Source organism: Haloarchaeobius marinus (genome assembly GCF_051207415.1).
GTDB lineage: Archaea > Halobacteriota > Halobacteria > Halobacteriales > Natrialbaceae > Haloarchaeobius.
In genome coordinates, this window is the sequence record NZ_JBPKGD010000006.1 from 114,831 (window position 1) to 171,880 (window position 57,050).

51 protein-coding genes, 9 tRNA genes and 4 pseudogenes (2 of these 64 cut by a window edge) are annotated in these 57,050 nt (G+C 60.7%); 34 read left to right on the plus strand and 30 right to left on the minus strand.

Annotated features, from left to right (window positions below):
- Together ACSC1W_RS18780 and ACSC1W_RS18785 are read right to left on the minus strand one after the other, a co-directional pair.
- On the minus strand, window positions 1-921 hold the 5' portion of the coding sequence (locus ACSC1W_RS18780; protein ID WP_435349220.1) for an ABC transporter ATP-binding protein. The gene continues 126 nt to the left of window position 1, outside the view; 921 of the gene's 1,047 nt are visible here — the first part of the coding sequence; its start codon is at window positions 919-921; the stop codon falls past the left edge of the window.
- Between the two features lie 5 nt (window positions 922-926).
- Window positions 927-2,006 carry an ABC transporter substrate-binding protein gene (locus ACSC1W_RS18785; RefSeq protein WP_435349221.1) on the minus strand — a complete coding sequence of 360 codons (1,080 nt, stop codon included), beginning with the start codon at window positions 2,004-2,006 and terminating at the stop codon, window positions 927-929.
- 148 nt (window positions 2,007-2,154) lie between these two features.
- Between ACSC1W_RS18785 and ACSC1W_RS18790 the strand changes: the two genes are divergently transcribed.
- The 5 genes from ACSC1W_RS18790 (at window position 2,155) to ACSC1W_RS18810 (ending at window position 7,449) form a co-directional block, all read left to right on the plus strand.
- Window positions 2,155-2,955, plus strand: a complete 801-nt coding sequence (locus ACSC1W_RS18790) for an enoyl-CoA hydratase/isomerase family protein (protein WP_435349222.1) — start codon at window positions 2,155-2,157, stop codon at window positions 2,953-2,955.
- A 35-nt stretch (window positions 2,956-2,990) separates the two neighbouring features.
- The gene (locus tag ACSC1W_RS18795) at window positions 2,991-5,150 is read left to right on the plus strand and encodes an acetate--CoA ligase family protein (RefSeq protein WP_435349287.1); all 2,160 of its coding nucleotides are present in this window, start codon (window positions 2,991-2,993) and stop codon (window positions 5,148-5,150) included.
- Complete coding sequence (locus tag ACSC1W_RS18800) at window positions 5,143-5,940, plus strand: enoyl-CoA hydratase/isomerase family protein (RefSeq protein WP_435349223.1); 798 nt, start codon at window positions 5,143-5,145, stop codon at window positions 5,938-5,940. Before ACSC1W_RS18795 ends, ACSC1W_RS18800 begins: the two co-directional genes overlap by 8 nt.
- Window positions 5,937-6,725 carry a carbon-nitrogen hydrolase family protein gene (locus tag ACSC1W_RS18805; RefSeq protein WP_435349224.1) on the plus strand — a complete coding sequence of 263 codons (789 nt, stop codon included), beginning with the start codon at window positions 5,937-5,939 and terminating at the stop codon, window positions 6,723-6,725. Before ACSC1W_RS18800 ends, ACSC1W_RS18805 begins: the two co-directional genes overlap by 4 nt.
- Before the next feature lie 202 nt (window positions 6,726-6,927).
- Entirely contained in the window at window positions 6,928-7,449 is a 522-nt protein-coding gene (locus tag ACSC1W_RS18810; RefSeq protein ID WP_435349225.1) for an Lrp/AsnC family transcriptional regulator, read from the plus strand.
- 341 nt (window positions 7,450-7,790) lie between these two features.
- On the opposite strand, the gene ACSC1W_RS18815 is transcribed toward ACSC1W_RS18810, so the two are convergent.
- The 9 genes and pseudogenes from ACSC1W_RS18815 to ACSC1W_RS18855 form a co-directional block, all read right to left on the minus strand.
- Complete coding sequence (locus ACSC1W_RS18815; protein WP_435349226.1) at window positions 7,791-10,052, minus strand: amino acid permease; 2,262 nt, start codon at window positions 10,050-10,052, stop codon at window positions 7,791-7,793.
- Window positions 10,049-10,465 carry a universal stress protein gene (locus ACSC1W_RS18820; protein WP_435349227.1) on the minus strand — a complete coding sequence of 139 codons (417 nt, stop codon included), beginning with the start codon at window positions 10,463-10,465 and terminating at the stop codon, window positions 10,049-10,051. The genes ACSC1W_RS18815 and ACSC1W_RS18820 overlap by 4 nt, the downstream gene beginning before the upstream one ends.
- Window positions 10,466-10,469: 4 nt before the next feature.
- Window positions 10,470-10,619: a zinc-ribbon domain-containing protein gene (locus tag ACSC1W_RS18825; RefSeq protein ID WP_435349228.1), complete on the minus strand. Its 150-nt coding sequence runs from the start codon at window positions 10,617-10,619 to the stop codon at window positions 10,470-10,472.
- A 10-nt stretch (window positions 10,620-10,629) separates the two neighbouring features.
- Complete coding sequence (locus ACSC1W_RS18830; protein WP_435349229.1) at window positions 10,630-11,406, minus strand: Lrp/AsnC family transcriptional regulator; 777 nt, start codon at window positions 11,404-11,406, stop codon at window positions 10,630-10,632.
- Between the two features lie 187 nt (window positions 11,407-11,593).
- Window positions 11,594-11,779, minus strand: a pseudogene (locus ACSC1W_RS18835) (site-specific integrase); the annotation flags it as partial.
- Between the two features lie 53 nt (window positions 11,780-11,832).
- Complete coding sequence (locus ACSC1W_RS18840) at window positions 11,833-12,300, minus strand: hypothetical protein (protein WP_435349230.1); 468 nt, start codon at window positions 12,298-12,300, stop codon at window positions 11,833-11,835.
- Window positions 12,297-12,629 carry a ribbon-helix-helix domain-containing protein gene (locus ACSC1W_RS18845; RefSeq protein ID WP_435349231.1) on the minus strand — a complete coding sequence of 111 codons (333 nt, stop codon included), beginning with the start codon at window positions 12,627-12,629 and terminating at the stop codon, window positions 12,297-12,299. The genes ACSC1W_RS18840 and ACSC1W_RS18845 overlap by 4 nt, the downstream gene beginning before the upstream one ends.
- 130 nt (window positions 12,630-12,759) lie before the next feature.
- Window positions 12,760-12,846 (minus strand): annotated as a pseudogene (locus tag ACSC1W_RS18850) (DUF7558 family protein); the annotation flags it as partial.
- Between the two features lie 123 nt (window positions 12,847-12,969).
- A complete protein-coding gene (locus ACSC1W_RS18855; RefSeq protein ID WP_435349232.1) occupies window positions 12,970-13,245 on the minus strand; it encodes a hypothetical protein in 276 nt (91 codons plus the stop codon).
- A 155-nt stretch (window positions 13,246-13,400) separates the two neighbouring features.
- On the opposite strand from ACSC1W_RS18855, the gene ACSC1W_RS18860 reads away from it, so the two are divergent.
- Together ACSC1W_RS18860 and ACSC1W_RS18865 are read left to right on the plus strand one after the other, a co-directional pair.
- On the plus strand, window positions 13,401-13,757 hold the full coding sequence (locus ACSC1W_RS18860) for a toxin-antitoxin system TumE family protein (protein WP_435349233.1): 357 nt from the start codon (window positions 13,401-13,403) through the stop codon (window positions 13,755-13,757).
- The gene (locus tag ACSC1W_RS18865) at window positions 13,750-14,154 is read left to right on the plus strand and encodes an HVO_A0114 family putative DNA-binding protein (protein WP_435349234.1); all 405 of its coding nucleotides are present in this window, start codon (window positions 13,750-13,752) and stop codon (window positions 14,152-14,154) included. Before ACSC1W_RS18860 ends, ACSC1W_RS18865 begins: the two co-directional genes overlap by 8 nt.
- A gap of 133 nt (window positions 14,155-14,287) precedes the next feature.
- On the opposite strand, the pseudogene ACSC1W_RS18870 reads toward ACSC1W_RS18865, so the two are convergent.
- From ACSC1W_RS18870 to ACSC1W_RS18895, 6 genes and pseudogenes are all read right to left on the minus strand, one after another.
- Window positions 14,288-14,635 (minus strand): annotated as a pseudogene (locus tag ACSC1W_RS18870) (zinc ribbon domain-containing protein); the annotation flags it as partial.
- A 96-nt stretch (window positions 14,636-14,731) separates the two neighbouring features.
- Window positions 14,732-14,965: a hypothetical protein gene (locus ACSC1W_RS18875; protein WP_435349235.1), complete on the minus strand. Its 234-nt coding sequence runs from the start codon at window positions 14,963-14,965 to the stop codon at window positions 14,732-14,734.
- 81 nt (window positions 14,966-15,046) lie between these two features.
- Window positions 15,047-15,865: an SWIM zinc finger family protein gene (locus tag ACSC1W_RS18880; RefSeq protein ID WP_435349236.1), complete on the minus strand. Its 819-nt coding sequence runs from the start codon at window positions 15,863-15,865 to the stop codon at window positions 15,047-15,049.
- On the minus strand, window positions 15,862-17,007 hold the full coding sequence (locus tag ACSC1W_RS18885) for a Fic family protein (protein ID WP_435349237.1): 1,146 nt from the start codon (window positions 17,005-17,007) through the stop codon (window positions 15,862-15,864). Before ACSC1W_RS18885 ends, ACSC1W_RS18880 begins: the two co-directional genes overlap by 4 nt.
- Window positions 17,008-17,435: 428 nt before the next feature.
- Window positions 17,436-18,371: a single stranded DNA-binding domain-containing protein gene (locus ACSC1W_RS18890; RefSeq protein ID WP_435349238.1), complete on the minus strand. Its 936-nt coding sequence runs from the start codon at window positions 18,369-18,371 to the stop codon at window positions 17,436-17,438.
- A gap of 1,010 nt (window positions 18,372-19,381) precedes the next feature.
- A complete protein-coding gene (locus ACSC1W_RS18895; RefSeq protein ID WP_492764729.1) occupies window positions 19,382-19,552 on the minus strand; it encodes a hypothetical protein in 171 nt (56 codons plus the stop codon).
- A 156-nt stretch (window positions 19,553-19,708) separates the two neighbouring features.
- Here ACSC1W_RS18895 and ACSC1W_RS18900 point away from each other — a divergent pair, with 156 nt between their 5' ends.
- The 3 genes from ACSC1W_RS18900 (at window position 19,709) to ACSC1W_RS18910 (ending at window position 21,627) form a co-directional block, all read left to right on the plus strand.
- A complete protein-coding gene (locus tag ACSC1W_RS18900; RefSeq protein ID WP_435349239.1) occupies window positions 19,709-20,296 on the plus strand; it encodes a DUF7437 domain-containing protein in 588 nt (195 codons plus the stop codon).
- 6 nt (window positions 20,297-20,302) lie between these two features.
- The gene (locus ACSC1W_RS18905) at window positions 20,303-20,836 is read left to right on the plus strand and encodes a PIN domain-containing protein (protein ID WP_435349240.1); all 534 of its coding nucleotides are present in this window, start codon (window positions 20,303-20,305) and stop codon (window positions 20,834-20,836) included.
- A gap of 203 nt (window positions 20,837-21,039) precedes the next feature.
- On the plus strand, window positions 21,040-21,627 hold the full coding sequence (locus tag ACSC1W_RS18910) for a helix-turn-helix domain-containing protein (RefSeq protein ID WP_435349241.1): 588 nt from the start codon (window positions 21,040-21,042) through the stop codon (window positions 21,625-21,627).
- A gap of 486 nt (window positions 21,628-22,113) precedes the next feature.
- Here the strand turns inward: ACSC1W_RS18910 and ACSC1W_RS18915 are convergent, their stop codons facing one another.
- A complete protein-coding gene (locus ACSC1W_RS18915; protein WP_435349242.1) occupies window positions 22,114-22,674 on the minus strand; it encodes a hypothetical protein in 561 nt (186 codons plus the stop codon).
- A 228-nt stretch (window positions 22,675-22,902) separates the two neighbouring features.
- Between ACSC1W_RS18915 and ACSC1W_RS18920 the strand changes: the two genes are divergently transcribed.
- The 6 genes from ACSC1W_RS18920 (at window position 22,903) to ACSC1W_RS18945 (ending at window position 28,539) form a co-directional block, all read left to right on the plus strand.
- Window positions 22,903-24,087, plus strand: a complete 1,185-nt coding sequence (locus ACSC1W_RS18920) for a PQQ-binding-like beta-propeller repeat protein (protein WP_435349243.1) — start codon at window positions 22,903-22,905, stop codon at window positions 24,085-24,087.
- Between the two features lie 461 nt (window positions 24,088-24,548).
- Entirely contained in the window at window positions 24,549-25,013 is a 465-nt protein-coding gene (locus tag ACSC1W_RS18925) for a hypothetical protein (RefSeq protein ID WP_435349244.1), read from the plus strand.
- A 480-nt stretch (window positions 25,014-25,493) separates the two neighbouring features.
- A complete protein-coding gene (locus ACSC1W_RS18930; RefSeq protein ID WP_435349245.1) occupies window positions 25,494-25,613 on the plus strand; it encodes a hypothetical protein in 120 nt (39 codons plus the stop codon).
- Between the two features lie 123 nt (window positions 25,614-25,736).
- On the plus strand, window positions 25,737-26,345 hold the full coding sequence (locus tag ACSC1W_RS18935) for a hypothetical protein (protein WP_435349246.1): 609 nt from the start codon (window positions 25,737-25,739) through the stop codon (window positions 26,343-26,345).
- Between the two features lie 519 nt (window positions 26,346-26,864).
- Complete coding sequence (locus ACSC1W_RS18940; RefSeq protein WP_435349247.1) at window positions 26,865-27,263, plus strand: hypothetical protein; 399 nt, start codon at window positions 26,865-26,867, stop codon at window positions 27,261-27,263.
- Between the two features lie 25 nt (window positions 27,264-27,288).
- A complete protein-coding gene (locus ACSC1W_RS18945) occupies window positions 27,289-28,539 on the plus strand; it encodes an RNA-guided endonuclease InsQ/TnpB family protein (protein ID WP_435349248.1) in 1,251 nt (416 codons plus the stop codon).
- A gap of 675 nt (window positions 28,540-29,214) precedes the next feature.
- Here the strand turns inward: ACSC1W_RS18945 and ACSC1W_RS18950 are convergent.
- The 4 genes and pseudogenes from ACSC1W_RS18950 to ACSC1W_RS18965 form a co-directional block, all read right to left on the minus strand.
- Window positions 29,215-29,574, minus strand: a complete 360-nt coding sequence (locus ACSC1W_RS18950; RefSeq protein WP_435349249.1) for a MarR family transcriptional regulator — start codon at window positions 29,572-29,574, stop codon at window positions 29,215-29,217.
- Between the two features lie 74 nt (window positions 29,575-29,648).
- A pseudogene (locus ACSC1W_RS18955) lies at window positions 29,649-30,215 on the minus strand (helix-turn-helix domain-containing protein).
- A complete protein-coding gene (locus ACSC1W_RS18960; protein WP_435349250.1) occupies window positions 30,208-30,438 on the minus strand; it encodes a DUF8150 family protein in 231 nt (76 codons plus the stop codon). Before ACSC1W_RS18960 ends, ACSC1W_RS18955 begins: the two are co-directional and overlap by 8 nt.
- Window positions 30,416-30,607 (minus strand): hypothetical protein, encoded by a 192-nt coding sequence (locus ACSC1W_RS18965; protein ID WP_435349252.1) that lies wholly within the window; start codon window positions 30,605-30,607, stop codon window positions 30,416-30,418. The genes ACSC1W_RS18960 and ACSC1W_RS18965 overlap by 23 nt, the downstream gene beginning before the upstream one ends.
- 75 nt (window positions 30,608-30,682) lie before the next feature.
- On the opposite strand from ACSC1W_RS18965, the gene ACSC1W_RS18970 reads away from it, so the two are divergent.
- Window positions 30,683-30,952 (plus strand): hypothetical protein, encoded by a 270-nt coding sequence (locus tag ACSC1W_RS18970; protein ID WP_435349254.1) that lies wholly within the window; start codon window positions 30,683-30,685, stop codon window positions 30,950-30,952.
- A 52-nt stretch (window positions 30,953-31,004) separates the two neighbouring features.
- Here the strand turns inward: ACSC1W_RS18970 and ACSC1W_RS18975 are convergent, their stop codons facing one another.
- The gene (locus ACSC1W_RS18975; RefSeq protein WP_435349255.1) at window positions 31,005-31,373 is read right to left on the minus strand and encodes a UPF0175 family protein; all 369 of its coding nucleotides are present in this window, start codon (window positions 31,371-31,373) and stop codon (window positions 31,005-31,007) included.
- A gap of 504 nt (window positions 31,374-31,877) precedes the next feature.
- Between ACSC1W_RS18975 and ACSC1W_RS18980 the strand changes: the two genes are divergently transcribed.
- From ACSC1W_RS18980 to ACSC1W_RS19030, 11 genes are all read left to right on the plus strand, one after another.
- Window positions 31,878-32,150: a hypothetical protein gene (locus tag ACSC1W_RS18980; RefSeq protein WP_435349288.1), complete on the plus strand. Its 273-nt coding sequence runs from the start codon at window positions 31,878-31,880 to the stop codon at window positions 32,148-32,150.
- Window positions 32,151-34,350: 2,200 nt separating this feature from the next.
- Window positions 34,351-34,426: transfer RNA gene (locus ACSC1W_RS18985), tRNA-Gln, on the plus strand.
- A gap of 6 nt (window positions 34,427-34,432) precedes the next feature.
- Window positions 34,433-34,506 (plus strand) — tRNA-Asp (locus ACSC1W_RS18990).
- Window positions 34,507-34,812: 306 nt separating this feature from the next.
- Window positions 34,813-34,885 (plus strand) — tRNA-Pro (locus ACSC1W_RS18995).
- A gap of 172 nt (window positions 34,886-35,057) precedes the next feature.
- Window positions 35,058-35,143: transfer RNA gene (locus tag ACSC1W_RS19000), tRNA-Ser, on the plus strand.
- Between the two features lie 6 nt (window positions 35,144-35,149).
- Window positions 35,150-35,220 (plus strand) — tRNA-Trp (locus ACSC1W_RS19005).
- A 91-nt stretch (window positions 35,221-35,311) separates the two neighbouring features.
- Window positions 35,312-35,393 (plus strand) — tRNA-Leu (locus ACSC1W_RS19010).
- A 34-nt stretch (window positions 35,394-35,427) separates the two neighbouring features.
- A tRNA-Leu gene (locus ACSC1W_RS19015) sits at window positions 35,428-35,510 on the plus strand.
- 3 nt (window positions 35,511-35,513) lie between these two features.
- Window positions 35,514-35,585: transfer RNA gene (locus ACSC1W_RS19020), tRNA-Tyr, on the plus strand.
- A 144-nt stretch (window positions 35,586-35,729) separates the two neighbouring features.
- Entirely contained in the window at window positions 35,730-36,134 is a 405-nt protein-coding gene (locus ACSC1W_RS19025) for a hypothetical protein (protein WP_435349256.1), read from the plus strand.
- 460 nt (window positions 36,135-36,594) lie between these two features.
- Window positions 36,595-36,864: an HNH endonuclease gene (locus tag ACSC1W_RS19030; RefSeq protein WP_435349289.1), complete on the plus strand. Its 270-nt coding sequence runs from the start codon at window positions 36,595-36,597 to the stop codon at window positions 36,862-36,864.
- A 241-nt stretch (window positions 36,865-37,105) separates the two neighbouring features.
- Here ACSC1W_RS19030 and ACSC1W_RS19035 read toward each other — a convergent pair whose 3' ends face one another.
- The gene (locus ACSC1W_RS19035) at window positions 37,106-38,356 is read right to left on the minus strand and encodes an RNA-guided endonuclease InsQ/TnpB family protein (RefSeq protein WP_435349257.1); all 1,251 of its coding nucleotides are present in this window, start codon (window positions 38,354-38,356) and stop codon (window positions 37,106-37,108) included.
- Window positions 38,357-38,537: 181 nt separating this feature from the next.
- Between ACSC1W_RS19035 and ACSC1W_RS19040 the strand changes: the two genes are divergently transcribed.
- The 3 genes from ACSC1W_RS19040 (at window position 38,538) to ACSC1W_RS19050 (ending at window position 41,513) form a co-directional block, all read left to right on the plus strand.
- Window positions 38,538-38,669: transfer RNA gene (locus tag ACSC1W_RS19040), tRNA-Arg, on the plus strand.
- 117 nt (window positions 38,670-38,786) lie between these two features.
- Window positions 38,787-40,316: a TROVE domain-containing protein gene (locus tag ACSC1W_RS19045; RefSeq protein WP_435349258.1), complete on the plus strand. Its 1,530-nt coding sequence runs from the start codon at window positions 38,787-38,789 to the stop codon at window positions 40,314-40,316.
- A gap of 198 nt (window positions 40,317-40,514) precedes the next feature.
- The gene (locus tag ACSC1W_RS19050) at window positions 40,515-41,513 is read left to right on the plus strand and encodes a PD-(D/E)XK nuclease family protein (RefSeq protein ID WP_435349259.1); all 999 of its coding nucleotides are present in this window, start codon (window positions 40,515-40,517) and stop codon (window positions 41,511-41,513) included.
- A gap of 305 nt (window positions 41,514-41,818) precedes the next feature.
- Here ACSC1W_RS19050 and ACSC1W_RS19055 read toward each other — a convergent pair whose 3' ends face one another.
- Window positions 41,819-42,973, minus strand: a complete 1,155-nt coding sequence (locus tag ACSC1W_RS19055; protein ID WP_435349260.1) for a hypothetical protein — start codon at window positions 42,971-42,973, stop codon at window positions 41,819-41,821.
- Window positions 42,974-43,369: 396 nt separating this feature from the next.
- A complete protein-coding gene (locus tag ACSC1W_RS19060; RefSeq protein ID WP_435349261.1) occupies window positions 43,370-43,744 on the minus strand; it encodes a hypothetical protein in 375 nt (124 codons plus the stop codon).
- A gap of 749 nt (window positions 43,745-44,493) precedes the next feature.
- On the opposite strand from ACSC1W_RS19060, the gene ACSC1W_RS19065 reads away from it, so the two are divergent.
- Complete coding sequence (locus tag ACSC1W_RS19065; protein ID WP_435349262.1) at window positions 44,494-45,288, plus strand: DUF7847 domain-containing protein; 795 nt, start codon at window positions 44,494-44,496, stop codon at window positions 45,286-45,288.
- Window positions 45,289-45,473: 185 nt separating this feature from the next.
- Here ACSC1W_RS19065 and ACSC1W_RS19070 read toward each other — a convergent pair whose 3' ends face one another.
- On the minus strand, window positions 45,474-46,772 hold the full coding sequence (locus ACSC1W_RS19070; RefSeq protein ID WP_435349263.1) for an outer membrane protein assembly factor BamB family protein: 1,299 nt from the start codon (window positions 46,770-46,772) through the stop codon (window positions 45,474-45,476).
- Between the two features lie 303 nt (window positions 46,773-47,075).
- On the opposite strand from ACSC1W_RS19070, the gene ACSC1W_RS19075 reads away from it, so the two are divergent.
- On the plus strand, window positions 47,076-47,261 hold the full coding sequence (locus ACSC1W_RS19075; RefSeq protein ID WP_435349264.1) for a DUF4177 domain-containing protein: 186 nt from the start codon (window positions 47,076-47,078) through the stop codon (window positions 47,259-47,261).
- A 163-nt stretch (window positions 47,262-47,424) separates the two neighbouring features.
- On the opposite strand, the gene ACSC1W_RS19080 is transcribed toward ACSC1W_RS19075, so the two are convergent.
- The 3 genes from ACSC1W_RS19080 to ACSC1W_RS19090 all read right to left on the minus strand — a co-directional run bounded on the left by ACSC1W_RS19080 (window position 47,425) and on the right by ACSC1W_RS19090 (window position 52,134).
- Window positions 47,425-49,065 carry a hypothetical protein gene (locus tag ACSC1W_RS19080; RefSeq protein ID WP_435349265.1) on the minus strand — a complete coding sequence of 547 codons (1,641 nt, stop codon included), beginning with the start codon at window positions 49,063-49,065 and terminating at the stop codon, window positions 47,425-47,427.
- Window positions 49,066-49,244: 179 nt separating this feature from the next.
- Entirely contained in the window at window positions 49,245-51,575 is a 2,331-nt protein-coding gene (locus ACSC1W_RS19085) for an outer membrane protein assembly factor BamB family protein (RefSeq protein WP_435349267.1), read from the minus strand.
- A gap of 109 nt (window positions 51,576-51,684) precedes the next feature.
- Entirely contained in the window at window positions 51,685-52,134 is a 450-nt protein-coding gene (locus tag ACSC1W_RS19090; RefSeq protein ID WP_435349268.1) for a DUF6141 family protein, read from the minus strand.
- Between the two features lie 180 nt (window positions 52,135-52,314).
- On the opposite strand from ACSC1W_RS19090, the gene ACSC1W_RS19095 reads away from it, so the two are divergent.
- Window positions 52,315-57,050, plus strand: partial view of a GAF domain-containing protein gene (locus ACSC1W_RS19095; RefSeq protein WP_435349269.1) — the 5' portion only. 274 nt of this gene lie beyond the right edge of the window; 4,736 of the gene's 5,010 nt are visible here — the first part of the coding sequence; the start codon lies at window positions 52,315-52,317; its stop codon lies beyond the right edge, outside the window.

Below are 57,050 nucleotides of genomic sequence, written 5' to 3' on the forward strand. Positions count from 1 at the left end.
ACGGTTGCCGAGGTTCGCGATATCGGTGACGGTCCCGAGGAACTCGTTCTCTGCCCCGGTCGCCTCAGGAGCGACTTCGATATCCTCCGGGCGGACGTACAGCGAGATCGATTGGCCCTCGTCGAGGTCAGGTGTCGACAGCGTAATTTCGGTATCGTCGCCGTCGTAGACGACGGTTCGACCATCTTCGTGGGTGACAGTGCCGTCGAACTGTGTGGATTTTCCAACGAACTCCGCCACGAACGGGTTGGCCGGAGCCTCGTAGATGTGCTCGGGGCTGGCGATCTGCTGGGCCCGACCGTCGTCGAGGACGACGACTCTGTCCGACATCGAGAGTGCGTCCTCCTGGTCGTGGGTGACGTAGAGAGTTGTCACACCGACCTCACGCTGGATGCGGTTGAGCCAGCTGCGCATCTCCTCACGGAGAACGCGGTCCAGTCCCGTCAGTGGCTCGTCGAGTAACAGGATGTCGGGTTCGTAGGCGAGCGCTCGGGCCAGGGCGACACGCTGTTGCTGGCCCCCTGAAAGTTCGCCCGGCTTGTGGTCGCCGTGGTCGGGTATGTCGACCAGTTGGAGTGATTCCTCGACGCGGTCCTCGATGTCGCCCGAAGAGTAGCCGTGCATCTTCAACCCGTAGGCGATGTTCTCTCGGACGGTCATGTGGGGGAAGAGCGCCGTGGACTGGAACGCCATCCCGATGTTCCGCTTCTCGGGTGGCAGCTCTGTCACGTCCTCCCCACGGAGGAAGATTCGACCGTCGGTCGGCTCGACCAGTCCGGCGATGGCGTGCAACGTGGTCGACTTCCCACAGCCGGACGGACCGAGCAAGGTCACTAACTCCCCTTCTTCGACGTGAAAAGAGAAGTCCTCGACGGCACAGAGGTCTCCATAGTACTTCGTGAAATTCTCGACTTCGAGCATTTGAGTTACGACTGTTTGATTTGATCGAGCCGCTGCGTCCAGGCCTCCTGCTTGGGCAGCACTGTGTTCCAGTCCCGGAATGCCAGGTCTTCAGCTGGCGCGTAGTCTGGCAGCTGCGTCATGTTCTCTGGCGGGTTCTTGACCTGGACTGTGTAGTTCATCTCGTCAGAGAGGGTCAGGAGGTTCTCGCGTTTGTAGGTGTGGTTCAGCAACTCGTGTGCCTTCTCCCGACTCTCCGACCCTTTGACCACCGCGAGGTTGTCGGCCCACCCCATCGCACCTTCATTCGGGATGACGTACTTTATATTATCGTACCCCTCGTTCTGGAGTGCGAGCACACGACCGCCCCAGGCTTCACAGATCCAGGCGTTCTCTTGACGGAGGTATTGAATCGAGGTCGCACCGTCACCCCAGTACGAGAAGACGTTCTGGTCTTCCTCTTGGGCTCGATTGAACATCTCGTCCGTCTTGGCTTCGTCCCCGGGGACGTCGTTGATGTTGAGTCCCACTGCTGCTGCACTGTTCGAGAGACGGTCGATGGTACGGTCGATGAGGGACACTTTCCCCTCGTACGCAGGGTCGAGGATGGCGTCCCAGGAATTCAGCTCGGCATCGATCTTGTCCGTATTGTACGCGTAGCCGGTTGCGCCGTTCTCACGGATGAGGCCCATCGTATCGTCGCCGTTCATGTTGAACGAGAGGGTGCGGGCGCTCTCCTTGATGTTCTTCTCGTAGTTCGGGACCTTCGAGAGGTCGATCGGCTCGATGACGTCCTCCTGCTGTGCGCGGGCCATACCAGTGTCGTTGAGCGCGACGAGGTCGAACGACCCTGGGTTCTGCTTTATCAGCGAGATCATCTCCGTCGTCCCACCTGCCGACGTGCCCTCCACTGCCGTTTCTGAATCCCAGCTGTCGAAGACGGACATCTGCGACTCCTGCGTGTTGCCTCCGAAGCCGAGGAACCGGAGTTTACCGCCCGAACTGCCGCCACCGAAGACCGACGTACAGCCCGCTACCGTAGTCAGTGCCCCTGCACTCGCTGCTGCCAGCACGTCCCGTCGTTTGCGCATGTCCTTGTTTGACATTGCCGTGCGTGTCTACAGCACAATGTTACAATAATCTTTCGTAGAAAACGGACCAATATTTGGGAAAATTCTTGATTTCGAACCGAGAATTAGGTTCTGGCATAAGTTTATATGGCTGACTGGATTGGGTCTACATAGAGGCTTGATTATGACTACCACAGACACAGCGGCGGAGAACCCCACCCGTTATGAGCGGGATGGGGCCGTCGCGCGCGTCCGCCTGAACAGACCGGACAGCCTCAACGCAGTGACCCCCGCGTTGTACGAAGGAATCCGCGACGGTCTCGACCGGGCAGCCGAAGAAGACGCGCGCGTCGTCGTCCTCGAAGGGGAAGGACGAGCCTTCTGCGTAGGTGCGGATATGCAGAAACACGACGAGACGGAACGGACCCAGAAGGAACGTCGGGAGTACGTCTGGCAAGCACAGGAGGCTGCCGAGGCTGTCCAGACGCATCCGCAACCGGTGATCGCGAAGGTCCAGGGCTACGCTATCGGGGCCGGAGCGGAACTGGCGCTCAGTGCTGACTTCGTACTCATGGCAGAGGAGGCCGAGATACGGTTTCCAGAAGTCTCCATCGGGACGTACGTAGGCGGTGGCGTCAGTTACACGCTCGCCGCGCGTGTCGGGCAAGCTCGCGCGAAGGAACTCGTCCTCTCGGCGGCCTCGCTGACCGGCGAGGAGGCGGCTGCCGAGGGAGTCGTGACGACCGCCCACCCTGAACCAGAACTCGACGACTCTGTCGACGAGTTAGCCGCCGACCTCGCAGGGAACGCACCGATTCCGATGACGTTCGCCAAGGAACAGTTCGGACGCGTACGACGTGCCTCGCGTAAAGATATGCTGACTGCCGAGGCCGAAGCGCTGCTCGCCTGTATGGCGACCGAGGACTGGCAGGAAGGTGTCGATGCGTTCGCCGAAGACCGTGAGCCATCGTTCGAGGGAATCTAACCGTGTCGGGACAGTCCTCCGAAATCGACCGCATCATGGACCCCGACTCGGTAGCGATCGTCGGTGCTTCGACGGACGAAACGAAACGTGGTCATCAAGCTATCAAGGCTCTCCAAGAGGGGGGCTACGGAGGCGAAATCTATCCAGTCAATCCCTCGGCCGATTCGATCCGCGGCCTGGAGGTGTATCCGACCGTGTCTGCGATTCCGGACCGGGTCGACCTCGCTCTCGTCGTCACTCCCGCAAAAATCGTGCCCCAGATCATCGAAGACTGTGGAGACACAGATATTGCTGGCGCCGTGGTCGTCGCTGTCGGGTTCGGCGAAGCCGGCGAAGATGGTGAACAACTCGAAGACGACATCGTGAGCCTCGCACGAGAACACGGCGTCAGGCTCATCGGACCGAACACGTCGGGGATGATCAACGTCCATCAGGGGCTGAATCTCGTCGGCGCCGATACGGTCCCCGAAGGAAACCTCGCACTGCTCTGCCAGAGCGGGAACATGGCGATCTCACTGTTCACCGAGGCCGCCACCCGGGAGGGCGTCGGCTTCAGTCATTACGTCGGCGTCGGCAACGAGGCCGACCTGCAGTTCCACGAGTACCTGTCCTTCTTCGACGCCGACCCCAAAACCGACGCGGTCGTCTGTTACGTAGAGGGAATGAGCGACGGGCGGGCGTTCCTCGAACGAGCCCGTGACGTGACGGACGACACACCCATCGTCGTTTTGAAGAGCGGACGGTCAGACGCGGGGAAACGTTCGGCGTCGTCTCATACGGGCTCTCTCGCTGGTGATGCTGCGGTGACCGACGCTGTCCTCGAACAGGCGGGTGTGGTCAGTGTCGACCGATCGGACGAGCTGTTGTCGGTCGCGAGTTCGCTCTCGTCGTTGCCCACCGCCGATGGAAGGGACGTCGCTATCCTCGCAGATGGTGGGGGGCACGCGACACTGGCCGCAGACGCCCTCTCGAAGCGTGGGCTTTCGCTCCCACGACTCACCGACGAAACACAGGAGCGACTGCAGGACGTTCTTCCGGACGCGGCCAGCGTCGTCAACCCCGTGGACGTTGCGGGCGGAACCGACGAGGACCAATCCGTGTTCGTCGACTGTGCGAAAGCTATCATCGCAGACCCGAACGTGGACGCGGTCATGTTGTCGGGCCTGTTCGGTGGGTACGGCATCCGTTTTTCCGAACAGTATACCGAGGTGGAGATCGAGGCAGCAGGAGAACTCGCAGACCTGGCAACTGCGCACGGCAAGCCGCTCGTCGTTCAGAGTGCCTACGAGGGCTTCGACACGAAACCCCACACTGTCCTCCGTGAGCACGGAATCCCGGTCGTCGAATCGATCGACGTTGCGACCGCGAGCCTGGACGCGCTGGCCACCTACGGCAGCCGCATTGCGGCCATCGACCAGAGCAGCGACTTCAGGCTCACGAGTTCGACCGACGCAGCCGAGACGGTCACGGAATCGCTCGCCAGCGACCGGACACAGCTCTCGGAATTCGAGTCCAAACTCGCGCTGTCCGAGGCCGACTTCCCGGTGGTCCCATTCGAACTCGCGACCAGCCCAGCCGAGGCACAGGAGGTTGCAGAGGGCTTCGAGGGACCGGTCGCGATGAAGGTCGTCTCCCCGGACATCGTCCACAAATCGGACGCGGGTGGCGTCGCCCTGGAGGTTCCAGTGGAAGAAGTCAGGAGCGTCTACGACGACCTGATCGCGACAGCCACCGAGTACAAACCAGCTGCCCAGGTAGACGGCGTGCTCGTCTCACCGATGGCCGAACCTGGCGTCGAACTCATCGTAGGCGTGGTCGACGACCAGCAGTTCGGTCCCGTGGTCATGTGCGGTCTCGGTGGCGTGTTCGTGGAGGTCCTCGAAGACGTGGGGTTCCGGGCACTGCCACTCACGGAGGCAGACGCTCGTGCACTCCTCGACGACATCGACGCCCAGGAGATGCTCACTGGTGCACGCGGGAATCCACCGGTCGACCGGGACGAAGTCGTGAACCTGCTCCTCGCCATCTCTTCGTTCGTCGAGGCCAACCCCTCAGTGTCTGAACTGGATCTGAACCCCGTGTTCGCCACCGAGGACGGCGTCGAGATCGTCGATGCTGCGATCACGCTCGACAACGACGATACCGAGAGAACCGACGGTGAAGCCCCACTCTCTGAAAGAAACACAGATGATTGAAATCGACGCACCATTACAGGTCGACCGAGCCGAACCACACGTCGCCCGTGTCACCTACGACCGTCCGGAGGCGATGAACGCATACAACGAACCGCTCTTGCGCGGGACAGTCGAGGCCTTCGAACGACTGGACGAACGGGACGACGTCCGTGTGATAATCCTCACCGGCACGAGCGACGCGTTTTGTGCCGGCGTGGACCTGAAAGACATGCCGTTGACCCCGGAGATGGACTTCGCGGAGTACGAGACGGGACTCGGACTGTTCCAGAACGTGGTCAAGACGATTCGCGGCATCCAAACTCCTGTCGTCGCGGCAGTCAACGGCTATGCCCTTGGAGCCGGATGTGATACGGCACTGGCCTGTGACTTCCGCGTCGTCAGCGACGAAGCCGTCATGGGCGAGACGTTCATCGACGTCGGGTTCGTTCCCGGAGACGGCGGAGCGTTCCTTCTGCCCCGACTGGTCGGCGAGGCACGTGCGAAGGAGCTTATCTTCACTGGCCGGAAACTCGCCGGCGAGGAGATAGTCGAGTGGGGACTCGCACGCGAGCAGGTCCCCGCCGACGAGCTTCTCGACGCCACCGTCGAATTCGCCTCTCGACTGGCCGACCGACCACCCATCGCTGTTGCCCAGAGCAAACGCCTCGTCAACGAAAGTTTCCAGGTCGACCTCGACCGAGCACTCGACGCCGCAACGCGTGCCCAACGAATCTGCTCGCAGACCCACGACCACGAGGAAGCAGTCGCAGCGTTTCGCGAGGACCGTAAACCGGAGTTCGAAGGTCGATGAAGCGATTCACCACCAACGTCGTCCAGTTCGATAGCACGCTCGGCCCAGCCGACGACGGGACGCTCGACCGGATGACGGATGCGATTGCGGACGCCGATGCGGACCTTGTCGTGTTCCCAGAACTCGCCACGACTGGGTATCACGTCTTCGAGAACCTCGAGGAAGTAGCCGAACCCCTGCCCGGACTGACGACGGACGTTCTGGGTGAAGCGGCAGCAAACAGCGATTCCGAAGTGCTGTTTGGAATGCCCGTTCAGGACGGCGATGACATCTACAACGCTGCGGTCTGGCTCGACAGTTCCGGCGAGATTCGAGCCAGCTACAACAAGCGCCACCTGTGGGGTGACGAGGCCGACGTCTTCTCTGTCGGTGACGCGTACGCGGCAGTAGAAGCACCGTTCGGTCGAATCGGAGTCCAGATCTGTTACGACCTGAACTTCCCAGCGGCGAGTCTCTCGCTCGCACGGCAAGAGTGCGACGTAGTGATCAACATCTCTGCCTGGACGGTCAAGATGGAACGAGACTGGCACACCCTGTTGCCGGCCCGTGCAGTTGAACAGGGGGCCTACGTCATCGGTTGCAACCGCGCTGGCAAGGAAGCAGGAGACTCGTTCTGTGGACACAGTACGGTCATCGAACCCGACGGCACGACAGTCGTGGAGATGGGCGACGCCCCCGGTCAGGTCAGCGCTACGCTCGACCCCGGTGTGGTCGCTGCCGAACACGCGAGAAACCCGATGCGCGTGGACCGCCCAGAAGACGACGCCGACGCAAGACTCGAGTGATTGTGAACCGCCTCGTGGTCGAGTGGTTCGAGAGACCGTAGGTCTCTCGTCATCACGGAAGATCGAAGATCTTCCGAACGACCCCGAGGCACTCGGCCTGCTCCGCCTGTGGAGACGGCCTGGTTAGGAATCCTTCCAACCATCGTCCCCATGGTTTGGAACGAATAAAGTTATTAACGACGTGAAGACCAAACCCCAGCCAATGGCCAAGGTAACACTCGATGAGATAGACTTCAAGATTCTCCGCCGGTTGGACGAGAACGGCGACATCGACGCCCACGAACTGAGCGAGGAACTCGACGTCAGCACGTCTACGATTTACTATCGAATGGAGAACTACCGTGAGAAGAATATCGTACAGGGGAAAATCACAAAGCTCGACCCGCAGAAGCTGGGTCTGGAGCTAACGACGATTACAGAGATCAACGCGGACTACGATGGTCCCGGGTACGAAGAGGTCGCCGAGAAGATTGCTGGACTTTCCGGTGTCCAGCGCGTCTTCTTCATGCTCGGTGAGATGTCCTTTTACGTCCTCTCACGGGTCCGCGACCACGAACATTTGCAGAAACTGATGGAGGATATCATCCAGACTGAAGGAGTCGAGAACTCGACGACGAACATCGTCCTCCGGACGTTCAAGGACGAAGACCGACTCCTCGTCAACTACGACGACGAGGATCTGGGAAAGATCTTCGGTGCCAATCAACGGTCGACGAACAGCTGAGCCGTCGAGACGCTTCCAACCTCGAGGGAACCGAAGAGAATCGCAAGTCGGACCGGATGCTCCCGAAGGACCGCTCGAAGCACGTCGAGGTCGAGGGCGGGATCGCTGTCATCCGGTACAGCTGATTTCATTACAAAAAGTCGAGGAGAAAGCCCCGCCGTTCAGGGGCGGGCTGAATCCGACAACCCATCACACAGTCTCCCGGCGATAGCATGGCCGGATAGTCCACTGCCCCCAATTCGGACCGTCTCGAGAGAAGCGAGTCTATAGACGATTAGTGTAGTACAGGCCAGCGACCGTGGTCGATTACCGACCGGCCCGACGTTCGAGTCCAGGCCGGTTCACTTGCCCAGGAGTCGGTCGGCGAGAGTCCGTTTTCGGGCACGCTCGGCCAGTAGCACGGAACACTCGACGTCTTCGACGACGTCCATGACGAGCGACCCTCTGACGAGCCGAGTGAGCAGGCCTTTCTCGGTCGCACCGAGTATCACCATCGTACTGTCCGCCGCTGCCCGTTCGATGGCGGATTCGACGTCACCGGTCTCGACGTGAATCGTCGCGTCCTCGAGTCCGTGACTGTCCGCCCACTCCTCGAGGAACGCGCTCCCCTCTTCCAGGGAGTCAGCGACGTGCAACAGCGTGATGTCGGAATCGTACTCCGACTGGAGCAGTTTCGCGACCTCCGCCGAGAGGTCCGAGTCCGGACCCCCGGCCGTCGGGACGAGGATGCGCTCAGGGTCGAAGCCACGGTCTTTCAGGACGAGGAAGTCACAGGGCAGGTCTGCGGCCAGATCGCCGACCGTGCTCTCGACGCGTCCGGGCGACCCGAGCGTCCGCTTCCCCCAGCCCATCACGACCATGTCGGCCTCGTGGGTCCGGGCAGCGTCGAATATCTCCCCGAACGACTCGTGCGAGAAGATAGTGTGCGTCTCGACGTCGACCCCGAACGTCTCAGCGTCCCGTTCTGCCGCGTCCAGCACCGCGTGATAGTCCTGCTCGAGTTTGTCGGCGTGCTCGGCGGCGTACCCGAGAGCGGTCTGGTCCGGAGCCGTGACGATGTGCACGGCATCGACGGTCCCACCGTGCTGCTTGGCGATGGCACTGGAGAGCGTGATGAGGTCCTTCTCGTGCTCGGGGTTCGCCAGCGGGACCATGACGCGATACGTTCCACCGTCGGGCTGGACGGTGTCTGCTGCCGAGACGGCTGCTTGCGGCATCTGTTCGGACTGTTCGAGGATATACTGGCTCAGAATCCCCTTCTTCTCCGCCTGGTTCTTCGCGTAGACGAAATACCAGACGAGTCCACCGGCGACGAACACCAGCGAGAGACCGATCTCGACCGGGTCCATGAACGCGATGAGGCCGAACGACGACACAGCCCCGAGAACCGGGACGATGGGATACAGAGGCGCCTCGAACTCTGGCTGATACGCTTCGACGTCAGCCTCACGCATCACGATGAGGGCGACGTTGAGGAGCCCGTAAACGACGAGATGAAGCACACTCCCGGCTTTCGCGAGAATCTTCACGTTCCCGACAGCGATGAACACCAGGATGAGGCCGCCCGTGACGGCGATGCTCCGGTACGGCGTCGCGAAGTTCGGGTGGATAGCGTTCAACTTCTCGCTGATGAGCTTGTCACGGCCCATCGCGAAGTTGATTCGTGACGACGCCAGGATGGAGGCGTTCGCGCTCGATGCAGTCGCGAGAAGCCCGGCGAAGGTCAACAGCCCGACGCCGATGCCCGCGAGACCGATGGTCCCGAACGCGATTTCGGCCACGTCGAGTACTGGCGTCGTCGTGAAGTCCGGGCCCAGTTGTCGCCAGTTGATGACGCCCATCAGGACGACCATGATGATGGCGTACATCACCGTCACGATGACCACACTGCCGACGACTGCGAGCGGCAGGTTCCGACCGGGATCCTTCAGCTCTTCTGCGACCGTCGTGATCTTCGCGAATCCGAGGAAGGAGACGAAGACCAGCCCGGTTGCAGGCAGTATCGCGGTCGCACCGCCGGTCTCGGCCGGGAAGAACGGCCGAAGCGTCGAGAGGTCAGCCTGGAGGATGCCGAGGAGAGAGAAGACCGTGAGGATACCGACCAGTAAGGTCACGATGACGATCTGCATCTTGCCGGTCTCCTTGGCGCCGACGTAGTTGATGGCGACGAACGCCACCCCGGCGAGGAGCGCCCCGAACTGGAACTCCGTCAGAACGAGCGGCCCGAGCGTCAGTGCCGGCAAGGGCAGGAAGGTCGCGAGGTACTCACCGAATCCGAGGGTGTAGAAGGCGCTCGCGAACGCCAATCCCATCCAGTTCCCCCAGCCTGCGATCGACCCGAAGATGGGACCGAGTGCGTGATTCACGTAGTAGTAACTGCCACCCGCTTTCGGCATCGCCGTGCCGAGTTCCGACGCCGAGAGCGCCGTGAACAGGGAGATGACGCCACCGATGACGAACGAGAGCGCGACTGCGGGCCCTGCGGCCGCAGCGGCCTGTCCGGGAAGGACGAAGATGCCCGCACCGATCATCGTCCCGACGCCGATCGTCAGTGCCGAGAGCAACCCCAGGTCCTTGGCCAGTTCCTCGTCGTTGGCCGTCATCCGTCTTCCACCTCGGGCAGTGCGACGACGGGGCAGTCGGCCTCCGTTATCAATCTGAGCGACCGGTCGCCCGCCAGGAACTGGACGATTCGAGAGCCACCACGAGGCCTGTATACGACTGCACTGGCGGCGACCTCGTCGGCAACGTCGATGATGCCCCCGACGACGTCTCGCTGGTAGAGCATTCGCGTTTCGGCGTCCGGGAACGTGTTTCGGAACGTGGCGAATGCCTTGTCGGCGACCGTCTCCGACTGTTCGACCGGTGTCTTGTCCGGAACACCTTCGCCCTTCTCGACGACGTGGACGACGATGATTCGTCCAGTACTGTGCGATTCCAGCGCGTTTGCCGTCGCTCTTGCATCGTCTCGGTCGGCGATTGGTACGATTATCGTGTCCGTGAGTGTGAGAGTCATCGAATCACCGTATCTGGTACTGGGAGAATTCGTCTGCCCCACAGCTGGGGCAGGTTTCGGTGTCCGGTTCGACCGTCGTGCCGCAGTGCCGACACTCCGTGACTGTCTCGTCGCGGGCGAGCAGGCGCTTCAACAGTGTCGGGAGTCGGGACATGGCTGGGGCGTTATCGCTGCGTCGGCTCCGACGTCTGCCCACAGAACGGGTCGAGCCCGTCACTGTCGGGAGAGTTCCGTGAGAGAACGGTGAGGACGTCGTCGGGCCTGACGACGGTATCGCCGTGTGGCGTCAGCTCCTGGTCGTCTCGCTCGATACCGATGATGAGTGTGTCTTCGTCGAGGGTCCCCTGCTCGACCGCAGCTTCGACGGATTGACCGGCGATCGGGGCGTCGGCCTGGATCGTGACTTCGACGATGTGGGCTTCGCCGGTGAGGCTGATGAAGTCGTTCGGTCGTCCGGCTGCGTGCTGGACGTCCGGGTTGAACGGCGCGTACGGGCTGAAAAATTCGTCTTCGACGAGGTCTTCGTCCTCGATTTCGATTCCGAGTTGCGAGAGGTTGCGTGCGACACGTTGCAATTCACTGGTCGTCTCGCCGACAGCCAGTACGTGCAGGTTCCTTCGCCCGGTCATCAGTGTTCGGACGTTGATGACGCCCGGTATCGTCCGCGCCTTGTGCGCAAGCGCTTCCCGTTCCGGGACGGGTACGTTGCACAGGTAGAGGTTCGTCAGGTTCCCACCGGCCCGCTCGAAGTCGAGGTGCACTGGATACCCTCGGATGATGCCGTTGGCCTCGAGTTTCTGAATCCTGTTCCGGACTGTGGCCCCCGAAACGTTCACCTCCTCGGCGATCGACGCCGCCGTGTTCCGTGCATCCTGCATGAGAGCGTACAGGATACGTCGGTCGATATCGTCGAGCCGATAGTCAGTATCTGGGTGTGTCATGATGTGACGACCACACTGATTTCGATTTCACAAATGTACGCATAGTATATTCATCTATCCCTCTCGAACCCCCTCTTTCAATTCCATTCCAGAAATCGTGTTGGATTTATATTACTTTTGTGCCTCCCGTCAATCTGCGTAGCGGTTCTTTCGGACGACACTCCCGTCGGTTCGCCGCACCCGAGAGTCAGGCGCGGCTGGATGGTTCGAACGCTGCGTTCACGACTTCGGACGTCGGCGTGTTGAGGTAGGGATCGATGGCGCTGAAGGAGTTCCACCCACCGACCTGCATGACGATTCGCGGATTCATCCGCTCGCGGACGAGCAGGTCCTGGGCGTAGTAGCGGCGCAGATCGTGGCTCGACGCCTTCCGCCAGTCGTCCGGGACCTCCCCGCCAGACGCCCGAAAGATCGAGGGAGACGCAGTCACGGGACGTGTTCGATGGAGATTTCAGGGAGTGAGTGTGCGGCTGGCTGGAATCCAGCGAACGATTCGTCGTTCGTGAGAATGGTCGGCTCGCGGTCACGGTGTTCAAACGCCAGCACCAGGATTGGAACGTCCTTGGGTTGGATCCCACAGACGCGGGCGAGCGTCTGCACCGCGGGCGCTGATCGCTGCTCTCGCAAGAGTTCGTCGCTCACATCGCGACTCGACGGCGCCTCGATGAGCCCCGTCATTCGCGTGAGCCGCGTCAGAAAACTCGTTTTGACGGTATCACGGTCCGCCGAGGAGAGGCTCTGTGTGCGGTCGAACGCGGCCAGCGCTTCCTGGACCATGTATGCGCTGATGGCAGAGGTCGTCTCACCACGGTCGATTGCGGCACGCAAGTCGGCTGCCTGCTCGCTGGTTCGCAACGTCCCGAATACCCACAGATTCGTATCGAGGATCTTCACGAGTCGGACCCGTACACCTGCTCGGACGTCTCCTCACGCGCCTCTTCGACGGCCCGTTCGAGGTCATCCGAATCGACTTTCTCCCCGAGTGCCGCGAGCTTGGCGTCGATATCGCTATCGGACTCGCGGCTCTGTTCCGCCTGTGCCAATAGCTGCTCGAGCCGCAGCGCAGTGATTGCCGTGTCGTCGTTGAGTTCGCGGAGATGAGCGCGGCAGGCTTCCTTGATGAATTCACTCTTGTTGGTGTAGACCCCCGTTTCTTCGAGGAACCGTTCGATCTCGGTGTCGAGTTCGACCGGGAACTTGACGCTGACACTCGCGTATTTCATGGTAGTACCATCGTACTACATCTATTTAAACAGCAGGCTCAGTTCGTCGGAAGACGGACGGGCGTCACAGCACTTTTCACTCGACGAGATGCTTCTCTACCTCCCGAGTCCGGTACGCTGTTGGCCCACCTTAACTACATCGTACACACAGTTGCAGCGAGCCTTCGGGGTGTCGGAGTTCGACACGAACGCGAGTGGGTGCGGCGAGCGTGTCGACGACGAGTGCACACTACTGCCGTCGCAGGCATCTGACTCGCCGGAATCCGGGCGCGGCTCGACCTGTGAACAGAACCCGTAGCTCGCCTCCACGCTCGGCGACCGTGGTTGGGCGTGGTCCCCCTTACTCCTGAGCGACCTCGACGACGTCGATCAGTTCCTGTGCAGTACTCACGACCCGCTGGAGTCGGTCCCGGATCGCGTCTGCAGGGTCCTCGTCCCACGCCGCGACGTAGAACGCGCTGTTCGAGGCGTCGAGCCCGAAGTGCTGGGAGACGACGTAGATGGATAGCGTTATTCCACGGGGATGGTGTTCACACCGGTCGAAGTCACGTGCGTCGAGACGCTCACCCTCGACGCCGTCCTGGACGGCCAGAACCAGACCGAAACCCGAGATCACCGGCTCTGTTGAAACCAGTCACACCTCACAGGCCTAGCCCACTGGATACAGGGCCCGAATCTCGGAGCGGGGGAGTAGACCCAGATGTGACGAACCGGTTCCCAGCAATGTCCAACACCTATTTATCGTTGGCTACAGAACCAACGATGTAACGGATGGAACCAACGGCCGACGACCTCGACGCGTACACCAATGCCGCTGTGTACGAGGACGATACAGTAGTCCGGATGTCGATTCGGAGTACCGACGACGATACCTATCCGTCGGGATGGCGATACACGTTCCACTATGGAGCGCTAGTTCCTGGCCCCGAAACACTCGAGGACGGTACAATTCGTCGCTACGACAACGCTCACGAGGATACAAAAGGCCACGAGCTCCACGTCGCTCCCGACCCCGAGCCAGAGATCATCGAGTTTCCTGGAATCGAGCAACTCTACGAACGGTTCTGGGACGAGATACCGAAGCCGCGATTTGGTCCATCCACCGATGCCGGTGATACCCATGACTGAAAACACGAATGTACTCCTGGTTACGGTCGATGTCGACGCAAACCCGTACGAAGAGGGACTCGAAGCGATCCAGCAGTTCAAGGACGGCGAATCCGTCGACCAGCCCGCGATCGTCCGCTTCCCGAACGAGTCCAAACTGACCGAGGTCTTCAACGAACGCACCTACACGTTGCTGCGCGTCATACGAGACGAAGAACCAGAAAGTATCCGAGAGACCGCCCGATTGGTCGGCCGGGATAAGAAGAACGTCCATCAAGAGTTGACGACACTGGAAGCCCTCGGAGTCGTCAGGTTCGAGGCTGTTGGGCGTGCGAAGAAGCCGGTGTTCCCATACGACGATCTGGTCGTGACACCGCTTGCGCACGATTCTGAGGACGGAGCTGCTGCGGCTCCTTGAATGTCCAGTCGTAGATGACCCTCGGTACGGGGTTCGGTGGTGTGAGCGGCATTGCAGACCCTGTCGATCGAGGATTCACAATGACATCCTCCCCGGCGTGAACGCCGGGGTTTCCTCGCGCTGGGGGTATCGACTACCGGCCCACGGAGGCAACTTGCGGGTTCGTATGCTCCTCGTTGGGACGGTGAGAGCGTGGTGACTCCGACCATTCGTGGTCGTCCCACTTGAGGCATACAGGCCGTGCCATCGACCTTGCTACGTCGGTCTGGCGTTGACGAGACACTCCGTGTCTCGTTCGCCAATCGGAACTCCCTGCGTTCTGATGACGTCTCAGGAACGTCTCGGACGCGACGAGGTCTGCGTGGCCCTCGAAGCCACACTCGCACGTCAGCGTGTCCTGGCGGCGTGTCGTCCGGTCGGTCGCCCCGCAGTTCGGACACGTCTGCGACGTCCACGCCTCCGACCGAACCGCCACTTCGACGTTCGTGTTTGACAAGGAAACTGGTGCGTTCGCACCTCAAGAACACGTAACGTCGTAAACCACAATATCCCAAACACGGTCGGGAATCCTCGCCCGTCAGAGCGGGGAGGATGTCAAAGTGAGAAGCCGGAGCAGCTGGAACGCTTTTTCGTGTATCGATTTCGGTGTCTGCCCAAAGTGTCCCTCCTGAATCGAGGCGACTGTAAAGTCAACGTCTCCTGGCGACGCGACTCCAGCTTCAGTGTCTTCGTTCGACTCGACGATCAACTCATGAATTGCAAGGATATCATCCGCCGATAAATAGCTGAGAGAGCCTGAATCCTCGCTCATTGGCATCAACTTCTCCGGGGAGAGTTAATTACTCTGCGTTGAGCGTTGCACACCCAAATTGGCATCGGTATCCCGGACAGCTCACGTCGGTTCATCACCTGCTGCCGATTGGAACATCGACAGCGCTCGCTCGAACTGTGCTTGGTGCGGACCCGCTCCTGTTTTCGAGCGTTCTGTGAGGAACGCTTCGTATTCCTCGCGTTCGTGCGGGTCAAGTTCGGCTGCGGTCACACACTCGACGAAGGCCTCTAGTCCCTCTCGAAAGACCTTCGCGTAGTGGTCGTATGCGGCGTCGACGAGGTGGATGTTGTCATCGATACCCGCAACGAGGCCACGATAGACGGCTGCGGCCTGTCGGTGGCGACCTCGCTCGTGGTAGTGTTCACCGATGTCTGTGAACTGGCTGAAGTCGATCGCATCAACGATAACTGGGTACTGATCGGTGTGTTTTTCGAACAAGTCGTCGATGTCCTTCTTATACTCCGTGTGGGACTTCCCCGGACCAGTACCAAACCGGGCGAGAAATCGGTCGAGCATTCCGCTATCGCGAGATAGCTCGTCGCGAACGAACGTGTGGAGGTCATCCTCGTCGATGTCCGTGAGGAGGGCATCGACCTGGTCTCCTGTGTCAGGTGGCATCTCGTCAGCGAGTGAGAGCAAGACAGCGACGACGTGCTTGCAGGCACCGGGTCCATCGTACGGACAGCTACACCTGGGATCGAAATCGGGAGCTGAGAGTGAGAGCGTCAGGTCGTACAACTGCGAGCCCCGAACTGTCGCCATTATCGTGTCTCCGCCGCGTGTACGGTCCCGGATTCTTCCCTCTGCGTAGCAGTTCTCTCCCCGTTCGAATACGGCGTCGGTGCAGAGACCGGGAATATCACCTCGTTCCACCGTCATTCGAGGATGTCGAACACGTCGACTGCCTTGTATTCTTTTCCACGTTCCTTACCGGTCACTTCCTCGATGAGGCCATCCGCTTCGAGATCGTCGACGACCTTGTAGGCGGTCCGGCGTGATACATCGAGATACTCCACGAGATCTGGCGCCGTGAAATACGGATACTGGAGCAACTGCCGAGCGAACGTGTCCGTGTTCGTGCTGCCGGGGTACTCCTTCTCGTAGCGCTCCTGGAGTTCTCGGAGCTGGTGAGTCCGGTCGCACGACGTCTCAGCCTGACTTCGGAGCCCTTCGAGGAAGAACGTGAGCCACTCCTCCCACGCGCCTTCTTCACTCACCGCACGCATCCGCTCGACATATTCGACCTTGTGACGGTTGAAGTACGCGCTCGGATAGATGTATGGGCTTTCGAGGTAACCTTCGCTCGTCAAATACAGAATGATGAGCAGTCGACCGAGTCGACCGTTTCCGTCTGAGAAGGGGTGAACTGTCTCGAAGAAGTAGTGGATGATGGCAGCGTCGACGAGCGGATGGTACTGTCCGCCAATCTGGATGTACGATTCGAGCGACTGCATCAGCCCAGTGAGCCCCTCTGGAGTCGGTGGGACGAACGGACGTTGTCCGGACTGTGGACTCGTGAGATGAACCATGTGGTCGCGGAAGTCACCGACGACGTCACCCTCGTTTCGAACGTCTTCGAGCAGCATCGAGTGGAGATCTTTGATGAGCGAGAGCGATATCGACTCGCCGGTCTCGATTCTGTCGATCCCATACGTAAGTGCAGTCTCGTAATTGAGAGCCTCCTTCAGATCTTTCTCGATTGTCGTGTCGGCCTCACCTGAGGGGTGCTTCGTGTGATACGCCTCGACGTCTTGATACGCGACGTTTGCACCTTCTATACGGGCGGATTCGACGGCCTCGAGACGAATGAGCGAGGTGTAGAGAACTGCGGAGAAATCCACCGTCGAACTGATGCCGTCGACACGACCGATCTGATACGCAGCGTCGGCTACCAGATTGTACGTCTGTTCGGAGAGTTCGAGCTTCGGCTCTACCGGGAGTGGCTCCGGTGAATAGTACGGGTGTGGATGATAGGGGATGTATTTTCCGGGTGCGCTATCAGGAAGCTCTTTGACGGGCATTTCGGTAGTACCACCATCACCCTAAACTAATATAGTTGTTTTTATATCGGGTATACGGAAGAGCTGTGTAAGGACCCTCGTGTAACAACGAGCGTGGATAGTATACTTGTGGAGGGAGCAGGTGTCGGATTCCTCCCACCCGTAAACGGGTGGGCATCCTCCTTCCAGTCGTGTAATCGTAGGCGGCCGCAACGACCCAGACGAAGGTCGTGGCTGCGCGCGCAGCGGCGGGCTCGTGAGCCTGCGAACGAGCCCGAGCGAGCACGGAGCGGTGGGTGGGGCGGCGGGGTCGCGGCAGCCAGGCCCAATACGACATCCCCGCGTGCGAGGAACGCGCGTGGGTCCTCCTCCTGCGGTGGAGAGCGAGAGCACGTCGAAAGACAAAAAAGAGAGTGACGATGGCCGTCCGACCACCGCCACACCCGGGGTCAGTTCCGCGGACTCGGACCGTCACCCCGGTCGAGCACGGTCACGTCCGAGCGCGACGTCGCCGCCAGCGACGGCCGGCCACCGTACCAGCCCACCTCGAGGTTGAGGAGTCTGACCCGGTCGCCCTCGCCGAGCGCCGTCCCGACCCGCGAGCGCTTCCAGATGGTGAGTTTGGCCGTCCCCGAGCCGTCCGCGATGACGCCGACCTGTTGCTGGTTGACCGCCGCCGGCTGGTAGAGCGTCCGGACTTCGGCCTCGACGTTCGCCTGGATGGCGTACTTCGGCTGGCCCATCCACTCCTCGATGGTCGCGATCGGCTGGATCGCGTCCGTCCCCTTCGCCACCTCCTCCGTCGTCTCGAGGACCGCCGCCGTCACCCCCATGTCCTGGCACGCAACCTTCTCGGCCAGTTGTTTCGCGAACGCCGACCGCGACGGCCCACGGAAGCGCTCCGCTAACTGCATCCCACATCGATTCACCCGTCCCAGGGTGTCTGCGCCGAGTTGTTCACGCGGGTCGACGTCCGGGTCACCTCCGGCCCCGAGCACGCCCCGCTCCCGGAACTCACGAACGCGCTCACTGGATGCCCGCTCCGTCTGCACCCTGCACGACCGCTCCCGGTCGATGCCCGCCTCGTGCGCCGCCAGCGCGCGCTCTCTCTGTCGTGCCAGCTCCTGTTCTTCGGCCAGCCGCCGTTCCTCCGCTTCGAGCGTCGTCCCGTACGGGTGGTCGAGGTTCGCCTGCCGCGTCCAGTCGTCGTCGATCCGACCCTGGCGTTCGAGTTCGACCGTGGGTCGCAACTCCGGCGTGTGTTCCCCACAGGCCGCCTCCGCCAGCAGCCCGCCTTCGTCCGCGATGGCCTCCTCGAGCGTCAGTTGTTCAGTCGTCTGTTCGGCATCCGAATCTTCTTCACCGAGTACGTTTTCACTAGACATTGGAATCACACCGATTCCGAAGGCGCTCACTGAGCGTCCACAACCGCGATCATCACTCGCGGTTTTCCGTCGACACCGACCCGACAGACACGTCTCTGCGCGCTCTCGCTCGCGCCTTCGCGCCCCCCTGTGGGGCGCGAGCGAGAGCGCGCCCGACGAGGAGGACACAACCAGCACCGCGCGGGGACCCGCCCGGAGCGAGCGGCCAGCACACAAGCCGGTTTCGGTCCGTCGAGCCTGCGAGACGCAACCGAAAGCGCGCTTGGTGCTGGCGTCGAGACCAGATGAGCGAGCGAACGCGAGCGAACCTGGCCCGGAACGGGCGCTCGCGGTGCGGAGAGCGCCCGCACGCCCGGACTGGTCGGTCGCGAGCGAAGCGAGGCGCGACGAAGGAGCGCCTCGATGCGAGCGGTGAACAGAGTGAACCGCGAGCAAGCGGAGGGCGGCAGCGCCGGGCGGTGCGCGCCGAGAGAACACACCAGACAGACACTGCAGCGACCGACTGTCGACCAGCCGTTCCCGGGTGGGACTGAAAGGGGCTGCTCGGTCGACGAGCGAGACGACGCTCCCGTGAGCGACCGCAGGGAGCGAACGGGAGGCGGCGAGACGCCGTGGCGTCTCGCCAGCCAAGCACCGCAGCGGAGCGAGGAGCGCAGCGAGTGCTCCGCGAGCGTAGCGAGCGGAGGCCAGCGAGAGCTCCGCTCTCGCGCTGCGCAGCCGTCGAGCGAGCAGGGGCTTTCTGGGACGACATGAAGCGGTCCGGTCGAGATCGGCTGGCGTCGCAGAGCGCAGGTCGGCAAGAGGCAATGCGAGGAAACGGCCAAGAGCTGCCCCCGGTCCTCGACCTGAGAGCAATCCAACCGAGGGCTCGATGCTTGGGGAGACACTCGCCCGGTATGACGACGAGTACTGTCGAGTCAGGGTACCGGTTCGACCTCGACGGGTCGGTGTGGAGCCGCGGGGTTCACTGGACCTTGTCCGCGCCACGCGCTACGGACGTGCGAGAGGACTCACTCGTTCTCGAGCGCCGCGTAGATGTCGGCGTGGCGACGTCCATCGAGCTTCCCGATCTCGAGGGCGATCGCGTGGCGTTCCTCGTCGCTCTCGGCCGACTGATACCGCTCGTATAGTCGGCGGACTGCTTCGTCGACCGACGCCGAGGAGTCGGTGCTGGACGCCATCTCTGTCTGGAACGTACTCATCGCGTCTGGGTATCAGTTGCGACGAGTACAGGCCCGAACGCAGACGCCAACCCAGTCCGAATCGTGTCGGTCTGGTGGGTGCTCAGCCGAGAGTCCGGCGACAACGTTTTATAGAATCCGCGGAAAGTAAAATACATGTCCGATACCGCTGTCCGACGCGCACATCCACTCGATGCGATGCTCGCGATCTCCGATGTCGTGACGAACCAGCGGTATGTCCGGATCTACGCCAGGGTACTCACACTAGATACGCCAACGGTCGAAGAACTGTCCGAGGGACTCGACAGTTCGACCACCACCGTCTACGAGGACGTGAACCACCTGGTCGAAAGCGGTATCCTCGCACGCGTCACCGATACCCAGCCGCATCGCTACCAGGCTCAACAGATCGACCTGCGTGTGGAGGCTGGCGACGACACCTATCGAATCACACCAGCACTGTTCGTCGCGCTCGCCCGAAGTGAGACGAACGAAACCCTCCAGCTGTATCTCGACCGGCACGGGACGAGTGGCCTCGCCACCGCGCTCGAGTATGCCCGTGACTACGTTCAGGTGCGGATGAACGCTCGGCTCATGGCTCGCGAGCAAGAGCTCCCTGTACTCGAAGCCGAGACGGTCCTCCAGGAACTGCGCGACGTACTCATCGAGGTCGATCCCGAACTCGAAGCGAGTCCCGACATCGACGAGCTCGACAAGGCAGTCGACGAACGTAGCCAGGAGTGACTCGATGTGTCTCCCTCTTCGTTCCCCGACGTCGAGGCACACGTCATCGATACGAACCTGTTCGTCACCTTCGAGCGACACGACACCGTCGAATTGCTCGAACGAGCTGTCAGACAACACGGTATCGTACTCCTCCTCCCGTCGCGGGTCTACGAGGAGTTGACGCCCGAGAACTACCCGTATGGGACACCTCCGGTCGAGGAGGCACTCGCGGCTGGATGGGTGGAGGTCCTCGACGAGGTCGACTACACGAACACCGTGGTTTCGGCGACGATGGACATGGTCCGTCGGTACATCGCCGCCGCTGACGACCGTGCTGAACACGACATCGAGCAGGCCGATGCCGAGGTCGGCGGGTCGACAGCGATGCTACTCGAACGTGGAGACGCCGACTCGGTCGCCGTCTACACACACGATTTACCCGCCTTCCGAGGAGTCGAGCGGGCGATGACCGAACACGGCTACGACGACCGTGTCCAACTCGTCAGAGCGTTCGACTTCGTCGACGCTGTCGAAACCCGATATCAGTTCAGGGGATGACCGCTCGGTTCGAAGTTCCCGAGGCGCACCACGACACCACGACGTCGTCCAGTGCTGTCTCGACGGGTCGCCCTGCTCACAGCTGACGGGTAAACTGCCACGGGCCGAGCCCCGTTGCATTCGCCTCGACTTTCCGTGAACACTATAGCGCCCCATCTCCACGGCAAACGTTTATGGTTTCCAGTTTCGTAACTCTATACAAGATGAGCTACGATACAGAACACGTGCGAAACGCGGGGGACACTCCGGGGCTGATCACCGGAATCCCCACGTTCGCAGAATTACTCGAAAACCCTTCCCTCGCTGGCCTCTATACATCGATCAGGCACTCAGGAACTGCAACGGGCCCCGAACTCGTCGAAACGACGACCGTCTCGAAGAAGACAGTATACGACTATCTCCATAAGCTGGAGCAGGCGGGGCTGATCCGCAAGATCGGTGACGATGCCGGGACCGCCGTGTACACCGCTGAAGAGTTCGAACTGACGTTGACGGTCCGCGAGACGGAAGTCTCGATCACCCCCGAACTTATCGAAGTGGTCGCACAGAAGAACGAGTACCCAGCGATCACGCGGGTGCTCGAAGACCACGGCATCGTCACGTTCGCGCTCGCATACGATCTCGTGAACGCACACAGTGAGGGGGGTGTCACAATCCGGCAAATCGCGAACCTCACAGCTCTATCTCCTGGAACTGCATACGATATCGTCGAAGCGCTCTATTCGATTCTCGATCTCGGTGACGACGAGTCGACCCCGACGACGTACACACCGGCTGAAAAATATCAGTAATGATACTTTAGCCAAGAATTTCGGACAGTCTTGTTTTAGACCATTTCGCGGTATATCTTTATCGTATCTTCCGAATCTATCTTAACGTGAATCCTTTCTTTTTCTGTTATGCCATTTTCAGAAAGTGGCCACCTAAGACTATCGTCAGACCCATTTTCGAGTGAAGCCCGCACCACATATTCCGAACCTCCCCCAATCGGTAAACTTCGTACGTTCCGAATTTGATCAATTGAGATTTGCTCGGATTCGTTAAGGCCTCTCAGAGTAGCCGTTTCCTGATAATCCACGTCTTCAGAATCGATTGACGTGATTGAGATGGTAATCTCGAATTGGTGTTGTCCACTATTTGATACTATTAGGTCTTCTTCGGACGAAACTTGGTCCTTCTCACTTTTTGCTACCGCGCCTGTGCTTACGGCACTTAACAATATTGTCCCTGCGGTCAGTCGAAGTAACGACCGTCGAGTGTGATTTTGCATTGTAATTTCACCTATGAAGTAGGATCCCAATTGTCGTCACAACAGAGTGACCAAAACATACAGAGATCATCATATGAGACGTTCGGAACAGACTTATCGCAGTAGTTTTCAGAGCCATTTGTGCCCATTGGTGTTTTTGAATTCCCGCTAGAATTCGTATATCTTTGTCCAGTGTTATGATGGCCTCCGTTGGGGATGCTCCAATCCAATAAGCAATGCCCGAGTTCATGTAGCGCAGTTGACATAGCAGGCCCTCCATTTCTACTCGTAGTTCCGATTTTGGAAGTGTAATTGCTCGGAGCATTGATGATTTTTCCGGCACCACCAGTTGCGGCATGGTTCGAGCTACTTGCCAAACCTTCGCCACAACAATAATTTGATAATAGGAGATTAGCGTTTGTTGCTTCGAAGTTTCCAGAACACTGTAGCCACTCACCGAACCAAGCAGATAAAGAACTAAAATATTCGTCTGCGATGCCACATGGTTTCCGTCCTGTGAAGCCTGAAGTCGGGTCTTCAGTTGGTGGATCGGGAGTTTGCGTTTGGTAGGAAAGGTTAACGCTGTCATCAGAAATCGTAAATGCACCCTCGATATATTCTTTTAGCCTATCAAGGGGTTCTGCCCCATGATTCTGTTCGGAATGATAGGTCTGGTATATCGCAACATCATATGTGGCCATAGATAATATGTCGGGTATCTTTAATAGTATTTTTAATTAGGCCGTATTTATTACTATATAATAATAGTGGAATAAATAGCGGATTATTAATAGCATCTTCCGGTGATTCTCAATACATGAACCGACGGGACCTACTGAAACTCTCCGCAGCAGGAGCCACCTCCGGCGTGGCAGGGTGTCTATCCTCCTTCAGTTCAGAACGTGGAGGCTCGGACGCCCATCCACAACGACAGGCGTGGCGGATGATACACGGCGGGCCGAAGCTACGGAATAGTCGGCCTTCCGTCGGCGATGAAGCAGTCGAGAGACCGCCGAGGCTGTTGCGTGAGGAGTCCTCGAATGCAATAGTGAGTGATGGTACGGCGTTATACTTCACTTACAACCACACTGGAGGTATGGGTATAACGAAGGCAGATAGAACCGACGCGGCTAGCGTGTGGGAGACCCCTTTCGAACACGGGGGCATTGCTTCACCCCTCGCCGTAGACGACGAATATGTCTACGGGACAGCGTATGGTGGCATACTCGCTGTGGGGAAAAACACAGGCGATCTCGTCTGGCGCGCATCCGAGGTTCAAGGCAACCCCAAACCGCCGACCGTCAAGGGAGACTCAGTCTACGCCGTCTCCGGGGGCTACTACGAGAGTGAGGCGGGATTGTACCGAATTTCGAAGGATGACGGAGGGCTTGTGTGGGTACACCCCGGAGAGTTCGAGGGGGCTGCATCCGTCGCTTCCGGAATTGTCGTTGTCGTGACGACCGACGGAACTGCGGTCGGTATCGACGCCGAAACGGGAGAGAAGTCCTGGGAGTCCGGCGCAGGTCCGCGGTTCGTGACGCCGCTTTCGGTCAGCGATCAACGGGCAGTCGGCGTCCGCGCGACCGGCACTGTCGTCTGTCTCGACATCGAAACCGGGGCGGTCCGCTGGAACGCCGCTGTGGAGCGTGAATCGGGCGTACAGGTCGCCGTTGACGATGGCGAGGTGTTCGTACACCACTCGGGAGGAATCACGGGCCTTGACATCGACGATGGAAACGTCACGATGGAAATCGATCTCCCCCAGACCGAGGGCGGTCCACTGGTCTCGACTGCTAACAGATTCATCGTCGGAACGAGTGACGGTCGGGTTTCACTGCTCGAACGTGACGGAACGACAGTCTGGAACTTGCAGGTTCGGACGGTTCGGAGCGGTGATCTCATCTACTCCAGAGCTAGAACGATACTCCACGACGGACGGGACACGTTCGTTGCGAGCTTCGGCGGTGATATCTATGGGTCGACCGCGGTGCCGTCGGAATGACGAACGTACCGAAGTTGCCGACGCCAGCGAAATGATGCTGGCGCGAGGTGCTGGTTTCGTGTGGGTCTGTGATTGCGGAGAGCTGGAGGATGCCATCGATAGGGAGCGGACGATTACCGTACACAGGGCCTGAGAGTATAATAGACGGACTGTTTGCTCTCGTTCAGTGAAACTGCTAACAGACTGTCACAACCAGAAAGTCCCGGCAGTTCTGGGACTCGCCGGTGCCATTACCAGCCAGAAACCCCCGGTGGGCTACGCTCCCGCGTCTCGTGACCGGTGCTCGTTCCTGCGGTCCTGCCCCTCTACCTCTCGTCAGGGTGAGAGCAAGCTCTCACTGGCCATCGGAATCGCAAGCGATTCCGAGACAGCCACGCGCCACCCGGCTGGTTCGTCAGCCGTCGCAGACCACTACCGGTCGGCTCCCGACATTCATTTCCCGTCCGGTCGAAGGAGGAGCGATGCGAAGACGCCGCCTCCTCCAAACTGTCGCGGCAACCATCCCCACTGTATCTGCCGGCTGTCTCACCACGCTTGGGTCCAGCGAACCGACCGGACCTACCGAATCGTCGGAACTAGACGGCTGGCCGATGGTGGGCGGTGGACCAGCCCTCTGGAACAGTCGCCAATCGCTCGGAGCGAATGCTACCGACGCACCGACCAGAATACTCTGGGAGAAGAAGGATTCCGCATTTACACCCGCAAGCGACGGTGAAGCACTGTATTTCGCTCGCTCCATACAGTCCACGCTCACGCGAATCGACCCTGCCGACGGAACGGAGACATGGAACACGGACCTGAACATCGGAGGGACCGAGTATCCACCGGCGATACACGACGGGACCGCGTTCGTCCCCGGCTTCGCGGGTGTCGTCGCGGACGAGTTCCAGGAGCTGGCGGCTGAGTACGAGCTGCGACTATCCTGAGACCGAGCTTCGTCACCAGCCGTGGCGTCTGCTAGTGTCAGTCATCCCGTTGTGTCGTGGGTCAGGACTCCGTTCGAACTGAAGCATTGACATCCTCCCGCGCCTGAAGACGCGGGTATTCTCCTTGATGTCGTATAGTAAATCGGAGGTGTGGTACCTGTCCCTGATTTTCTATAAGGATCGGGGAGTGGCCGTAGCAATCGACGAGTTCGACCAGTTGCAGGACAAGACCGAGATTATCTCTGACTAACAGATGCTGAATCAGGAGGCAGAGAACCAACTGGGAATCGTGATGGTGTCGAACAAGCATCCACGTCAGATCAGCCTTGATCCACGCAGCCAATCACGCTTGAACTGTCAAAAACTCCGGTTCAACTCCTACAACGCCCCGCAGCTACAGGACATACTATCTAAACGGGTGGAGCAGGCCTTCAAACCCGGAACAGTACCTGATGAAGTCATCGAAAAATCGCGGAGCAGGTGGCGGAGAACAGCGGAGACTGCCGAGAAGCACTAGAGACATTGCGTAGAGCGGGTAGAACGGTGGATCGAAGAGGTAAGTCCGAGGTCACGAGTGAGACACTCAAGTCGGTTTTCTAATGTCTGCTTCTTCAACGGTTTATCTGGTAGGAGATGGGGGTGATGGGTTGGTTGTGTATTTAAACCACCAGATTAGCCGATGCATCGGCTAAATATTTAAGCATCCGAATTAACCTATGTAGTATGCTGCTGGAGAAACCGGATCGCGTACGAGGATACAGCAAAGAACGAATCCTCAGAGTTCTACTCAACCACAACGGCGACGAGATTACGAAATATCGAGTAGCAAAGCTGGCAGAGACCTCCGAAGCATGGACACGAGAATACACCGACCAGCTCGAAGAGAAAGGATTGCTGCAAGATACTCAGGTGCTCAAACCCCGAGAGCTCTACCAAGTCTGGAAAGAGATCAGAATCAAACCCAACCAACTAACGATATCACTCCAGCAACCGATGCAGCTTCTCGAAGACACTGAACTAGAATACGCCCTGACCACATACCAAGCGGAAAACCTGAGCCAAGGACTCCTGTTCACCTCTACAACCGACTTCTACATCTCACCTGACGAAATCGAAGACTGGCTCGCCATCGTCAAAGAAAGAGGATTGCTGGGCGGCGGGAACACACGCCTCAGAGTCCTAGACAGCCATGTCTTCTACAACGCACAACAACGAGACGGATATACTCTAGTTTCGACCCCACAGCTCATCCTCGACCTCTTGGATGAAGGCGGTCCCTGTGAGGAAGCCGCGGACAAACTCATCGACTCCTTCCACGGTGACAGCCGGTAAAATGGTGCGCCAATACTACGTCCCCCAGATAACGGAGATCTCCGAGCAAGAGTTACAGTCCATATTCAGAGCTGCCAAACCACCTGTCTGCCTTCTCGGTGGCTGGGCCGTACACCTCCATGTCAACGAAGGCTTCCAAACGGAGTACGGACGAGAGTACATCGGCTCACGAGACATCGACCTCGGAATACACATCCAACCCGACCAGACCAGCGAAGAAATACGAGAAAGCGTTGTTGGGAAACACTGGAAGCAATCGAGGAACTCGGGTACAGCCGAAGCAGATTCGGCTTCGTACAAGCCTTTCACCGAGACGACAACCGCCGACTCACCGAGGAAGAAGCCCGGGAACTACCCCAGCACCAGCTCTTCGAAGTCTACATCGACCTCATCCCCGACACCACAGAACTGGCTGAGTTCCACGACGCATTCGGATTCACACCGCCAACAGAACCACTTCTCAAACCTGTCTTCGAAAACGATGCTGGGATACCTCTCCGAGAGTTCGTTTCCTGGTCCGTGCCTGAGACGGTACAGATCGTTCCGCCCGAACTCTTGGCTGCGATGAAGATCCGGTCACTTCCCGACCGGGACAAGAGCCACAAACGAGTGAAGGACGTCGCAGATCTCCACGCACTACTCTGGTACACCAAACCCTACGACGAGATCCGCGAACAGAGACAGGAATACGTCTCGTCCGACGATATTCAAGCGGTAGAAAACGCTGTCACCGGGGACAACAGTTCGGTATTCGAAGACGCCGGAACGCTCCTCCAGATCGACCCCAACACCATCCAGGCATCTATCTTTCTGCGAGGAGAGAATCCCGCCGTTTACGGCGGGCGTGAATCCGACAACTCCTCGACAGTCCACCGACGACACTCTGGCCGGATATTCCACGCTAATCCGACCTATTAAGTAGGTTTGTCTACATAAGCTATGTATGGCGAGTGAGGTCACGCGCACCTACGTTGGTTCCATCCAGAACCACCGACAGGTCTGCGATGGCCTCGACTCGCTCGGTGATTCCGCCTCGAAAATCTGGAACGTCGCACGCTGGACAGCCGACCGAATCTGGGACGCAACCGGCGAAATCCCAGATGGGAGTGTGCTGAAGGCGTATATGAAGAACCAGTCGTGCTGGAAAGACCTGAACGCACAATCCAGTCAGAAAGTCATCGAAGAACTTTCCGACGCTTTCCAGTCATGGTTCGAACTGCGACACACGGTTGATGAGGCGAATCCGCCCGGCTACCGCAAACACGGCGAAACCCGACCACGTAGTACGGTCACGTTCAAAGCAGACGGGTTCGAACACGACCCCGAGACCAACCGCGTCCGACTCAGTAAAGGCTCGAACCGCAAGGAGTACTGGTCGGACTTCCTGCTCTGCGAGTACCAGACGCGCCCGGACGTTGACCTCTCGGAAGTCAACAGCGTGCAGACCGTTCGCGCCGTCTGGAACGGTGACGAATGGGAAGTACACTTCGTCTGCAAGGTCGAACTCGAAACGAACGACTCAGCAGGCGACGGTGTTGCTGGAATCGACCTCGGCATCACGAACATCGCCACGGTCGCGTTCCCCGACGAATACGTCCTGTACCCCGGCAACTCGCTCAAGCAAGACAGGCACTACTTCACGCGTGCAGAGTACGACACCGAGGGAAAGAACGGGCCGTCCGAGAAGTCGATGTGGGCGCGTCGGAAACGCTCCGAACGTGAGACACACTTCTACCACGTTCTCACGGACGCCATCATCACCGAGTGTGTCGAACGCGGTGTCGGAACGCTTGCGGTGAGTTGGCCCGAGGACGTGCGTAAGTCGGACTGGGGCACGACCGGGAACAAGAAGTTGCACTCGTGGGCGTTCGATCGTATCTACCAGTACCTCGCATACAAAGGCGAGGTACGTGGCGTCGATGTGCTGAAAGAGAACGAGTGGGAGACGTCGAAGACCTGCTCACGGTGTGGTGACGACACGAAGTCGAACCGTGTCGAACGCGGGTTGTACGTCTGTTCGTCGTGTGAGTTGGTAGCCAACGCGGATTGCAACGGCGCGGAGAACATGCGACAGAAGATAACTCCAAGTCTTCACGGTGAGGATAGGAGTAACGGCTGTGTGGCACAGCCATCGACATACTTGTTCGATTCCCGAAGTGGGGTGTTCGCCCCGCGAGAACAGATTGTGTCGTAGACCGGCAAATATCCCAACTGCGGTACGGGAAGCCCCGTCGGTTACGACGGGGAGGATGTCACCACACGACTATTCCAGTAGCACTCTCAGAAAGAACACGCAGAGAGAGACCTAGCTTTATCGATTAGGACGAGAGCCCGGGTTCAAATCCCGGCCTCGGCTCTAGTACGTTGCCCTAAAGCCCAAGACGACATTGTCTTGGGTTTCACCACTTTTCGACAGCCGCATCTAAAGATACTGACAGGTGCCGAATGGGTGGTACTCGCTGGCGCTCCAGTGAATGATTTATACACGCATTCTTCCAATCTCTAATTGGCTGGAAGCATCACGGGTGGAGATTATTCTCCATCTCGTCGAAGACGCCGTACAACCGCTCGGGCATGTCATCGGTGTCGTACACGCTCTCACTTGCCAATTTCAGGAACCGAATTGCTTCGTTGTCGGTGAGGTTGTCCAGATCTAGGACAGCGACTACTCGTTCGCGGGATTCTTTGACGGAGTCTCGCGTGGTCGCGGGATGCCGAGCGGCCGAGGGCTTTCGAGACAGTGACAACCATCGCTGGCAGGCCGGCCTCGAATTCTGATCCACAGTGACCGGTGGGCGGACTAGCCGAGAAACGGACTACTCGAGTAGATCGTCGACGAAGCGGAAGCCGTCCACGTACGTGACTGAACTCATTCAGTATCCTCGTCGTCGACGGCGTGCTCCAGCCATTCATCCATGTCCTCCTCACCGAAGCGATCGTTAGCTGCTCGCGTACTCTCGACCATGCCTGTGAAGGCAGCGACGTCGTCGGCCTCGCCGAGCGCCCAGTAGGTGCCTTTGTGACGGACGAGCCCGCGATCTTCGAGACGCGAGAGGACGACGCTGATGCTCCCGGCTTTCACCTCGGTGGCGTCGCGGATTTCGCTCTGGGTGAACGCCTGGTCGGGATGCGCGGCGAGGAACCCCATCACGCGGTCGGCGTTCGTCGCTCCACGGTTCTGGAGGCGGTCCTCGGGAGAAGATTCGAACGTCTCGATGTCGATGGGCATATGTATTCTTTTGTCTGCAGATGTATTAGATGTATCGGCGTATTCTCAGCGAACACGCCATTCTGTAGTAGTGTTCAGTTCGCACCCATCGCACTGTGGTGCGAGGCATCGATGTCGACGTCGTATTCGTTGGCGATGATCTCCAACGCGGGTTCGTACGCTGGCCGGTTCTGCAGCATCCGATCGATTGCGCTCTCTAAGGGGACGACCGGATTCCCGTCCACCCACTCGACGTCGATACCATCAGTTTGCGGGAACAACACGTAGTGCACGGTTCCGTCGATGTCACTGGCGTCCGGACGTTCGTCGATCGTCGTCTCGATTCCATACTGTTCGAAGAACGCAATCCAGCGCTCGATATCCCGGTCGTGGACCTGGATGAAGACGGGATAGTCGTCGTGACTACGGGCGATCTGGTACCCACCGTGCGTCCAGACGTACGCGGCATCGATCTCCGTGTACGCGAACGCCATGCCGGCGAAGTGGGGGATAACGTATGCGTCTTCCTGCGAGATCGTACCCTGGGTGTGCAACGCAGCCATCGTCGTGGATTCCTGCCTGGACGTCTAGTGGTCGATACTCTGGAATTCAGTTCCCACTGTTGCGAGTCTCTCTGTATCCTCCAGGACTGATTCACCGATTCTTCAGCTCGTCGCGGGCCTTCGCAAACCTGACGGGATCGGTTTCTCCTTCGGCGGCCATCTCCTTGGCTGACTGTAGCTGGGAGTTGATGAGTTTGTTCTGTTGGCGTGACCACTCGGCATCATCGTGGGTGCGGACGTACTCCGCCCACTGCTTGATCATGGCACGCCGTTGCTCAGCGTTCCGGCACTGGCTTTCTTCAAACTCCTTTGAGTTCAGCATAGTAGTCCTCGACGCCGAGTCGTTCGACGTACTCTACGAGCTTCTCCGTGTTAAATCGTTCCTCGAAGGTCAGATACAGGTGAAGGGCATCTTCGAAGTCCTTCCCGGTCGTCGTCCCGGCTGCCTGGGCAAGCCGGAGTGTCGACCATACATCAATTTTGCCGTTCAAACTGTGTGACTGCTACTTCTTCCTCGGACAGCCCATTCGCTGGACCTAAGACCCGGCGGAAGAATTTTCCGGTGAATGAGCGACGGAACGGTTGATATTACTCGGTGGTTGATTGAGCAGGCGGACCCGGATTTCGACGAGGAAACGGTTGACCACCTTGTTCCCGATGAGGAGGCCGAAGTTCAAGGGGTCGTCGGAGAGGCTGATGGTGAATATCTGGTCCGAATCAAATCTTCAGTTGAAGAAAATAGTGAGCAGGTGGAGTACACTATCGACCTCTCCGAGTCATTGCTTCGTAGAGCGATGGAAGAAGTCGAAGATACTGACGTAGAGTTCGCAGAGTAGTACCTCCACTTTTTCAAACGACCGCTTCAATTCGTCGGAATTCCGTCACCTGTCATTTCGCATGCGCGTCCTCGTCGTCCGAGTGCTCATCATCGAATTCGAGTTCACTCGCTGCCTCTACCCCGTAGGCGGTGTCGTCCTCGTCAACAAGTCCGAGACGAAGTTCAACGCCGTGTTCACGGAGAATATCACGCATTGTCCAACGGTCGACATCGGCGAGTCTCGCAGCATCACCGAGCGTGATTCGCTCGCGTTCGTAGAGGGCAACTGCGGCTGCGATGCGCTCGTTTTCGTGGTCCTTGAAGTATTCACGCACGAACTCCCGTAACGCATCGCTCTTGCCACCAAACACACCAGCTTCGACAGCACCTTCGATAAGGAGATCGAGGTCGTCTGGATAGGAACCGGTAATTCGAGCCATTTGTCTATCTGAGGCTACGCCTTCATACTATTTATGAACTGTGCCAGACTGCCATATGCACTGAGACGACCAGTCTCAACTACTGCGGTGAGGGATTCGATGATCACATCGATATCCTCTGTGGCCCGTGAGCGTCCGGTGAGAATTGCGACGTAGCCACTGACGAAGTACCTCCGTACTATCCAACTGAGTCCGTTTCCGTCGATAGCGAATCGAAGACACTGTACGTGACCGAACGTCACTCGCTCGACCGCATAACGATTGCGGGGCAGCGCCAGACAGAATGCCTCTACCGATCGCTTGACCTGTGAGAATACAGGTCGATGCGAAGATAGCACCCGGTTGGAATACCGACTTCCCGACGACGACGACGGGAATAGCTTGGCAAAGCCGTTCACTCTGGACACCGAAGCGGAACCAGAATCTACACGACGCTCTCGCCCCACGCACAGGCATGGCAAAGACCGTCGACGACCTCAGGAACGAATTGACCTCCTCCCGCGCCTGAAGACGGGGGTATGCGCTCGTGGCTCTATCAGGGTAGACACGGGGCGATTCGAGCGTGAGCTTTCAGCGACGTTCACGAAAGAGGACCTCGCCGCCATCTGCGAAGCCGTCGACTACGAGATCGATACCAGTTCACTGCCCCCGAAACCACAGATGCGAGCCGGAATCCTCGAGATGATCGGTGACCGTGGCGACGACGAGACGGACGGCATCGACCGAGCATTCCGGAAGGGGGAACTCCAGGCAATTGCCGCCGCCCTCGACGAGTAGCTCTCCTCTGCCCAGCCGACGCTCCGACAGGTACCCTCGCCACGTACCAACCCATACGAGAATACGGTAGCTGTCGAGAATTTCAACACAGCCGCTCGCCGGGGCTCTGGGCCAGGCGCTCACGATTGCAGACGGCACATCTATTGTACAATGTCCACACTCACGGCGAGAAGCGGGTGACACACACTCGGGGGTCGCTGGTGCTCTGATGCTCGATCGAGCCTCGAGCAGCCCGACACAACGTGTCGTCGAAGTGGAATTTTCTTCCACAATCGGAGTAGCGCCCTGTAACTCGCTGACGACCCCCGATAGCCTCCCTCGGTCGGTCTGCGTCGTTCCACAATCGGCCTCAACACCCGCAAGAGAGACGCTACCGCTGTGATGGAGGTGATTGTGGAACGGGAGCGGAGCCAGACGGCTGGGCTGTTCTGGAAACCCCGATGTCGGTATCGGACCCTGAGACGTCCGAATTCGACCGGAATACGAGCGACACTCTCTGGTTGGAAGCCCGCAGTCCCGTCCAACGAACCCCCTCACAGACAAAATCGCACGACTGCAACCGATTGTGGAAACGCAAGTCTCCAAGATTGACCGCTCGACACCACAGGTTGCGCACGTCGAACGACACACGAACGCGCCCATCGAGTGCCCTGCCTTCTGATTTCGACGACATTGGGCATTTCCTCACTCATCGAGCCCGCGCTGGAACCTCCCTCCACAATCAGTTCACAAACCGGCTTACAGCCCTACTTGCGGGTGTTCAGGCCGATTGTGGAACAACCACTAGTAGCTAAGCCAGTCGTTAGAGCACTCTCCGGAACGTACACCGCTTCGAACCGATTGTGGAACTCGGATCAGAGAAATCGTCGTGAACGGGCTGCGCAATGGACGAATCTCGGTGTGCAAGTCAAAAATCGATTCCGTACCAGTATCCCTGTGAGTCTCCACCCATCAGTTCCGCATCGACACACCAAGGATCACCGCCATATACCCCGTCGAATGGGTCCGCGACCGGCTCGAACAGTCATAATCGGCGTTCGGCCCACAGAACGGCCGATATCGAATCTAGGCCGCCCAGAGTCCGCGAAGTGATGTTCATAATCGGCCTGAACCTCCGCAAGAAGGCGGCTATCGTGGATTCTGGGGTGTGATTATGAAGATCCGACGGGGGACCTCCACGTTCGCTCGATGCCCGATATCGGGGGACTGACGCGCTGGGGCCCCTACTGCCCGAATCCAGTGATGGGTCGCTCCCACTAGTCCGTGTTCCTGAACACCGAAACCGCACGACTGGAACCGATTATGAAGATTTCACCCCCGGAATTTGGGCCTCGTTCGTCGCCTCCTGGCTTCCCAGTCTGCCTCGGTTCCTCAGTCCTGGGGATTCTACCCATCGGTTTCCCCATTCGACGGTCCCCCGCTCGCAGTTTCCTAGATCACCCATCCCACCTCGGCCACAGCTCTCCTTGCGGGGATTTCGGCCGATTATGAACCCTCGGTTGCTGCACCTGATCGTCCTAAACACCCGTTCGTCTGTTCTACGGCCGTGTATGCGATTATGAAAAATACCTCGGTTCATATCGTTGAGAATGGGATCAGCCTGTGCTATGCTACAGAGTTCATCGCGTCGATGGCCGTATGGACACGATGACCATTCGGTCCGAGACGTGTGAGCACCCCCTCATCTGTGACCGTGATTGACATACTCTGAATAGTTTTAATACGATCGCCACGATACATCGTTGTGACGTCCGAAACAAACCTCGTAAACGGAGAATTCCCCAGCATGGTCGATACTCGTCTCGAACCGCGGCGTGCTCGTTCTCGCGTAGCCGCGGGTCGGGTGTTCGGCGAGTCACTCCAAGACCAGCGTGCGGAGAGACTGGCCGACAATCGCTGGGGCTGCGTCGACATCGTATACTCGAGTGCGACGCACTCCGGCGAGCTCCGGACACTCTCACCCGCATAACCCGGCCCCCACACGGACTACCCGTCCCGGGCTGGGGAACACGGGATTGTCGCCTGTCTTCATCCAGTAGCTCATCCGTTTCACAGCGTCGAGCAAGTACACTGGATGAGGCTCGCGACAGTCTGGTCTGCGTTCGTTCCTGACAGTGGAACGAACGGGCGGTTCCGATCGCGCTGAGCGCACTGGGAACCGCTGGTACGCACCCCCGTAGCGATAGCTGCGGCTACGTCGAGCCCCGGAGTCTCCGCTGGCGAGGGACGCCGGACTTTGAATCCGGAGGTCGCCGGTTCGATTCCGGCCGGGGCGACTGCATGCCGACGTGGTGTAATCCGGCGAGCATACGGTCCTGTCACGGCCGTGACCCGGGTTCAAATCCCGGCGTCGGCGTCCCCGGGAGGCGAAGCCGACCGGGTGCCCGTCGGGACACATTCCGACGGTGTGGACGCGTGGCGTGGCCACGTGGGGATACCCAGCGAGGGAGGTACACTCCGCCAGTTCGATACTCTGAATCGTTCTGGCGGTGATGGGCCCAGCAGGGTCTGCAACCTCCATGGTCCGGTGTGGTATTCCCGGGATTCCCCGAAGTACGCCCCCGTGACGAGACGCGCAACCGGGGCTTCCTGGTCGCGGTTGCGCAGTCGGAACCAGTCGTACAGATAGATGACTAACTGCCGAGATCTCGGCAGTCCACGTGAGCCGATAGTCCAGCGGACGACGATCTGTGCCTTGGGCGCACAGGACCGAGGTTCGAATCCTCGTCGGCTCAGTGTGCCGTGTCTGGGGAATGGTGACCCCACTGGCCTGCTACGCCAGCCCCGACGACGGGTTCCCGGTTCGACTCCGGGACACGGCGTGGTGAGACATGCGGATAGGCGACCGCGCTCGGTTTGAAACCGAGAGCCGAGAGGCTTCGGAGTTCGACTCTCCGTCTCACCGCTGGCGGGATTTCCCTAGCCTGGCCAAGGGACCGCGTTGGAAGCGCGGCGTCCGCAAGGTCACGAGTGTTCAAATCACTCTCCCGCCGTGGTAGGGGGACGTGGTCAAACGGCACGACACCTGCCTCCAGAGCAGGAGATGGCCGTTCGAATCAGTCCGTCCCCACTCGGCGGTAGCCACGTAGCCGACGGCGGCGGGCGTACGACCCGCACCGACGGGATTCGCGAGAGTGAATCCTGATCGCGGAACTGACAGTGCCGCCATGCCAGAGTGGTCAAACGGACACGGTCGAGGGCCGTGTGGTTGGTCCTTCTCAGGTTCGTATCCTGGTGGCGGCATCCGGCCACAGTGCCGGTACCGATTCCATGTGGCGTCGCCGTACCCAAGTGATCAACGGGAAGCGGCTCAGACCCGCTGGCGTAGGTCCTTCCGAGGTTCGAATCCTCGCGGCGACACTTCTCCCCGTGGTCTAGCGGTCACGACGCCTCCCTGTAGAGGAGGAGACGCACGTTCGAGTCGTGCCGGGGAGTCTGCGGGACGGTGGAAGAGCCTTGCATTCACACTCTCGTCGAGTTTTCACCGGAGAACCGGTGCGACGGTGAGAGTTCCTTCATCTCAATTGTAACGAGAACACGCAGGTTCGAATCCTGCCCGTCCCGCTCGAGGTGATGACAATGGGTCTCTTCGACACAGTTGAACTCTATGACGGTGTCCATCTGCCGGAGTATCCCGGTGCAGTGGCTCCTGCCGAGGACGTCGACTGGCAGACGAAAGGTATCGATCGACCAAGCACGACGACATTTCGGATTACGGCGGACGGTCGGCTCCTCGAAGAGGAGTGGCACACCGAAACGGTCCCACCCGAGAACCGACCATACGCGAGCCGTGATGACGTCGACGAGGATGATCGCCTCTACATGGCCGGCTGTCGTAACCGAGTCCACGACGGCTGGATCGAACGAGACGACTACCACGGTCGTTTCAAAATCAAACACTCCTTCGAAGAGCTCGATGCACTAGTCACGTACCAGGTGACGTTCACGCACGGGCAGTTCGAGGGCTTCGAACGGCTGCGTTGACCCGTTCGTGCCCGCCGTAACTCGGTGCTCGATTTCTTCCCTACAGCGCTCCCGAAACAGAGTAAGGGTCAGCACGAAATTTTATCCCGAAATACGGGACCAAATCTCATTGAGAGAATAAATGACGGCAGAATGTCCAACGTGTGGAGACGAGTTCGATACTACACACGGGATGCGAATTCACCACTACGGTGCTCACGATGAACGGCTCCCTAACCGCACCTGCCGGTCATGTGGCAAGCAGTTCTACGACGATGAATCTAAGCGAACGTACTGCGACGAATGTGACCCGCCAACGACACCATCCGGACAAGACAACCCGAACTGGAAAGGCGGGAAACCCAAGAAATCGTGCGATTACTGCGGCGAGACGTATCGCACGTATCGTGACAACCGGTTCTGTTCCCGGGACTGCTTCAGGATTTGGTGGTCGGAGAGGACGCGGAACGATGGGAACCCCATGTGGAGTGGTGGAGTCGAAGCCGAGTACAATGGCTCCTGGGCCAAAGTAAGACGGCAAGCCCTCGAACGTGACAATCATACGTGCCAGTCGTGCGGTGCAACTCGCGACGAACTCGGACAGGAACCAGACGTCCACCACATCGTTCCTGTTAGAGAGCATGACGAATCCGAGCGAGCACACAGGCTGGACAACGTGGTCTGTCTTTGTCGGAGATGTCATCGAAAAGTCGAAGTGGGAGATTTGGAGATTGCTTCCGCTCAAGGTTGAGTTGACAGAGGGGTTCGATTCCCCTCGGGAGCACTCGGGGGGCTGGCCCTGACAGCGCTTTCCCGTGTCTGACATCGCGGGCAGCCACGGATTCGTGGCGCTGTCACCGTCAGTTCCCTCCAGCGTGTGGTCGTCGAGGTGGTGCGTTCCTTCGCCCGCAAAGCACACCAACGGGAGTCGTGACATCCTCCCCGGCGTAAACGCCTGGGCTTCCCGTTCCGCAGATGGGATATTTGCTGGTTTACGAGACGACCTGGTCTCTCGTGGTGAACGTCCCGCTCTCGCGGTCGAACAGGTGTACCGATGGCTGTGCCACACAGCCGTTACTCCTATCCTCACCGTGAGGACTCGGAGTTATCTTCTGGCGCATATTCTCCGCCCCGTTACAATCCGCGTTGGCTACCAACTCACACGACGAGCAGACGTACAGGCCACGATGCGTCCGGTTCGACTTCGTGTCGTCACCACACCGTGAACACGTTTTCGAGGTGTTCCACTCGTTTTCTTTGAGCACCTTGACGCCGCGTTCTTTGCCTTTGTAGTCGAGGTACTGGGAGATGCGGTCGAACGCCCAGGTATGCAACTTCTTGTTCCCGGTCTTGCCCCAGTCGGATGCTCGCACGTCCTCAGGCCAACTCACCGCGAGCGTGCCAACACCGCGTTCGACACACTCCGTGATGATGGCGTCAGTGAGGGCGTGGTAGAAGTGCGTTTCACGCTCTGCGAGCTTCCGGCGTGCCCACTTTGACCTCTCGGATGGGCCACTCTTCCCCTCCGTCTCGTAGTCGGCTCTGGTGAAGTAGTGCTTATCCTGTTTCACCGTATTACCGGGATACAGGACGTATTCGTCGGGGAACGCGACCGTGGCGATATTTGTGATTCCGAGGTCGATGCCTGCGACGCCTTCACCTGCCGAGTCGGTGGTTTCGAGTTCGACTTTACAGACGAAGTGTAGCTCCCACTCATCACCAGTCCACACGGCGCGGACGTTCTGCACTCGCTCGACTTCTGAGAGGTTTACGTCAGGGCGAGTCTGGTACTCGCAGAGAAGGAAGTCCGAGCGATGTTCTTTCAGGTTTGTCCCCTTGCTAAGTCGAACACGGTTGTTCTCGGGGTCGTGTTTGAACCCGTCTGCTTTGAACGTGACCGTGCTGCGAGGGCGTTCGGTGCCGTGTTTGCGGTAGCCGGGCGGGTTCGCCTCGTCGTCTGTGTGCCGCAGGTCGAACCAGGACTGGAAAGCGTCGGAAAGTTCTTCGATGACTTTCTGACTGGATTGTGCGTTCAGGTCTTTCCAGCACGACTGGTTCTTCATGTACGATTTCAGCGGGCCTTCACCGGGGATTTCGCCGGTTGCGTCCCAGATTCGGTCTGCTGTCCAGCGGGCGACATTCCAGATTTTCGAGGCGGACTCACCGAGCGAGTCGAGGCCATCACAAACCTGTTTCTGATTCTGAATGGACCCAACGTAGGTGCGAGTGACCTGACTCACCATACCGAATCACGGGACTGGGGCCACTTAACTAGTCGCCAAGCAGAGTGAAAGTAAACGTGGAATATCCAGGTATCCACCCATCCACAGGAGAATGAGATCTGTTGGATTCACTCCCACCCTGAAGGGTGGGATTCTCTCCTCGCAGAAAGATAGGCTCCAGCAGTTTTCCGGCCACGTCCCTGTCTCCGTAGCTCAGCCCGGACAGAGCGCCGTCAGAGCGTCGCTCTGACGAGCCCTCGTTCGGGTCTTCGACCCTTACGAGGACACCGGCCTTCGGAGCCGGGTGTCGCACGTTCGAATCGTGCCGGGGACGTCCAGCCGAACGAAGTGAGGCTGGGCTCGGGAGATGTCCTCTCCCGGCGTTCGCTGCTCGCACCGCGTGTGAGCAGCACTGGTATCGGAGTCGCCCGTTGCGGCTCCGGGTGATAGTATGGAATTCAACGAGCCAAAGCAAACGGTCGCGGAGGCGACGCGAACCACCAACTACGAGGGTGGGGAAGCGTTCGAGCCTGCCGACCCTCGACTCGCACTGTACAAGCGCACGATCAACCAGTTGCTGGAGGACTCGTTCTACGAGACCGATGACGAGCAACTCGCAGCTGTCGTCCGACGGTTCGACGCCGCGGCAGATGAGTACCCGGAGTTCGTCCTGAAGCTCGCCGCGTACGCGCGGCAGGAACTCTACCTGCGGGACGTTCCGCAGGTTCTGCTCGTGCTGGCAGCCAACGACGACCGGTTCAAGGACGATTCCGACGAGTCACTCGTCCGCGAGTGGGCACCGGCGATCGTCCAGCGGATGGACGAGACGGCGACCGCCCTCGCGATTCACGACCAGCTGTTCGGCGGTACGGCACCGTGGCCGCTTCGACGTGGCATCGAGGACGCGCTCGTGGCGATGGCCGACGCCTACACGCTGGGCAAGTACGAACTGTCGCGGCGCGAGGTGACGTTGCACGACGTGTTCAATCGCGTCCACCCGAAGCCGGTCGACGCCGACCAGGAGGTGCTGTTCGAGCGGTTCGTGCGCGGGGACCTCGACGACTATCCCGACGTCGAACCACTGCCGTCGCCGAACACGTGGGAGACGGTCATCTCCGAGCGCGGCAACACTCGGGAGGCCTGGGAGACGCTCATCGAGGACGACGCGTACACGCTGCCGATTTTCGCGTCGATCCGGAACCTCCGGAACATGCTCGAAGCAGGCGTCGACGAGGATACGATTGCAGATCACCTCGACCTGGAAGCGGTACGGCACGCGCCGCTGTACCCGTTCCGGTACTACCAGGCGTACACCGCGCTTCAAAACGCGGGCGTGCGTGCACCAGCGGTCGAGCGGTGGCTGGAAGACGCAATCGACGTCGCGGTCGAGACGGTACCGGACGGGCTCGGAGACACCTTCGTCGCGGTGGACCTGTCGGGATCGATGGACATGGCGCTCTCTCGAAACAGCACGCTCCGATTGAAGGAGATCGGGACGTTGTTCGGTGCGATACTGGCTGGCCAAGGTGCCGAGGTCGGCGGGTTCGGTGACGACTTCCAGACCGTTCAGATGCACGTCGACACCCCCGTACTGCAGCGACAGGATGCGGTGCTGGCCATCGACGAGGACGTCGGGAACTCGACGAACGGCTGGAAGGCGCTGGAATACCTCCGCGACCGGGGCGACCCCGTTGAGCGCATCGTCGTCTTCACCGACATGCAGATCTGGGATAGCACGCCGTTCACGGCTAGAGATGACCAGACGGTCGAGACGGCGTTCGATGCCTATCGGGACGAAGTCTCGTCGGACACGAAGTTGTACCTCGTCGATCTCGCGTCCTACGGCGATCTGGTGACGCCGGACGGCTACGAGAACGTCTACAACATCTCCGGCTGGTCGGAGAACGTCCTCTCTTTCATCGAACACACCGAGACTCCCATGCAGATTGTCGATGAAATCGACGCAATCGAGCCTGCGTGACATCCTCCGCGTACCGCAGGCGATGATACGGAGCGCAACTTCGTCGAGATCGTACCCTGGACAGCCCAGTGTTCAGACTGGCACCCTGCCCATCGAAAGCTCCAGAACCGGTGGTCTCGTTCGTCTCCGTCGCAATCGCGACAGTCGGCCGGGGCGACCCAACCTTGATTAGTCAATGCAGAGACACTGGCCATGACCATGACTATCGAGGAACGGCCGCTGCTCTCATCGTCCGTCCGGGAACGAGACATCGACCTGGTCGTCGTCCAGCTCGTGCAGACATCTACACCCTTCCGGGAGTGGTTCAGCACGCAACTCGCAGCAGACACGGACCTGTCACGGTTCCTTGGCGTCAGTCATTCCGTCTCGACCCCCAACGGCGAGACGGACATCGAACTCGGCTTCGAAACAGACCGTGGCGACCGCCATCTCGTCCTCGTCGAAAACAAGATCAGTGCGTCGTTTCAGGACCAGCAGATAGAGCGGTACTACGAACGTGGGGAGCGGTACGAGTCGAACGGCGACTGCGAGCATTTCACCGTCGGATTGCTCGCCCCAGAACGATACGTGGGCACCGCAGAACGAACGGCGTTCGATAGCGTTGTGACCTACGAAGACGTCCTCTCGTATCTCGATTCGAGCGACCACGACGGCGTCCCGTACTTCCAGACGGTCCTCGAATCAGCGATCGAGAAACGTAAACAACGGCAGCAGAGCTCCTACCCACTGTATTCGGAAATCAATGGGCGCATCATGGATCGCGCGCTCCCCAGGATACGCCACCTCGTCTGTGATGAGACCGCTTCCAGGCCAGACTACGAAATCGACACCCGAAGTCCGTGGCTGCAATCACGGGCCGAGGCTCATCCCGACGCGATCAGATACCAGTTCAAAATCCAGCTGGAACAGGACCAGCGTACGATCACACCGGGCGACGTCGAGATACGGATGGACATCGAGGGCGATGCTGACCTGTCGGGCAAGGCGGAAGCACTCCACTCGAATGCGGCTCGATTCGAACGTGACGGATTCGAATATACTGGTAACTCGACGTTCGGTGTCGTTCACGACTACTGGGAGGATGTAGATTCAAGCGATTTGGACGACGCGCGCTTTCTCGAAGAGGTGGCAGATCGATACGCAGAACTCGTCGAGATTGGCCACGAAGTGTTCACAGTGGGTACACAAGAGCGCTGACCATCTTAATTCGAGAACGAGGTGAAAAGGCTGCGCTTCCGTCGGGGTCATCGATGGCTGTGTCGTATACCTGTATCGTCGAGAGGATCGCCAGGACAGACACCCTTGGAACAGTCGATGTCAATATCGGTGCCCTCCTCACGGCGAGCCCCGATGATTCGTCCGACGAGTTCTTCACCGATTCGCTCCCGGATCTCTCCACAGTCCGATTCGATACCGAGCTTTCTTCGTCGTTCTCATCGTATGCACCCACCACTGCCCACTGTGTACCGACGCTCCCAGATCACGAACTGTGGTGGTACGCGTCAGGGCCGATCGAGAAAGAGTGCCAGATGACGGATGAACGCTCGGCTCTCGAGCCCGCCGGCCAGTGACCCGGTGAGCACCCCGAGAGTACTGATGAATACCGCCGTTCGAATCAGGTCGACGGTGTCGACCTGTGGGTCCTCGAGCGTCGGCCAGTTGGTGATGAGGTCGTTGGGGAAGATGAGGAACTCGATGGCCAGCATTACGAGACAAACCAGCAGGAAGAGCCCCGTCATCATCGAGAGGACGGAGAGGAACACGGTGGTGTTCATCACCGCCTCGTGCTCGGTCACGGATTCGCTCTCCCGGCGTGGAAAGAACAGTCGCTGAACGAAGGTGAGGTAGAAGGTCGCGGCGACGATACTCAGAGACGCGAACAGGGCGGCCTCGAAGTCGGGCAAGTGGACCCCGACGTCCCACGACTCCGCGCTGAACATCAGGATCAGCGTCGGCGTTATCGCGGCGGTAGAGAGTTGCGGGAGCGAGAGCGGGAGGAGAATCGCCCGGCTGCGTACGAGCGTGTCGAACACCTGTGACGAGTAGGTGGCCGTACTTTGAACGTGAAAGAGAAGTTGTCGAATCGGCCCCTTTTCCGTACTGGGTTCCCCGACCATCCGGGCTGCGTTGCGGGCGAGCGTCTCGCGGACACCGGGGTCGAACGTCGGTAGACTCGTTCGATCCGGGTCGAATCGGTAGGGTTCCATCACGGTGCCTCCTGACCCGTGTTTGAGCCCGAGGATATGACCCAGGAGGTGGAGGAACAGGGTCGCCAGGTTCCACCTGAGCGATGCTGCATCGTACGACCGGGATGGCTCGCCCCGGGGCGTCGTGCGGAGCGTCCGGGTCGAGAGAATCCCGATTCGGGTCACGGGAGAGGCGAGACCTGGCACGATACGATCGGACCGCGCGAGGAGTGGGACGTCCGTCAGTACGAAGACCAGGTCGTATGGCCCTTTCGCCAGCTGACGAACGGCCTCGTCGAGGAAGTCCGATGGTCGTCTGTCCTCGGCGTCGGGCAGACGCTTTTGTCCCTCGACGAAGAACGACCAGTCGAAATCAGTGGCAGACTCGAGTTCTGTCTGGACGTCCGCAACCATCCGCTGGGCAACCCCCCGAAGTTGCTCGACGTCCGTCTGGGGAGAGTGGACGATCATCAGCCCGACTGTCACAGGGTGCTGCTTCGAACGTTCGCTCTGTTGTGGCCGGGCTTTCGTCTCGCTCGAATCCGTTCTGTCCATCCTGTCTGTTCGTTGGCCTGCTCGCGGCGTAAATGCAGGGGTGCTGTCGAGTCAGGGTGTTCGTCCCGACCACGGTAGAATTCCACCCTCGTTGCCTCGATGACGCCACTGATGCCGTGGTACCGCCCGAGCGCCCGGCATTCTGCTACTCCCTGTCCCGAAGAACACAGGTGCTTCAGCCACCCTCTGTCTGCAGCACGCCACTGTTGACAGCGGGTGGGTGCGTTCCAGCGGTCGTGCTGAATACACAGCGCGTAGTCAGCAGTTCTATCAGTCTTGTTACAGCTGGCCGAGGAGAATGTCTTCTGCGAATCAGACTCGCTCGAGAGCCTCATCGATGCGTAGCGGAACCTCCTCGCCACTCACATCGAACCGCTGGAACCAACTCTCCTCCATCTCCCGTTTGAGCGCCATTCTAATCTCGGCGTGCGGATCGCTCTCCACGAAACTTCGGAGCGACTCGTCACTTTCCCAGGCAGCAACTGCCCAGAACTTCTTCTGGGACAATTTGGCTCGCATGGCATAGCCGACCAGCCCACCCGACTCTGAAAGCTGTGCCTCTATCTCCCGGGTATGCCAGAGGACCCTCGGCACTGTCCGGTACCGCGAGGGATGCAGGTACCCGACGACCCCCTGGAGTTCGGATTCCGGGTCCGGTTCGACGAAGGATTGCCACGCAAACCCCATGCTATACATTGGCGTACATCACAATCCGAGATAGTCTTTCCCTCACCGTTACACGCATCGTGGCCACGACGGGACCTGGTTCGTCCATGACGACAACGATAGTTCGTGGGACCAATTGCTGAAGTTACCCTGTGTATGCAGCACGCCGCTGTTGACAGAGGGTGAGTGCGTTCCAGCAACCGTGCCGCATACATGCCGCAAGTCCACCAGTGCTACTTATAATTCATCATCACGTATACGGCTGTATGGAACGTGCCCTCCGAACCCACTTGTGGAATCGTGCAGTCCTCGTCGTGTTTGCCTTGCCCGCACTCGGTTATCTTGGGTTTCTCTCCCAATTCCTGTTCGGTGAGCCGACTGGGATCGTTCGGACTTTCCTCGGAGGATTGTTCTTGTTCGCTCTCCCTGTGATGGTTCTCTACTCGACACTCCTCAATGCAATCGCCCCGGTTAACCAGTCACTCGGGACAGCAGGATTCTTCATCTTCACCTATCTGTTCGCCGTCGCTCTTGTTTGGACAACTCGGAGAGGGGTACAACTCGTCCGAGGACGGAGACCGCCCAGAGAGCCTGCCCATGACTCTAATGGGATGTGAATCAACGCCTGAAAGGGGTGGATGGCGCGGGAGCGGCTTTGACCGATACACCCTCTATATTATGCAAATCAGTTCTATCAGTCGTTGAGGGTTTCAACGGAGCCGACACACTCGAAACGATAGCCATTTTACAGGGCTAGTCGATACGCACATATGTCCCTCCTGGCGGCCATCGAAAAGACCGGTGACACCCTCCGACGGAACCCGGTCCTGTTCGTTCCGGTCGTGTTCGTCGTGCTGCTTCTGGTTCCGCAACTCGCGTTACGACCGACGAGTCCGGGTCTCGCAAACCTGTTCGCGCTGGTAGTTTCGCTGGCGTTTGTCTTTCTCCTGCCGTTCGTTCAAGGTGGTCTTACCGGGATGGCGAACGAGGCATTGGACGCTGACACGTCTCTGACTACCTTCTTCGAAGAAGGCAAACGCAATTACGTGTCGCTCTTCGCCGTCTTCCTCGGGGTCGTCACCGTCAACGTCACTGTGGGCCTTTTCGTGCTCTTTGTCGTCCTCATCGCCCTCGTCGCGAATTACCCGGGCGGCGCTGCTGGCTCGAGTGCTCTCACCCCCGCTCTCCTGGTCATTCTCCTGGGCATGCTCGTCGTGCCTGCGCTGGTATTCCTCCTTCTGGTCCTGTTCACTCAATTTTACTCACAGGCCATCGTCATCGACGATCTGCGGGCGTTCGACAGCATCAAGCGAAGCGTAGCACTCGTCCGGGCGAACCTCGCGAGTGTGGGCAGTTATTCGGTCGTTGTCGGTAGTCTGGGAGTTCTGCTGAGTTTCCTGTTCGGTCTTTCTGTCGTGGTCACGTCGAATGCAACAGGGGACCTCACATCACCGACGAGCAGTACTGCCCTCGTAGCCGCTGTCGTTGGCTTCGGGACGCTCTCTGGCGGAGTCTACACCACGCTCTCTGTTGCCTTCTATCGCACGTTGGATGGTGCTCGATAGACCCTCTGGATGCGGCACGCCGGTTCTGCCCAGGATCCGAGCGGGTTCCAGTTGTCGTGCTGCAGACAGGGCGCGAATGCAGCACTGATCGTCGCCCACTCAGGAGGAGGAGACTCAACAGGTGTCGAACAGATCAGCCCACCTTCTCGCTGCACGCTCTGGATTGCGAAGCGCCGTGTGTGCGGTCACTCGTCGGTCCGCCACCGGGTCAGCAGGTACCCCGCACCGCCGAGGGCGGTCAGTGCACCCAGAATACCGGAGCCCGGTAGTCCATCGGTGAAACTCATCGCACTGGCGACAGGGCCCGGACTGGTGTACTTCCTACGGCAAACACGCGACCCGGCAACCTCTGTCTCTACTGCATAGAGGTTCGAGTCAGCACTCCCGAAAAATACGGTCCCGTCGACCACGGTCGGCGAGGCGGTGACATGGTCCCCGGTTTCGAAGCGCCACTGTTCGTCGCCCGTTGTGGCGTCCACCGCGTACAGGTGGTCGTCATCCCGACTCCCGACGAAGACGGTTTCGTCGGCCACTGTCGGTGACGAGGCAGCTCCCTCACCGGTATCGAAGCGCCACTGTTCGTCGCCCGTCTCGGCATCTACTGCGTAGAGGTTCGAGTCGTGGCTCCCAACGAAGACAGTTCCGTCGACCACCGTTGGCGACGAGACCACATGATCCCCGGTTTCGAAGCGCCACTGTTCGTCACCCGTCTCGGCATCTACTGCGTAGAGGTTCGCGTCGGCACTCCCGACGTAGACGATCCCGTTGGCCACTGTCGGTGCCGACGCGACATCGTGATCAGTTTCGAAGTGCCACTGCTCGTCGCCCGTCACGGCATCTACTGCGTAGAGGTTCGCGTCGGCACTCCCGACGTAGACGGTGCTATCGACGACTGTCGGCGACGAGCGAACCCTGTCGCCGGTTTCGAAGCGCCACTGTTCGTCGCCCGTCGCCGAATCCACTGCGTACAGGTTATCGTCATAACTCCCGACGAAGACGGTCCCGTCGACGACTGTCGGTGACGAGCGAACCTTGTCGCCGGTTTCGAAGTGCCACTGCTCGGCCCCCGTCTCGGCGTCCACTGCGTACAGGTTATCGTCATAACTCCCGACGAAGACAGTGCTGTCAGCCACCGTCGGCGACGATGTGACATAGCTGTCGGTGTCGAAGTGCCACTGTTCGTCACCCGTCTCGGCGTCCACCGCGTACAATTTGCCATGATAACTCGCGACGAAAACAGTGCTGTCAGCCACCGTCGGCGACGATGTGACATAGCTGTCGGTCTCGAAGCGCCACAGTTCCTCGCACCCGATGATCTGTGTCGCCTCCGTCGAGGGGACGCCGGCGATCGACGCGATGCCGGCACCGGCGGTCAGCAGCACACGCCGTCGGGTCGTCCCCCCCTCGGCCGATGCTGGCGAGGGGACCAGTGCACTGGCTCCGGTCGCGGCGGTGGTGCGTGATTCCTCGTGGGTCGATCGCATCGGCCCGACGTTCCAATGGATCGGCCATAAGTCTTCATTATGAACGATGGTGACATCCTCCCCGTCGTAAACGACGGGGCTTCCCGTACCGCAGTTGGGGTATTTGCCGGTCTACGACACAACCTGTTCTCGCGGGGCGAGCACCCCACTTCGGGAATAGGAGACGTATGCAACGGAGATGTAGTGCAGTGGTGAGGGTGTAGCGCAGACAGACACATTCTTCGCCACAAGAACGTTGCCCTCGCTCTCCACCACTGTGAATATCACAAGAGGTTTGCCACTGGTTTTCGTCGGAGTACGCGCATGCCCTCTTACGAATATCGGACTGTCGAAGTCGACAGCAGCGTCATGGTGGCCGGACTCGGTGGCGACGTTGAGCCGCCGATCGAGCGACTGAACGAACTCGGGGCAGATGGCTGGGATGTCATCGCTCCGATCACTGATAAGACCGGCGAGACGGTGAGTCTCCTCTTGCAACGCGAGGCATGAGTGAACTGGGACGCGTACCCAAACTGCACACTTCCCAACCCCGACGCCTGACATCCTCCGGCTTGCTGACTGCATCCTCCATATCTTGCATATCAGCCGTATCAGTCGCCGAGGACCTCAACAGGGCGACAGCGACGAGCCAACCCCAAGCGGACGAACGAACCTAACAGCCACTCGACCGTCCCAGAACGGGCACGCTCCCAAGAATCGGGTCCTTGCCCGACACCGCGTACACCTGGTTCCGGCTCTCCACCAACCGTGAGTACCGACTGTCGCCAACGACGCGCTGTTGCTTCGGGTACAACTGCGCACCGACGGTCGTCCACGAGTGCTGACTCAACGTGAGACACCCAGGTGGTCGCTCGCTCGCAAGCCACTCGTAGGTCGGCGCCACACCAGCAACACGGTCCTCACGACCATCCGACGAATAGTACCACGACACCCGCGACAGGTGGTCGTCGCTCGTCCACTCCCCGCCCGAGTGCTCGACGGCGAACCCTGCAGACTCGAACTCCGCAGGGGTCGTCACGCCCTTGTACGAGAGCACGGAGAGGCCGCTGTAGGCGATGGGGACGCTCACGCTCACAGAGACCAGCAACACGACCACGGCGAGGCTACCGACGGTTCCCCGCCCGACGGACCAGTCGAGCTTGCGGACCAGCACGTACGCGGCCAGGCCCATCACGGGGAGGTGCAGGAAGGTCTGCACCCGGTAGAGCATGTTGTAGTAGTCCGCGGTGAGCGCGGCACTCAGCGACACGCCGGCGAGGACGAGGACGCCCCCGCCGAGGCAGAGGAGTCCCAGTCCGAGGTCGTCCGCGACGGAGTCGCCCATCCCGAGCGCCGCCAGTCCGAGGGGAATCGCGAGCGGGAACACGCCGACCAGCACCAGCGTGTGCGTGGCGAACAGGCCCGGGAAGAGGGGCGTCACCGTGTTCGCCGCCAGCAGCACGAACCACGACGCGAACGTCGTCGCGACGAGGCCGCGCTGGAAGCGCTCGCCGCGGCCGACGAACCACACCAGCACGATGGCGACGAGGAGTGCCCACGCGAGCAGGAGTCCGGGCACCGCGGTGATCCGTGCCTGCTGGATGATGCGGGCGCCGGTGAACGCCTCGACGCCGTAGTTGTATGCGGCGAACCAGCCCCAGAAGGCCAGGGCGACCACGGCGACAGTCCTGCCACGCAACCGGCCGGTCGTCCCGATGGCGAGCCCCGCCAGGACGCTCAGCGTCAGCGCGAGCACCATCGCGTCGAGGTTGTGGATGGACGGCAGGACCACGAACACGGCGGCGACCGGGAGCCACCACCGCGAGTCGCGGTGGGCCCGGACCACGCCGACCACGGCCAGCGGGACGAGGAACAGCCCGAGCGTCTGCTCGTCGACGGGCATCGACCGGTGGAGGTAGAACCCCTCGACGGCCAGCGTGAGCCCGGCGAGGCCACCCGCGAGTCGCGCCCGTCCAGCATCGAGCCCGAGAGACCCCCCGAGCCGACGGATGACGCCGACCAGGAACAGCGCGGGGAGCGTCCCGACCAGCGCGATGACCCACTGCGAGTGGTACAGCGCGTTCACGCCCGTCACCTCGGAGACGACGGTCAGGAACGCGGTGAAGTGCAACTCGTCGGTCGCGAGGGTGTCCAGCAGGAGTCGGTCGGCCGCGCGCGTGTCTCGCACGTGGCCCGCGTACACGAGTCCGTCCGGGTTGAACGGCAGGGGCGAGACGGACAGGGTGGCCGTCCGGAGCACCACGCCGACGGCGACGGTCAGCAGGACGACCAGCAGGAAGCGACCCCGGCGCACCGAGGAGTCACCTCCGGCCTTCGGCACCGCCCACGAGTCGCCTGTCGTGGAACGGTGCTGGGTCGGTGAGTCGACGCAGTGCCATCGTCGTCACACCGTTCCAGCGGTCGGTAAAAATAGGTACCGTCTGTCGGCGAGCGCAGCCGACGTCGAACGGGAGTGAAGAATCGATTCCCGGCTCACTCCCCGACGACCGCGGACAGCGTCCCCGACTGGTCGACGACGAAGACGACGCCGTAGGCGACGGCGGGCGACCCGTCGACCCAGTCCGTGAGTTCGAGGCGCCACTCGACGGCGCCGTCCCGGGTCGACACCGCGTAGAGGTGGCGGTCCCGGCTCCCGACGTAGGCCGTCCGGTCCGCGACGGCGGGCGCGCCGTGGATCGGGCCGTCGGTCTCGACGCGCCACCGCTCGGTCCCGTCCGAGAGCGAGAGCCCACGGAGGGCGCCCGACCCGTCGCCGGCGATGGCCAGGCCGTCCGTCACCGCGGGCGTCCCCCGGACGAACCCCGTACTGGCCCGCCACTGCTCGCTGCCGTCCGTCGTGGCGAGCGCGACGACGGCCGACCCGGTGCCGACGACGGCCAGAGACGCCTCACTCGCCCGCGTCACTGCGGGTGCCGTCGCCACGTCGCCGACCGACCGTCGCCACTCCTCGGTGCCATCGTCGGCGGTCAGCGCGACGACAGTGCCACCGGCCGTCGACGCGTAGACGCGGCCGTCGACGACGGCGGGAGCGCCCCGAACCCGACCGCCGACGTCGGTCTCCCACCGGACGTCGCCCCCGGACGTTATCGAGACGACGCGCCTGCCACTGCCGAGGTACGCGGCCTCGGTGCCGTATCCGACGTCGCCGACCGGCCCACCCAGCAACGTCCGCCATCGCGGGTCGGGGACGGGGGCGTCGATGTGAGACGTCGGCCTGTCGTCGTCGGGCGTCGGCGTCCGGGTCAGCCGCCCGCCCGGTGCCTCGGTGTACTCGAGCAGTGGCGTGCCGGCGACCTCGCCGCTTCGACTCCCGGCGATCACCGTCTGTCCGACGACGGTCGGCGTCCCCCGGGAAGTGCCCTCGAAGCCGACGTTCCAGAGGTGGCTCGTCCCGTCGGTCACCCTGTAGCCGCCGACGTTGTCGCCGAGGCTCCCGCAGTAGACGGTCCCCGGGCCGACGGAGGGTTCGGGGAGGCGGTCGGGTCGTGCGAACGCACGCCACTGCCGTGCCCCGGTGCTGGCGTCGAAGCGCTCGACGACGCCGGTGTCGGTCCCGAGGGTGACGGTGCCGTCGCGGTAGTGCACCTGCGCGTCCGGCCAGCCCCGGGTCGTCGCCCGCCACAGTTCGGAGCCGTCGGGGGCGAGTGCGACGACGCTCCCGGACTCGTTCTCGGACTGCGTTCCGAAGTCGGAGCTCCCGACGTACAGCCGTCCGTCGCCGACGGCGGGCGTCGTGGCCGTGTCCACGTCGACGTGCACCTGGACGCCCGCGTCGGTGAGCCCGTACAGCCCCTCCGAGAGCGTCCCGACCCAGACCCTGCCGCCGAAGACGACCGGAATCGTACTCAGCCAGGGCTCGCCCTCGATTCGCACGCGCCACCGTTCGCTCCCGTCGCTGGCGTCCCACGCCACGAATCCACCGTCGATGTCGGCCGAGTAGACGACGCCGTCGTGGACGCCCGCCCCGATGTGTATCGGTCGGTCCGTCTGTGCGCGCCAGTGTTCGGAGCCGTCGGCGAGCGACCGGGCGACCACGACGCCGCCCCGCCTTTCACGGGTGCGCCCGCTGGTGAGGAACACGCGACCGTCGTCGACCGCTGGCCGGTGGCTCCGGGGCGGAATCTCGACGGCGAACCGCTCCGTGCCGTCGGCGAGGTCGAAGGCGAACAACCGCATCCGGGGGTGTGCGAGGAGGACCGTGTCGCCGACGATGCGGAAGGGCGTCGCGTCGTTGGCGTGCGGGGCGAACAGGCCACGTGGCGTCGACTGCTCCCAGAGTCGCGCTCCGGTGGAGTCGTAGGCCACCACGCGGCCGTCGCGACTCCCGACGACGACGGTCCCGTCCGGGGCGACGACCGGCGACGCGGCGAACCCCGCCCCGTGGTGCCGTCGCCACCGTAGGCGTCCATCGTGGTCGTACGCCAGGACGGTTCCGTTCCGTTGCGTCGCGACGGGCCCGTCCGGTCCGGGGGTCGCCACGGTCGCCGTCCTGAGGCTGACGTGCTCCTCCCATCGAACGGACCCGCTTCCCCGGGGACCCGGGGACGTGACCGTCCGCGTGTTCGCCGCGTCGGCGTTGGCGGTGGGCCAGGGACCGTTCAGCGCCGTCGGGTCTCCCTCGAACGACGTCGTGCTCGTCACGTCGGTCTCGCGAGTACCGGTCGTCACGGGCTCTTCCGTGACGGGCTCTTCGAGGACGGTGCTACAGCCGGCGATGCCGGCGAGGAGCGCGCTCGTCGACAGCTGCAGCACGCGACGGCGACTCGCGGCTCCGTCGTCGTCCGTCGGGTCGGTGGAGGACATGTCACGGAAGACTGTCGACCGAGAGATAAGTTTTCTGCAGGGCCGGCTGGAAGTCGAGCCCGGGGGTCTCGATACACGAGTGGAGCGTCAGTCGTCACACTCGCCCGGCTCAGCCCGTGTGGACCTCGTCGAGGGCGTCGACGAAGTCCTCGACGTGCTGTGACCCCACGAGGACGGAGCGACCGTCCGTCCGGTGGATCCTGACGCCCCGATCGCCACTCACGTTGTAGGCGAGTCTCCCCGGTGCCCAGCGGATGCCCCAGCCGCCGAACTCGCGGAGTGGGCTGTACGTCGTCGGCTCGTAGCGCTCGATCTCTCCCCAGGGTATCCGACGGAACGACCGGTGAAGCGGCCACATCTTCAGGTAGATTCCATCGACTCTGACCTCTGTCTCGAGGCGAAGCCCGTAGAGGAATGCGGCGACGGCACCGAGGATGCCGAGTCCGGGCCACGAGACCGGCCCGGACACGAGCATGAGCAGCGCAACGCCGCCGAGAAGCACCCAGAGCCACCGCTGGCGGAACCGCTGCACTTCTCGATACACCGGGTCAGTGTCCACGGCTCGTCGCTTCGAACGAAGCATTTCTCGGCAATAGGACTACCGGCAGGTTGTCAGAAGGGGTACAGCTGTGCGCCACCGGGAGGACCCGGTCCGACGCTCCGGTTCGTGTCCACCGATTCGTGCCGACGGGGGTTCCATCGACAGAACCCTTTTGACTCCTCTCGACGATGAAGTTCTATGACGACGGCCACTCCCACGCCGGAAGACGTGCTGGAGAGGGTCGACGCACTCGGCCCACCCGGAACACCCGTGACGACCCCTGAAGTTGCTGAAGGATTCGACTGTACCCAGCGGACGATCTACAACAGACTGGATTCGCTCGTCGACGACACCGACGTGAGGACGAAGAAGGTCGGGGCCAACAGCCGCGTGTGGTGGCGCCCCGTCGACGGTGACGACCGACGAAACGGTGGCGCGTCTGACCGACGTGACCCGGTCCTACTCCGGGATGGACAGGCACCATCGGTTCCCGCAGACAGCGACATGGCCGAGCGCATCCGCGAATTCGAGTGGGCGGAGACCCCGATCGGCCCGATGGACGAATGGCCAATCGAATTGCAGGTTGCAGTTGAGGTCATGCTCGGAGCGAGGAAGCCCGTCGGGATCTACTGGGGCGAGGATCTGACGCTGCTGTACAATGACCCTGCACGGGACGTTATCGGTGAGAAGCACCCAGACGCACTCGGCCAGCCCGCTCGGGAAGTGTTCGCGGAAGCGTGGGACACGCTCGGTCCGGTCTCCGAGCAGGTGATGGCCGGAGACGGTGCGGTCCGATCCAACGAGTTCCTGCTCCCGCTCGAACGGACAGACGAGATCGAGGACATCTGGTGGGAATCCAGTTACAGTCCGATACCACTCGCAGACGGCTCGATCGGCGGCGTGTTCAACATCGCAATCGACGTCACTGATCGGGTGCGGGCCGAGCAGGACCTCCGAGAGACGAACGAGCGGTTACAGGTCGCGCTCAACGCCGCGGGAATGGGGACGTGGGAATGGGATCTCGACGCCCGGACGGTACGCGGCGACGACATCATGCTATCGCTGTTCGAGCTCCCGCCGACCGACGAGGCCGTCCCGGTCGAGCGATTCCTGGAGAAGGAGTCGACAGCGGGAGTAGCGCAGGCCGAGGACGCGATGGACACCCCGTTCGAACCTGGGGAAGAAATTCAGAACGAATTTCGACTAGAACACGCCGATACGAATCGCTGGATCTCCTGGCGTGGGCGGGCGTCCGAGGATGACCCTTCAGTACTCCGTGGCGTCAGTTACGACGTCACCGAGCGCAAACAGGTCGAGCTCGAGCGCAATCAGGCGATGGACGCGTTGCGGGAGAGCAAAGAGAAGTACCACTCGCTGTTCGAGGAGATGGATGAAGGGTTCGCCCTCTGTGAACTCGTCCGTGACGCCGACGGGCAGGTCTACGATATCAGATACGTCGAATTGAACGAGGCCTTCGAGGATCTGACCGGAGTCAGTCGCGCCGACGCGGAGGGACGGCTGGCGGGCGACGTGTTCCCGGGGCAGGAAGACTCGTTCTTCGAGACGTACGAACGTGTCGCGGAGACGGGCGAGTCAGAACAGGTCGAGAACTACGTCCCCGCGAACGACCGCTGGTACGACGTGCGCATGTTCCCCCGTGGTGGGGACCTTGTCGCCGTGCTGTACGAGGATATCACCGACCGCAAAGAACGCGAACGGGAGCGCCAGAAGCAGGCGAAACTGGATGCGTTCCGAATCGAACTGACCGACGCGGTTCGGCCGTTGACGGATCCGGTCGATATCCAGCACGAGGCCGCTCGCGTCGTCGGTGAGCACCTCGACGTCGACCGCGCCCACTACGGCGAGGTCCTCGCCGACGGTATCACGAACGTCGTCCACGCGGACTACTACCGTAACGACGTGCCATCCGTGGTCGGCGAGTACCAACTCTCCGATTTTGGCGACGTACTCCCCGAGAAACTCCGAGCCGGTGAGACGATGGCCATCGACGACGTTGCGACCATGCCGGGGCTAAGTGACGACGAACGCGCTGGGTACATCGACCACGAAGTCCGGGCGTGGCTGAGCGCCCCCCTCGTCAAGGAGGGCAAACTCGTCGGGTACTTCACCGTCACCCAATCGACGCCTCGCGAATGGACCGAGGCAGAGATCAGGATGGTCGAAGAGACGGCACAGCGCACCTGGGCAGCGGTCGAACGCGCCCGTACCGAACAGGAACTTCGCGAGTCTGAGGAACGGTATCACAGACTCTTCGACGCCATCAACGAGTCCATCAACGAAGGCTTCTGTGTCCTCGAAGTTCTGTTCGACCAGGACGGCGACGACGAGGGGTACCGCTACGTGGAGACCAACCCGGCGTACGAGGAAATAACTGGACTACAGGACGTGGTCGGAAAACGCCTGCGAGACGTGATACAGGACTTCGAGCCACGGTTTTCCGACGTCTACGGTGCGGTTCTCGAGACCGGCGAACCGGCACGGTTCGAGGCACGTGGGGAGCCGATCACGGACGGGTGGTACGACATCAGCGTGGTTCCGTACGGTGAGCCAGACAGCAGGATGGTCGCAGTTCTCGTCGACGACATCACCGAGCGCAAAGCCGCCGAGCAAAAACTCCAGCAACAAGCTGAACTGGACGCGTTCCGAGTCGACCTCACCGACGCGATTCGCCCACTCTCTGATCCCACCGATATCCAGCGGGAGGCCGTACGTGTCCTCGGCGAGGAACTGGACGTCGACCGCGCCCACTACGGCGAAGTCCTGGAGGACGGAAACACGAATCGCATCCACGCCGACTTCTGCCGTGAGGGCATCGACTCGATGGTTGGCGAACATCACTTCGAAGATTACGGGGAGTTCATAGCCGACACGTTCCAGGCTGGTGAAACCCTGGTACTGGACGACTGCTCGACGACCCCGGAACTGAGCGACGAGGAACGAGCAGCCCACCGACAGATGGACATCGCCGCGTACACGAGCGTGCCGCTGGTCAAGGAGGGCCACCTCACCGCGTACTGCGGTGTCACCCAGGCGACGCCCCGGGAATGGACAGACACCGAAGTCGCGATGGTCGAAGAGACGGCCGAGCGGACCTGGGCGGCCGTCGAGCGAGCGCAGGCACAGCGGGAACGCCGCAAGAGCGAGGAGCGCTATCGGACGCTGTTCGAATCCATCGACGAGGGCTTCTGCATCGTCGAGGTGCTGTTCGACGAGGACGACGCCCCCGTCGATTACCGCTTCCTGGAGACGAATCCAGCATTCGAGGACCGGACCGGCTTGACCGATGCGGAGGGCGAACGGATGCGAGACCTGGAATCGAACCACGAAGAACACTGGTTCGAGATGTACGGTCGCATCGCCCAGACGGGTGCGGCCGAGCGATTCCAGAACGAGGCGAAGTACCTCGGTGATCGATGGTACGACGTCTACGCGTTCCGCATCGGTGACCCGGAGGAGCGCAAGGTCGCCATGCTGCTCAACGACGTCTCCGAACTGAAAGACACGCAACAGTCCCTCGAACGGCTCACCGTAGCGACCCAGGAACTGATTGAGGCAGATCCGGAGACGGTCCACGACCGTGTGGCTGAACTCACGGTAGATGTGCTCGACGTCGAGTACGCCGCACTCTGGCGGTATGACGAAGCGAGCGGTGAGTTGACCGAAGCCACCAGCGCGCTCGACGCGGGGATCGATACCGATGCCGTCCGACACCCGGACGATGCCTCCGAGCACGTCTGGCAGGCGTTCATCGGCGACGAGATCACCGTCACCGACGACCTCCCCGTCGACGAGACAGCGTCGGACGCAGCGACCCTTCGGAGTCGGCTGCTCATTCCACTGGGCAGACACGGCGTCGTCTGTATCGGGTCCCTGCAGTCGAACGCCTTCGACGAGCGAATCGTCGACCTCGCCGAAACCCTCGGGGCGACGCTCGAAACGGCGTGGGACCGTGCCGACAGCGAACGACGACTGCAGGCGAAGAACGAGGAACTGCAGCGTCTCGACCGTCTCAACACGCTCATCCGGGAGATCGACCAGGCACTCGTGGCTGCCAACACCCGTGAGGAGGTCGACGAGGCAGTTTGCGAACGCCTGGCCAGCTCCGACCTCTACGAGTTTGCCTGGATCGGGGAGCACGATCCGGGGACCGACCGGATAGAACCGCGGGCGTGGGCCGGCGTCGACAGCGGCTACCTTGATGATCTCGCGATCACCGTCGAGGACACACCGACCAATCAGGACCCGATCGCCCGTGCAGTACGCACCGGGGAACTGCAATTGGTCGCGGACATCGCCACGGATAGCGACTCCGCCCCTTGGCGGGAGGCAACCCTCGAACGCGGTGCCTGGTCGCTGGTCTGTATCCCGCTCGTCTACGACGACGCAGCCTACGGCGTGTTGGCCGTCTACGCCGACCACCCCCAGTCGGACGAGGACGAGCGGAATCAGGACGTACTATCGGAACTCGGCAACACGATTGCCCACACGCTGAACGCGAGGGAGACGAGAGCGACGTTGCAGACCGACAGCGTCGTCGAACTCACGCTCCGGTTCCGGGACGCCGACACTCCGCTGTATCGTCTCGCCCGTGAGACGGGGTGCGCCATCGAGCATCAGGGGTTCGTCCCTCGATCGAATGGCCAGGCCGACGTCTTCTTCATCGCCCGTGGAATCTCGCCAGAGGATCTTCAGGCCACAGCAGAGCGCTTGCTTGCGTTCGACGACCTGGACTATCTCACCGAGGAGGCTGATGGGTCACTGGTCAGGGCGCGGGTGTCCGACCCGACGCTTGCCGCACGGGTCACTGACGAGGGGAGCGTCGTGCGCTCCATCACCATCGATGCCGGTGTCGCGACTGTTGTTCTCGGCGTCCCCCATTCGGCAGCGGTCCGTGAGTTCCTGGACCGACTCCG

Coding starts and splice junctions, on each gene's coding strand:
- ACSC1W_RS18785 (WP_435349221.1), bottom strand. CDS start 2,006: ATGTCAAACAAGGACATGCGCAAACGACGGGACGTGCTGGCAGCAGCG.
- ACSC1W_RS18790 (WP_435349222.1), top strand. CDS start 2,155: ATGACTACCACAGACACAGCGGCGGAGAACCCCACCCGTTATGAGCGG.
- ACSC1W_RS18795 (WP_435349287.1), top strand. CDS start 2,991: ATGGACCCCGACTCGGTAGCGATCGTCGGTGCTTCGACGGACGAAACG.
- ACSC1W_RS18800 (WP_435349223.1), top strand. CDS start 5,143: ATGATTGAAATCGACGCACCATTACAGGTCGACCGAGCCGAACCACAC.
- ACSC1W_RS18805 (WP_435349224.1), top strand. CDS start 5,937: ATGAAGCGATTCACCACCAACGTCGTCCAGTTCGATAGCACGCTCGGC.
- ACSC1W_RS18810 (WP_435349225.1), top strand. CDS start 6,928: ATGGCCAAGGTAACACTCGATGAGATAGACTTCAAGATTCTCCGCCGG.
- ACSC1W_RS18815 (WP_435349226.1), bottom strand. CDS start 10,052: ATGACGGCCAACGACGAGGAACTGGCCAAGGACCTGGGGTTGCTCTCG.
- ACSC1W_RS18820 (WP_435349227.1), bottom strand. CDS start 10,465: ATGACTCTCACACTCACGGACACGATAATCGTACCAATCGCCGACCGA.
- ACSC1W_RS18825 (WP_435349228.1), bottom strand. CDS start 10,619: ATGTCCCGACTCCCGACACTGTTGAAGCGCCTGCTCGCCCGCGACGAG.
- ACSC1W_RS18830 (WP_435349229.1), bottom strand. CDS start 11,406: ATGACACACCCAGATACTGACTATCGGCTCGACGATATCGACCGACGT.
- ACSC1W_RS18845 (WP_435349231.1), bottom strand. CDS start 12,629: ATGAAATACGCGAGTGTCAGCGTCAAGTTCCCGGTCGAACTCGACACC.
- ACSC1W_RS18860 (WP_435349233.1), top strand. CDS start 13,401: ATGGAACCAACGGCCGACGACCTCGACGCGTACACCAATGCCGCTGTG.
- ACSC1W_RS18865 (WP_435349234.1), top strand. CDS start 13,750: ATGACTGAAAACACGAATGTACTCCTGGTTACGGTCGATGTCGACGCA.
- ACSC1W_RS18875 (WP_435349235.1), bottom strand. CDS start 14,965: ATGAGCGAGGATTCAGGCTCTCTCAGCTATTTATCGGCGGATGATATC.
- ACSC1W_RS18880 (WP_435349236.1), bottom strand. CDS start 15,865: ATGACGGTGGAACGAGGTGATATTCCCGGTCTCTGCACCGACGCCGTA.
- ACSC1W_RS18885 (WP_435349237.1), bottom strand. CDS start 17,007: ATGCCCGTCAAAGAGCTTCCTGATAGCGCACCCGGAAAATACATCCCC.
- ACSC1W_RS18890 (WP_435349238.1), bottom strand. CDS start 18,371: ATGTCTAGTGAAAACGTACTCGGTGAAGAAGATTCGGATGCCGAACAG.
- ACSC1W_RS18895 (WP_492764729.1), bottom strand. CDS start 19,552: ATGGCGTCCAGCACCGACTCCTCGGCGTCGGTCGACGAAGCAGTCCGC.
- ACSC1W_RS18900 (WP_435349239.1), top strand. CDS start 19,709: ATGTCCGATACCGCTGTCCGACGCGCACATCCACTCGATGCGATGCTC.
- ACSC1W_RS18910 (WP_435349241.1), top strand. CDS start 21,040: ATGAGCTACGATACAGAACACGTGCGAAACGCGGGGGACACTCCGGGG.
- ACSC1W_RS18915 (WP_435349242.1), bottom strand. CDS start 22,674: ATGACAGCGTTAACCTTTCCTACCAAACGCAAACTCCCGATCCACCAA.
- ACSC1W_RS18920 (WP_435349243.1), top strand. CDS start 22,903: ATGAACCGACGGGACCTACTGAAACTCTCCGCAGCAGGAGCCACCTCC.
- ACSC1W_RS18925 (WP_435349244.1), top strand. CDS start 24,549: ATGCGAAGACGCCGCCTCCTCCAAACTGTCGCGGCAACCATCCCCACT.
- ACSC1W_RS18935 (WP_435349246.1), top strand. CDS start 25,737: ATGCTGCTGGAGAAACCGGATCGCGTACGAGGATACAGCAAAGAACGA.
- ACSC1W_RS18945 (WP_435349248.1), top strand. CDS start 27,289: ATGGCGAGTGAGGTCACGCGCACCTACGTTGGTTCCATCCAGAACCAC.
- ACSC1W_RS18950 (WP_435349249.1), bottom strand. CDS start 29,574: ATGCCCATCGACATCGAGACGTTCGAATCTTCTCCCGAGGACCGCCTC.
- ACSC1W_RS18960 (WP_435349250.1), bottom strand. CDS start 30,438: ATGCTGAACTCAAAGGAGTTTGAAGAAAGCCAGTGCCGGAACGCTGAG.
- ACSC1W_RS18970 (WP_435349254.1), top strand. CDS start 30,683: ATGAGCGACGGAACGGTTGATATTACTCGGTGGTTGATTGAGCAGGCG.
- ACSC1W_RS18975 (WP_435349255.1), bottom strand. CDS start 31,373: ATGGCTCGAATTACCGGTTCCTATCCAGACGACCTCGATCTCCTTATC.
- ACSC1W_RS19025 (WP_435349256.1), top strand. CDS start 35,730: ATGGGTCTCTTCGACACAGTTGAACTCTATGACGGTGTCCATCTGCCG.
- ACSC1W_RS19030 (WP_435349289.1), top strand. CDS start 36,595: ATGTGGAGTGGTGGAGTCGAAGCCGAGTACAATGGCTCCTGGGCCAAA.
- ACSC1W_RS19035 (WP_435349257.1), bottom strand. CDS start 38,356: ATGGTGAGTCAGGTCACTCGCACCTACGTTGGGTCCATTCAGAATCAG.
- ACSC1W_RS19045 (WP_435349258.1), top strand. CDS start 38,787: ATGGAATTCAACGAGCCAAAGCAAACGGTCGCGGAGGCGACGCGAACC.
- ACSC1W_RS19050 (WP_435349259.1), top strand. CDS start 40,515: ATGACTATCGAGGAACGGCCGCTGCTCTCATCGTCCGTCCGGGAACGA.
- ACSC1W_RS19055 (WP_435349260.1), bottom strand. CDS start 42,973: ATGATCGTCCACTCTCCCCAGACGGACGTCGAGCAACTTCGGGGGGTT.
- ACSC1W_RS19060 (WP_435349261.1), bottom strand. CDS start 43,744: ATGGGGTTTGCGTGGCAATCCTTCGTCGAACCGGACCCGGAATCCGAA.
- ACSC1W_RS19065 (WP_435349262.1), top strand. CDS start 44,494: ATGTCCCTCCTGGCGGCCATCGAAAAGACCGGTGACACCCTCCGACGG.
- ACSC1W_RS19070 (WP_435349263.1), bottom strand. CDS start 46,772: ATGCGATCGACCCACGAGGAATCACGCACCACCGCCGCGACCGGAGCC.
- ACSC1W_RS19075 (WP_435349264.1), top strand. CDS start 47,076: ATGCCCTCTTACGAATATCGGACTGTCGAAGTCGACAGCAGCGTCATG.
- ACSC1W_RS19085 (WP_435349267.1), bottom strand. CDS start 51,575: ATGTCCTCCACCGACCCGACGGACGACGACGGAGCCGCGAGTCGCCGT.